Source organism: Coleofasciculus sp. LEGE 07092 (genome assembly GCF_015207375.1).
Lineage (GTDB): Bacteria > Cyanobacteriota > Cyanobacteriia > Cyanobacteriales > Coleofasciculaceae > LEGE-07092.
Window position 1 is genome coordinate 1 of the sequence record NZ_JADEWY010000018.1, and the last position, 57,671, is coordinate 57,671.

The following is a 57,671-nucleotide window of genomic DNA, read 5'->3' on the forward strand; positions in this document are numbered from 1 at the left end:
GCGGCTTGCAGCCACTTCCTGAGATCTCAAATGGGTTCTATAGAAGCCATTCAAGTGGACTTACATTACAAGGGTAAGGTCTTAGCAGTTTAATGGGTACTCTATTTACGCCGCGCTGTACTAGTCTAGGAGGAAATGCTCAATAGACAGGGGAATGGGTTGGATTTCCCCTGACTCGTTTTCTCTAGCATTCAAGGAATCCGAGGCGGAAAATGGCTTTTCTGTTGCCAATGGCTCATTAAGCCCCAACTCACCTAGCTTAGTTAATACTAGCAACGACAGCCCCGTCTGCTGAGCCGCTTCCTGGAGCGTGAGGGAGGTGTTACGAACTTGGACAAGAAAGCTCTCAACCTGGTACACAATAGGGTCATCAGCAGGAGTATACCCCCTAGCGATCGCCACGTTTAATCCTCTCTCAATATCTAGGATGGAAACTTGACGATTTTTGCTAACAATTAAAACATCAGGATTGAGAGCTGAGTGGGACGAAGCTACATCAGATGCGGCTATCTTTTCATCCGGCAGAATTTGCACCCCATAATCAATGCCCACACCCTCACCACTGGCTAAAGCGGGAACTAGGTCAAAGGCATAGAGGCGCTCTGTCCCAGAAAGCGATCGCGTTTTCACCCAGAGGTTGGTAATATATGCCTCAGTCGCACCAGGAAATTCCAGTGGCTCGATGCGCCGCAGGAACAGGGTCTGGGATTGATGCGACTCTATCGGGTAGTCGGTTGTGTAGGTGATTTTAGACTGGTCTGCCAACAAGATCGAGCTAATCACCTCATCCGTTTGGGAAAAATCAATAGCCGTTGCTCGACCCGGATAGAGATTAACCTTCAACGATTGAGACACCGCATCAGAGCGAGATACCGTTCGCAGTGCAGGAGTTTGGGCGTGCGCTCCTTGGGGGGGAACCATCACTCCCATTGTCAATAGAGAAAAACTCAAACTAAGAATTAACCGACGCATCATTGGACAAACATAAAAGACTCAACAACCACAGAGACAGGCGTTCCTTTTGGCACAATGGCGATATTGGGGCGAGAGAGACGTTCCTGAGTCTGGCTAGATGAACGCTCTTGAAGTCGCTCCGCCAAGGGCTGAAAGAAGCCCTGCAAGGCGGCGGCTAGCAAGTCAGGGGAGTCTCTGGTCGTTGTGGTCGTCGTCGTCGTTGTGCTGGTGGTGCCGTCTCCCCCGCTGCTTGTGCCAGATGAAGCACTTGAAACAGTTTCTGGCAGGTTCACTATCTCGCCGATTTTACCGACTGAACTGAGGACAGAAATCAGAATATCTTGCTTGGCAATATCTGGACCTGGGTCAAAATAACCGGAGGCTATTAACGGTCTGTTATCGGCTCCCCGAATTGAGAGCGCCAGCGGATCAATTTGTTGCTGCACAATCTGCCCATCAAGTTCATACACAATCGCTACGACTTGCTGATTGACCAACCGATTGGACGAAACCGATACAATCTCAGTAATTAGAGCTGTCCCCTTTGGCAGGGCTACTCGACCGTTCACGCTCCGCAGAGGTTCGGTCAACGTAATTACATATTTTTGCGGCAATGGTGTACCACCGGAGTCCCAATACATTGGCACAGCTACTTTGCCAGAGGCAGAAGTCCCAATCGCCACTTGTTTATAGGAGTTGGTGGGGCTAGTCACCATTTCAGGGGAAACCTCCCTAGAAGCGATAGCCGTTCTTTGCACAGTCCGACGATTGAGGATAATGCCCTTTTCTCCTGGACTAGAAAACGGCTGATTGGGGACAGAAGGATTGGGTAAAGCAGATCGGGAGCCGATAACGACGGTGGGAATACTTCGTGTAGAATCTGACGGGGTTGGGTTGTTGCCTGTAACCTGACGCTCTGAGTTGGGGTATTCAACCGATACAGGAGCTGAAGACGTTGAACCGACTGCGGAGATTGCCCCATCCGTACCTGCATCCACTGCACCTGCTTCAGAGGATGAGGACACTCGACTTTGCCCTAATGTGGCTAGCTTTTCCCATCGAGCAAACGGATCAATTTCCTCTTGCTCTGGTTGTGCTTGTGCTTCCGGTGCAGGTGGGGATGGAGGAGATGAAAATACCCGAATAGAGCTTGGTCTAGTCTCACTCTGGTCGGGGACAGGGGGAGATGATAGCGATGGCGGTGAAGATGGCGGAGTTTGAGGCGGTTTTGGGTCAGGGATGTCAGAAAACGTTCGCCGGGGTCGAGTCGAGGAGGGCGATACTGTAGGCGGGGGTTGAGATGGCGCAATTTGTTCTTGTTGCTGATCAGAAGGTGATTCGGATTTTTCAGCCTCGGATGGCTGGGACGGTTCAGGAGTTTCTCTCGTCTGTGTCTCTTGCGCTTGATTATCGCGGATAGATTTTCGTTGCTCATTAAACGCCATCTGAGCTTTTAATTCACCCGTCTCGTCTTGCTCAAACGTCGTTTCTTCTTCTGTTTTAGGAGAGGACGCTTGTTCAGGTGAAGGCTTGCGGCTGATAAACACATTCCACAACAGGATTCCAATCAGCACTATCGCTCCCGTAGCCAGGAGAATAAATCCCATTCGCACGATTCCCTGTTCGGAGAAGGGGCGTTCTGATGGCTGCTCTTCATCCTGGAGCAGCATATCTTCTTCCTGGAGAAGCTGATCCTCTTCCTCATCGTATCCAGCCAGTTGCTTGCTCAACTCTGGATCTAAGGGTGGAGTATCAGAGTCTTCATAGTGTTGCGCCTTTGATACCTCATCCAATTCACCTTCACTGTTGTCTATTCCCTGTTCCCTGTTCCCTTCTTCAACACCTTCACTGTTGCCTATCCCCTCTTCCCTGTTCCCTTCTTCAAACAATTCATCAATATCAGCTAGTTTTTCTCCTGATGCCATCTACCTTGTCTCCTACTCAGGAATATATTCACTCATTCGGACAATCTCTAAGCCAGCACTCCTCAGCTCGTAGGCTTTTTTCTCAAAAGAATTTGAATCTTCCCCAAACGTGGGTTCTTGAATGGGTGTTGCTTTCAATCGGAAGGTACGGTTAAAAGGAATTCTCTCGTCTTTCCCTATCTCCAAATCCACCAATACTCTGGTGGCAACCATATCAACTTCCCACGTTCCTGGAGCCATTTCCCGTGGCTCGGACAAATAACTAATAATAACCGTCTGTCTTGCCTGTCCTGAAAAAATACCAGGAGGCACTAATTCTGCCAATTTGGGCAGAGATGCCTTTCCAAATTCTGGCTCCATTAATAGGGTGGCGAAATAAGTACTCAGAGGAACTTTGCCCCGCTCAACCCGAAATCCTGGATCAGTCTGGTTAGTTCCCGGAATTTTCTGTTCCCAGTTTAGGGCTAACTGTGTCCATTTTTCCACAAAATTTTTAATCGTCTGTGGATATCTGAAATTAGCTTTTTCCTCGGAAATATAGATAGTCTTGCCATCTACAAGTTGTGCAAAGGTTGTCCGTCGCTTGGCAACAGCGTTAACCTTGGCGGCTGCATATAAATCTAGAACTATCGAGATAGCTGTTAATCCAGTCAAAGCCAGAAAGCATACCGCCAGAATATTTCTGGCTTTAGGAAGAATCGGCTTATTAACTTGTTCACGAACTTGCTCTTTTATCGATGGCATCAGATTGAACTCCTAACCACTGTAGTTAACAAATCTGACGTTAAACTCTTGAGAGAGCCAACATTGGCAGAGATAGCTCGATAAATGGCAATTCCACCCCCTCCAACTAAGGTTAAAGCCAACACAGGGGCGAATAAAGACACAAAGAAACTAAAAGCCAAATCGCTAATGAGTTCACCGCCAGAACCCACTATAATAGTGGCAATTAAACCCACTAAAATATTGTAAGACAGTTGCACTCCAAAGAGGCTGATATAACTCGTTGCCCAGCCAATTGCTGGTCTTCCTTGAATCGGAATTAAGGACGCGCCAAATGCCAGGGGAGAGAGTAACGCCGTTAGGAGCAGAGATGCCTCCAAAATATTGACAAAGCTCCACTGAACTGCCCATAAAATTGTCCGAATAATGGGAATAGTTTTATCCCGCAAAAACTGCCCCGGATCTAAGACCAAATCGAGACTTTCTTCCGCCGATAAAATTGAAAGGTTAGAGATGAACTCTCTTAAGGCATTTAGCACCCCAGCTTGTTCTTCAGCGTCAGCAACAATTTGCTGAGCAATGGGATACTTTTCCCGGTAGCAGTCCTGCATCTCAAAACCCACTTTGGTTGTACATTCGTAGTACAAATTTTCAATTTGCTGCCGTGCAGCATTGGTTATCGCGAGTTTATTAATGGCTTGCTGAAAGGTAGTATCTATTAGCTGGATTTCGAGAACCTCGTTGACCCGGTTGTAGGCATAAGTTCGGGTCAGTAACACCGTGTCGGCTAACAGATTGCCGTTGGCTCCTAGAAAAAAAGCAATCACAATGGGAGGAACCAGCATTGCTGGCAGTCCACCCCAGTCCTGCCGCTGTACAATTTCTACACCTTGGGTCATCGCCAAATAGAGAATTGAAAGGGCAGCAATCAGCAGTCCGAGTTGAATAATTCCAGACCACAATACATTATCTGGGTTAATAACCGACTCCCACACCTGATTCCAAGAGTCGGCTGTGTTTTGGGCTAAGTCAACGGAAGCCTTGAGAATTTTTAGTCCCGCTTCCGTTGGATCAGCTTGAGCGAGAAGATACATCGTTCCTACTTTCTTTAACGTTGAACTAGAGGGCGATTACCAGCAAGCATCGTCATCCCAAGCTGCTGAGATGCCAAATTTCCAGCCGAGACGCTACGACGCCGTTCGGCTGTGGTGCTGGCGGAGACTTCTTTGGCAATTTGTGCTGTCAGAACATTTTCGTAGGCTCTATCAATTCGCCCTTGATATTCCTCTTCCAGCAAAGCTTGGTTGGTTTGGGCTAATCTGCCATTTTGGTCAGCCAGTACCGCCAGTTGAATAGATTGAGCAAATTCCTGTTGGGATATCAGTCCCGTCTGGGCTGAAATATTCTGCATAATTTGCTGAGTAACATCCAACTCTTGGGATTCTTGAGCCAATTGTTGATTGCTTTTAGCTAAAGAGCCACTTTGCTGAGCCGCCTTGATGCTATTGGCGACAACTGCCGCTGCTTTTTGCGTATTTTCCTGGCTCTTTTCCTGGCGCTCAATTATCTGCTGCTGCGCCTCTTGGCTAATGGCAGAGCCGTAAGCAATTCCTAGGGTAGCTCGACGTTCAACCTGTTGGTTGTAGTCGTCTCGATTGGCGTAGGAGATGCTTTCGCCTTTGGTTTCCAGGTTTTGGCTTAGCCGCTGTCCAGGGGTTCCAGACTTATCCTCCATGACTTGTTTTTTAAGATTCTTTAAGTCAGGGATTTGAGCAGCTCCTTTGACACTTTCGATTTTTTGGGCTTGGAGCGAGGCTCCATCGCCATTCAACGAAGTAGCAACTTGAATGTCTGGCTCGGAATTGATCCAGCCAGTAATGTCTCGGAAAAAGCTCTGAATGGAACCTCCGATACCTGATGCTGTATTCGAGTTGCTTCCAACTCCTTTTCCACCGCTATCACCAAGAATATCGTCGAACAATCCACTCAGGTCATCAACAATCCCCGTAATGTTATCAATCGCACCCTCAATAGGTTCAATGGCATCATTGACGTTATCATTAACATCACTAATGGTATCTTCGACATCGCTAATGGTGTTTTCGACAGGCGCTACTGTCTCATTGATGTCAGAATTAATACCATCAATCGCCTCATTGATATCGTTGGTTGCATTGTTGATGTCATCTGTCGCATCATTCACGGCATCATTAACCTCGTTATCAACGGATTCAACACCATCATTAGAAGTCGTGGTCTTCTCCTCATCAGCCTCTTGACTTGAGACAGGTTGAGGAGCAACCAGTCCTATCAATAGGATGATAGGAATCAAAATTCTTACCCCTTGTTGAAAATTGATAGTATCAACCTCCTTTACCTTTAAGCTACATGAGAAAAGTTTTTATTCCGGCTGTTCTTAAAATCTTGCTGACGACCAAGATGTTTAAACCCACGACCGTCTTTTAAGGCAGGAATGTACGCTTGAGTAAACGCCTGCAATCCTTTCAACTGACCAATTAAATCATTAGGATATTGAACCAAAACTCGTTGACGTGCTGCCTTCTCTTCGTTGTGATTAGCAACACACGCTAGGGTCATTTCACCGGGATAGTAGCGGGAGCGCCAGAAGCGTCCCCCTGCTTCAATTAACCAAGTTGAATACAAGCCGCTACGCTTGGGGATAAAGGATTCTGTTGCATTGGCGCTAATGATGGCAGGGGGATAATTGAGATAGCGTTGGGCGGCGGCTACCCCAGCATTGGTTAGTCGTCCCGATAGTTTATAGGTCATATTTTGCATAATTTGAGCGCCAGCACTGGCATCACAAATTGTGTCGTAATCCTGAGTAATTAGGCACAGACTAATGCCATCTTTCCTGCCCGTAGCGCACAATTCCCCCACCATATTGGCGAATCCTTCCTTATGGAATAGAACGGATAACTCATCCCCAATAAATAAGCTTTTCGGATGAGAGAGCGCATTTCGCATACAAGCAGCATGGGCGTTAATTGCCAAGATGTAGGCATCATTTTCGTTGCCGAGTCCGGAGAGGGCAAAGAACTTAATCGCCGGATTAGGACTGAAGGTACTAGGGCGACTTACAGCTTTCCCTAATCGAGATGCCAACAGCGCACTAATTTGGCTGTGAATTTGGTTAATTGCAGCTTTATCTAAGTCCTCAAAATTCTTGAGATTTAACCGCTCTCTTGAACAGAATCGTAAGAGGTCGCTTAGGGTTGGCATTTGCTGCCACTTATCAGATTTCCATCCCCCAGTAAAGGCTTCATTGTAACGCTTGATGATTTCTGGATCTTTGAGAAAAACATCCAGCATCCGAATCAGGATTGAATCCACCCGCTGCTGAAGGTGAGGCGCTTTTATTTTCCCCATCGCGATTGCCAGTAGCGCCCGTCTCAGTGATTCTTTCCAGGATTCCTTACGCCGTGAGCGCTCTTTTTTATCAAATTTTCTCAGGTCTGGAGGTTCCATTAAATTTGAGGAACCCGAGGAAATATCGTAGTAGGCTCCGTCGTCTCCCAATAGTTCAATGAAGGTTTTGAAAGTAGATTCGCCACCAGAGGAGATATCCATTCCTACCACCGGGATATTGTAAGCCAATGCTTCGATGGCAAATCGACACCCTAAAATCGACTTCCCAGAACCCGATTCCCCGACCAACAATGCCCGACGAGTATCAGAGTGCATGATATCCACGTACAGAGGCTTACCGCCTCGATGGGAAATGAACTCTATCCCCCGGTTATCGATAGAGCGTGGGATGGTCAGCGGCACAACTCCACTGACTGTAGTACTGTCTAGGGTCAGGCGTCGCTCAGATAGGGATTGACTGCTATGCAGGAGCCATTTAAAGGTAATTGGCAGCGTTTGTAGCCAGATTTCCCAAGCAATATTACGCTCCCGAATTACTTTAGCCGACCCGAAACTGTTCGCCAGAACTGAGCAGGCGTTGTTTAAATCTTCTACATTATTTCGATAGACTAGGAACGCTGCCCCTACCTTGAGGGGCTTAGTCCCCTGAAGCAATCTAGCTTGAGCTTCAAAGGATTCCTGCTGCTTGAGTTCCGCACCAACATCTCTGCCTTGCCCCTTTTTGACGCTCCGCTGTCGTGCGGCTTTAGACTGCTTTGATATCCGGCGTAAGTTATCAATCGCGACAAATTTGTTTCCAGGGGTCAACTCAATCCACGCTTCGGTATCTTTGATATAAGAGTTGGACATAATATCCCAAACGAAGCGAAGCTGCTGGCGAATACTGCTCCAGCCAGGAGGGGGTTCAAACATCGTTAGTACCCCAACTTCTTTGCCCTTTCCCGTTAGATAAACTCGGTCAGGACTGGAGCGATGTTCTGGGCAGGCTGTCCGCCCTTTTTCTCCCTGAATTAACAGGCTAGTAATGTGTTTTTCGTTTCTAATTTCTTCCTGCAACTTGAAGCCATTACGGGTTTCCACAAGCCTCAGCACCTGGGGAACGTCTGGCGCTGGGGTGTCGTTAAATCGCTGCCAGAGCCAATGCCAAATCTCCTCCGTTTGCAAGGGTCTAATTTGCAAGTTCATTTTCGTGCTAAGAAGCACTTCCCAATGAATCATTCCTGATTCAAAGGCTTTCAGGAGTAATTGTGTATAAAATTGTTCACTGGCTGTCAAATTATTTCCACTGAGCGTTCCCCAAAATGAACTCCAACGATTGGTAACCCAATCAATCGTTTTTCCCAAAGCATCTCGATTTTGCCCCTGCGCTTTTTCATTCGCTGTCCAGGTACAAAAGAGTATCTGTTCCCATTCTTGTCGCTGTCCAGCTCGTTTCAATTCCTGAATCCGTTTTTGTTCGTTGCGGATAAGAACTGAAATAGCCGGGAAGCGGCAATTTTGAGCGGCTAAATCTAACTCACTTTGCCTATCTTGGTCGAGGCTGTGGCAGCCACAATATAAAGTGAGTTTTTCGCCCTTCGGTAGTTCTTTAAATCCAGCTTCCAAGTTTTGAGCCGCTGCACTCACTTCATGGCTGTAGAGAATATCGTGTAGCCCCTTAACTCGGAAGGCAAAAACAACTTGATACGTTTGACCTTTTCGGAGCAATATTCCCGAAACTTTCCGGTCTTTCTTTTGAATTTCTACCAAACAGCAAATATCCGCTTCATTTTCAAATGGCATGAATTTGTACCTCCCTTTGCCCCTTGGCTTTGAGATAATAATTGGCTTGAGTTTCGACTTGTTATTGACCTGATGACTACTATCACCAAATAATTCGCGCCGCTTGGAGGCTGTCAAGGGAACGTATAGTCTTCCCGCATTGCACCACTCATGTCCAGGGGGACGACGAAATCGATCAGTAAATAGATGGGGTCGTTTTCCCGTCAATAGCCACCAAGAGACAACTAGCCAAAATGCAGTCAGAAAGAATGCTGGCATTCCCAAGCTCAAGAAAAAATTGGTCAGCAGGTAGGCAATTAGAGTCAGTGCTATCCAAGGCAGGATTTGATTGGCAGGAATAAATCCAATACTTGCCTGCTGACCGAGAATTTGATTGACCTTGATGAAATCTCTATCCGGATTGCGTTTTTGCTTGTCCATTTCTTTACACTCATCTACTTAAGTGCCACCCGCGCCAGAGCCATCACCAATAAAGAGGAAAGTGATTACATCTATTGCCAGAACAATGCCAAACGCTAATCCAATTTGAGTGACAATGGGTCGCCAGTCGTTGCCCTGCTGTGCCTGGTTATAAGCAAATAATGCGGCAGCTCCAACTAGCAACAGAAATACCCCCCGAATAATGTTGAAAATGAGGGTAATGGTATCTTCTTGGATTCCTTCTCCACCAGCCGCCTCACCTGCTTGTGAGGCAATATCAATCATGAACTGCTCTAAGCCAGATAGGAATATTGCTCTCGCTGGCGTGTCGAAAATGCCAAAAACAGCGGTTATTGCAATGATGACACTAGCAATATGCCAAAATCGGATTTTGGCTCCTAACCACCGCTCAACAATGGGAATGGCTTTGGCTATGTACCACAAGCCCAGCCCAACTACCGCCGCGAGTCCCCCTACGGCTAAAACGACGGGTTCTTTGATGAATAGGTAAATTGCCACGCCTCCTAGGATAGAAATGAAGGGGAGATCGGCTGATTTTATCTGATATTGATGGCAAAGTTTTTGCCAAAACAATAGGAATTGTCTTTCTATTGCGTCGCTTTCAGCAGTACGGGTTCGAGGGAGTACTTTTCGGGAGTCACTCACAGCTATTTCTCCTATTTATTAACGTTCAATTTCCGGTTCTTCCTCAGATTCTGATGCCGATGGAAGTGCCGCAACAGCTTCAGCTTCTGGCAGTGTGCTGCCAGCTTATAATTTTTTTTAAGCTATTTTCTTCTAGCCAATCCTGCTCTTTGGGATAGTCTGCGCCTCTACCTGTGGTTATAGTTAGTCTCTCAGGCGGCTGTGCTATTAAGTCAGTATCGCTAAGTTAAAACAAAACAAAGGGCATGGGTAGAACACACCAGACTATTCCTGTTCTGATTGAACTTGAAGATCCTAAGCAGCTTTCACCTTCCCCCCTGACCATCAGGAAGTATGATTGCTCAGTCCAACAACAAGAAGCAATAGAAGCAAGTATCAGAGCCATTGGACAAATTCAGCCCCTTATTTGTCGGGTGATTGGATACTCTGAGCCAAAAAGCAAGCGTGGTGAAATTATCGAGGTCATCTGTGGTCAGCGGCGGCACAAGGCAGCACTGAATCTTGATTTGAAGCGGATTAAGGCAATTGTCTATGGCTTCGGAGAGCTAGATGATGCCGATGTTTTAAACATTTCCTTAGCTGACAACTTGCACCATCAATCCCTCAGTCCCCTTGAAGAAGTTGAGGCAATTGTCCGGATCATTGCCCTCCGCCTCCAGAAATCGGTACAAGATGCTGCTACCATCATTTCATCAATCCTCAACAACAACAAACTCTCTTTCTCTAACAACGTTGTTAGTCAGCTTGATGACCCAACTCAGCAAGCTCAATACCTGGCGGTGCGGCAGGTTTTTCTGTCTCACCACCTCAATCCCAAAAGCTTTAATAATCACAAACTGCCCCTGTTGTCTCTGCCGCCAGACCTCAAACTTCCCCTGGCTCAAGGCAAAATCTCAGCATCCCATGCCTTGCAATTGCGAAGAATCGGTTCTCCTGACACCAGGCAGGCGATGCTTTTCAAAGTTTTAGATCAATCGTGGTCAAGCCGCCAACTGAATGAGCAAATTAATCAGCTTGACCCCGCTAATCTCAATAGTCGCAGCAATCCAAGAACTTATCCTAGTCCTAGAACCAGTAGTCCTAGAACCAGTAGTCCTAGAACCAGTAGTCCTAGAACCAGTAGTCCTAGAACCAGTAGTCCTAGAACCAGTAGTCCTAGAACCAGTAGTCCTAGAACCAGTAGTTCTAGAACCAGAAAGGCTACTGCTAGTAACGTATTACCAGCAACAACAGCAACTCCTACCAAGTTGCTCTCAAACGTAGTAGAAGATAAGGGGAACAAGGGTGAGAACGTCAACGCAACCCCATATCACAAAGAAGAAAACGGGCAACAGGCAGGCAAGAGGGAAGTACTTGCCGATTTTCCTTCAGCTTCTACTGTCAAAATTCAAGATATTGAGTCTCTTTTACTGAAGCTCAAGTCTGTCGAAGTGGAAAACCATCCCTTATTGCAGCTCCAGCTACAAGAAATATATAAGCAGCTCTCCACTTTAGTCGAACAGTTATCTTAATGTCTTGAATGTCAAATAGCCAGCTCCACAAGCAACACCAGGATTTACTTTGGAGACTCAACGAACTCCAAATTCCCTTAATAGCTGCTGAGCAGACACTATCTCTTCTCTGTCAAGACCCAAAACTGGGAGAATCCGCCGCCGCCTCAATTGTCTCTTTACGCATTAATAATCAAAGATTATTGATGATGATTGATAATTTACTGGAACTATCTCACTATGATAACAGTACCAAACATTTCCAGTTTCGTTCTCTCAATTTAGCCGAGCTTATCGGGCAGGTCGCTGATGAAATGCTTCCTATTGCTCAAGCTAAGAGCTTACCCTTCAAGCAGGAACTCTCAAACGTCTATGTTTTTGGCGATCGCACCAATTTGAGACGCGCCATTCGGAATCTGATAGACAATGCCATCAAATTCACTCACTTTGGGCAGGTCGTAGTAGAGTGCCGCCAAGACTCAGATCAGGCTCTGTTTGTTGTTCGGGATACAGGATGCGGCATCGCTCCTCATAACCACTCTTCTATTTTTGAGCGCTATCGCCAAGCCCATCATCTCCAGCAAGTTGGTTCAGGGGTAGGATTGTTCCTGGTAAGGCAAATCGTTAATCGCCATGGTGGTTCAATCGGCGTATCCAGTCAGACAGGCAAGGGCAGTACTTTCACGGTTTTTCTCCCTGCCGTACCTACACCAGACTCCTGATTTTCTTGGGTGTACAAATTGTACAGTTGTTAAAGCTGAGGACAAGCACTGCCGCCAACCACCATCGAGCGTCCAGCTTCTTTGGCGGCTTGATCTGCCCTAATTTCAGCTACCTCTTGAGAAGTGGTACGCTCGACTCTTTTAATCTTCACCGCTGGTCTGGCAGCACCTTCTTCAAGAGCGATTTTCTCAACTTCATAATAATCGACTTCTCCAGAGTCAACTTGTGACGGTTGCAAGCATCCCCCTGACTCAATCGCGACCGAGTATTTTTTTGTATCAGGTTTTGTAAAAACATCACCTGTTGACACTAATTCAGCCTTGCTTGGAGCTTGCCCATTATTAACACCATGCAATACAGCAGTTTGGCTTACACATCCATTGGTGTCAGGTTCGGGTTCAACGATTGCTGGAGAGCAAACCTCCCACACAACTTTATAGATGGGCAGTTCGGACGTTTGGTTGCTCTCAGTTGGCTGGCTAAGCCCAACAACATCAGAAGAATTTTCCGCCGTGGTACAACCCACTAAACTTAGAGTTGCGCTACTTACGAGTGCAAAGGTTATAAGTGGCTTCATTTCCCTTGATTTTATTTATTTTTCTCAAGCAGACGCGAGGATTTTAACTAAATGCGTTCAGTTTTTCATCTAACTCTTGTCAGATTCTCAATTAGGACTCCTGTATGAGGCACAGAAGATGAATCATTGATTAGCTAGGGAGGAGAATGCAGAATTAGGAGTTAAAGGAAGTGTCTACTCCCTACGAAAATGGCTATGGTAGCGGCAATGGCTGGGAAACAAATCCTCTTCCTAGTCCCGGTTTAAGTAATGGTTACGGCGACGGACTCGAATCCCCTGAAGTCGGTCTCAGTAATGGTTACGGTGACGGACTCGAATCTCCTGAAGTGGGTCTCAGTAATGGCTATGGTGACGGGCTAACCTATGCAGAAGTCGGAACAACAGGTTATCAGTCTCAAACCAACACGGGCTTTGAACCCGATGGTTATGGCGCTCCCAGCAGTAATGCTCTAGGAGCTGGAGATACTCCCTATCAAACTGACCTTTACAGCGATGGCTATCAAGAAAATGTCTTTGCTGCCAATCAGTTTGATACTCCCTACGGAGAGACTGCCTCTAATCCCGATCCAGAATTAGAACTCTAACTTGTTAATCTTGCTTACGCATTACTAAAGCATTACAATTTCCCCAATCGCGTATGAGCAAGACAATTGCAAGTTAAACACCAGACATGGAGACCAAAAAATCAAAAACTTACCGCTTTTCCCCTGAGCTAATCGAACGGATTCAACTCCTGGCTGACCATGAAGACCTCAACGAAACTGTCATCGTCACTGCTCTAATAGAGGCAGGGCTTGATTGTCTCGAAAAAGAAGCAACCCTCTCTCACTCAAGTTTGCTGACCCGCATCCGGGGCGACTTTGCTGCCGTTGAGCAACGCTATACTGCTATCAATGAAAAAATTGCTTTCCTTGAGCAAAGAATCGCTTCCCTCTCTGCTGAAATTGAGGAGCTTAAGAAGAGGAAAAGGTAGCCCACAGTGCGATCGCCTTTTCCCTCTAGCTAGCCTCCGACTCTGAGAAACACTGCCCTTCGCCTTTTGATTAAGTTTCATCGACGGTCACTCCAATTTCTTGATTGAGTTTTTTTGCCAGCTTTTCAGCCATTTTCATCGTCTTGCAGTACGCGATTATGGTTTAAAATTGTTCGTTAGCCGGAATCTTGGCATGAAAGAAAACATAGTGTCTATGGCTGTGGTAATAGCCTTGTGGCTCAATTGAAGGAAATGGAATTCTTTTGGTTCTAATCTTCGTCATGGGTTTGACCGTATTTTTCAGCTAAATACTCGCAATAGGCTACGCCCTCCGAGTACTCTCTTCCTCTCTTTCCCAGCAAGTTCTCAATCGCCCATTTTTTTCGCCTATTTCTAATAAAGTTATCCAGTTCCCGCCATAGGGCATTTTCGGCGTAACTGTCCTTTTCCGGGAAACAGTTCCGGGGGTCTAACGAGGTTACTGAATCGCTGTAATCCTCATCAGCCTTGTTTTCTGGCAGTTCCCCGTCTGGTAACTCAACTCTTACTTTTTCCGAGGGCGCAGAAAGAGTTCCCAAAGAGTTATCCCCATTTTTAACCGATATTTCGCTCTCAAAAATTGGCTTTTCTACTTCTCCATAAATATAGGAGTTTGGAGCTGGATTTTTAGCAAAATAAGCCTTAGCTTTAGGAGGGCAGTACAGCCCAAAGAAGCCTTGTAATGGGTCTTTTTCGGCGGCTTCTATCCGAAGCTGATATTGGTCTTTCAGGTCTGACACTTGCCAGTCATACACTCTCGCCTTAAATGCCCAATTAACCGTATCCCCTAAACAGATAAATCCGGCATTCCACAGGTCTAGGGCGTTTAATCCCAGGACTGAGGGCATTAAATTCTGTCCACTGACTAACAGTTTCACCTTCTCACTTCTGCCTAAGAGCCAACAAAATCTCAGCAGTTCAGATGCAAATCGTTTGGGCGAAATATCTTCGGCTATCTCTTCTAAAATTCTCTGCCGTGCTGGGTCTAGCCTCTGAGCAAAGGCTTCTACTGTTCGGGTAAACTTGTCTTGATTCACTGAGTTCCATTTGCTAGCAATCTGGCTGTATTCATCAAAAAAGAAAATTATTGGCGGATGATCTGGAGGTTCTCTCCCCTGCTCAATAGCTTTCTCGTTAATATTCAGTCGGTACTGAATCTCTACCGCTACCTCTAGCAGCCCAAAGATGGCTGTTTTGAAGTTTTTGTACTTGGTTTGTCCCAAACAAGTACTTCCCTTTGAAGGCTTGGGGTTGGTCACAATCAGCTCGGAAGAGCCTCCTAAGACCTGGTTAAAGACTCCCAGGATATTTCCTATCAAAACCGTCTTGCCGTCGCCTGTAGCCCCAACCAAGGCTAACTGATGGCATCTTTCTAAGAACTCTACAAAATGAGACAGAGGGGGTTCACTTGCCTTTAATTTTTGCTGAAAAAGTTCCTCTTTTTGTTTGGCAAGATTTTCTTCCCTCAACTCCTTGGGTGGAACATATCCGTGCTTTTGAGGTATCTCGCACCGGATTACCCCTTCCTTCTCCTCAATCACAAAGTAGGGGGTAGGGGTCTTAGTCTGGATGGCACACCATTCTCTCAGTGCATCGGTTTTTAATACCTGATAGTGTTTCGCGTCTCTGAGTTTTAGCCAGAACGCGAAATGAGTCGCCAAGTCTACGGGTTGACGGTCATCGCAGTCACATTTGATGGTTTCATAACTCTGGGTTTTGACTGAACTATTACCAACCTTAATCGAATCAGATTTGGCGTGAACTTGATATCGCCACAGGGCAAAGATGTAGTCTTCACAATATATCTCTGCTAGATTTTCCCGACGCTTTGGCAACTTGGGGGAGTCCGCCTGCAAATACCGCTGTTTCCAAATTTCAGCACTCTTGGTGGCTTTCTCCAATTCCTTGTGAAACTGTTGTGCTGCCCGTTGCTGGGATTGTTGAAGTTTGTCTACCGTCTCTCGGATTTGATTGGATGCATCCTCTAAAATTTCTTTCTGTTTCCGCTCCAGGGCTTGATTGGCTTTTTGCTTAGTTAACTCAAGCTGCTTTTCTCTGGCATCCAGGAGAGCATTCTGTGCATCTAAGTCAGCTTGGATTTTGGCTTCAAGTGATTGAGCCTCACGGTGAAGTATTTGTCGCTCACGAGCTAGAGCTTCCCGTTCGTTCTCAATCTCCTTCAGACTGAACTGCTTGATAGAATCTACTTCAACCAAAAGCATCTGTCGCTCACGAGTGAAAGCGTCTTTGGCTTCTTGGAGAGCTAGAAGCTCCGATTGCTTTTGTAAGTTGAATTGTGCCTCAGCATCCAGTAGCTTTTGTGACTTTGAATGAATTTCTTCCCATTGCTCCGTAGCCCTCTGCTCCCATTTGCTTTGGATGTTCACACATCGGCTCATAATGCTCTGTGAGGCACTTAAACCCACCAGGAGGATAATTAACCTCTGACCGGGAAATCGTGCCTGTATGGATGCCACCGACAGCGCTATACACAATCCGGCTACACTCAATAGGAATTTATTCTTTCTTCTGCTCATAGACACCTCCTCACATTTAAGGGGCTTCGCCTGGGAAAGGTTAAAGGTTAAAGGGCAAAGGATTTTTCTTCCCTTTCCCTTCTAATTCCCCCTTCCCCTTTACCCTTTACTTGATTTGACCGAGGGCAAATCCCAGCACCAACGAACTCAAAACTGATACCCGATAGGTCAGCTCCAGAAAGTTTGTTTTCTGCAAAATCTCTGCCCACGTAAATCGGCGTCTGTTGAATAAGTTGCGATGGTTCTCACGAGGAATGATTTCGTTCAACTCGGAAAGAAACCACAATCCCCAATAACCCACTGCTACCATTAGACAGGTACAAGCAAATATTCGTCCGAGCGTTGGAGTTGTCCAACTCTGTAGGATGGCTATCTTGATCAGTCGGCTAGCTAGGGAGCTAGCGAAGAATACACTGGCTGAATGCGCCCAATGATGGTTTACCGTTTCGTCGGTTATCCGTTGGTGAGAGTTCATTTGTTACCTCCCACACTTAGAAGCCTTTCCAACAGTCCCTTGACTTGAGTCCCTCTGAACTGCCGCTCAGAGATGGGAACTCCACGAGCAGAAGCTATTAGCTCCAAGTTATCGTTGTCGAATTCTCTGACATCAACCTCAATGCTTATGCCCCGTAATTCCTCGCTCCATTTTTCGAGCATGAGCTGAGTGCGATTCTCGATATAATCAAGCTCATTCTCTGCGTATTCGAGCATATTTGAGGCGATATCCCTTTGAACTAATGCTGTGTCAATCTTGAGTTCAGAAATATCCCTTTGGATTTCGGTCTGGTAGTATTCATTGCTGGCTATCTCAACCCCTATCTCTGCAATGTCGGCTCCAATGCTCTCCGAATGAACTTCTGCCCCTAACCGTCGTAATTCATGGGCATACTTTTCCTCTATTAGTTCGATTTTCTGGACTTCGTAGTCCGCATAACGAACCCGGCTAGCTGGTTTTTTGGCGACGATGCCTCGTGGTAGGAATTGGCTCTGGGCTGCCAATCTGTCAGATACCATAATTTCCTTGCTCCTTTGTAAAATTGCTTTTAGCAGAAGCTAGCAGCAAGAAAAACTTACCGCTAGCCCCTGGTACGCAAGAATGGTTGTTGCTCAATGGGCTTGCTGCTTGTCCAGAATTTCAGAACATTCTCCCCAATGCGTTTTGGGTTGCGGCGTGGAGGGTTGCTCGCTCACTTTCCAGCTATGCCACACACTCCACTCTTGCGCCCTGACCATGGCGCTTTCGCATAGTTTGTTCGGGTAAAGTCGCGGCTTCAGTTACTCCCAGGCTCTCTGCTTGCTGCCTGAGTCCTCTGAGTGCTTGTATCATGGTTATTTAAAGCTCCTGATTCTTTTGGATTTGGGGAGTTCTTGGGCGATCGCGTCTCTTGGCGGGGACGGGCGATCGCCTCAAGCTCAAGGTCTTGTATCTGCTGTAGTCGCTCTATCCCTTGCTTAGCTAGGTCGTTGCGACCCATAGATAGTGCTGCGGAGATATTACGAACCAGCAATTGGTTTTCATTCATCGGGTACGTCCTCCAAATTGCTGTTTTTCTTTTTTCAGAGTAAAAACGGGACGCTAAAGACAATCAGCCCTTTGATGAGGAGCCACCAGAGCCGTTTCCCCCTTGCTTTGGGACATTGTGCTTGGCTTCGAGTGAGTCCCAGTGAGCTTGATAGATTTGCTTGTAGTCCCGGAAATCCTCTGTTGAGTGCATTACTGCCATCCGTGCCACCCGACGACGACGAATCTGGCGATTTTGCAAGTCTTTGAGTTCTACCGCCTCAAATTGCTCCTCTAGCTCAGCCTCGACCTGCTCAACTTCCTCTAGAAGTGCTTTGTCAAGGTTTTCTTGATCCTCAAACTCTGCCTTGGTTTCGTCATAGAGGGAGAGCCAATCAAAATCAGGGCGACTCATCGGAGAAGGACTCGAGTTAATCAACCCTCCCCTGAGTGAGGGGGACTGCTCCTCTGGGTCTAGTCCCTCCTCTGGGTCTAGGTCTACTTCCTCCAGTGAAGAGGGTTTTGATGCTAGAGCCTCAGCAGGACGAAGCTTAGAGATGTTAGCTTTCCATTCAGAATAGACACCACCAGCATCACGGAAGTCCTTCAAATCGGCTATCTGCTGCCGCACAAACTCTGTGTGTTTGCCCAGCCGCTTGAACGCTGAATAATCGAACCAGTTCCAAGCTGAGCGCACTTCTGCCGCCCATTGCCGCACTGTGCGAGTCGAGGCACCGAAGATACTCGCTAGCTCTGGGGTCGTGTACAGGTTTTCGCTAGAGAGAGCGGCAAGGGTGGCATTCCCGCCTTTAAGCGGCACTACCTTGTTTGCCGGAAGTTCAAACTCTTGTTTAGCAAAGTTTTCAGCCATTTTTTAGTCTCCTTTTCGGGGTTTGCCGCTTGATTGCCATTGCTATGCCTTCAGCTTGCCGTGGCATTGCCGTGGCATTGCCATTTCGCTTCTGGTTTGATGCTAAGATTATTTTGTTCAATTGTCAATACAATTGTTTTTTAAAATAAACAAGAGGACGGTTAATGACCCGTGTTAATCTGATTGGAGGTCTAAACAAGTGTCTGGAATTGACTCCTCAAGCTCAAGAGCGGCTATCCATGCTCTGCCGAAAACTTAGGGGCAGTAAACCTCTACGCAAATTCACCCCGCAGGTAGGTGTGTCTCCTTCGGCTTGGAATGGATGGGAGAACAAGAAAGGCAATTTGGGAATGGACAATGCTGAAAAGTTGGCTAGCTTTTGTGGCACTGGAGTAGATCAATTGCTGCTTTACCTAAACGGTCAGTACAGCCTCGAAGAATACCTGCGCTTATCTTTGCCACCCGAAATAGCTCAGCCTTCTTCTAAATCTGCTGAACTCAATACCACAGTTGAGCAGGTTCTGCAGTGGATGAACGGACTAGAACTACCAGACCTACTACGAATAGTCGCTAAAGGAGCCAAATTAGCAGAGCAGTCATTCTCTTACTCTCAAGACCTAAACAACCAAAACAAAAAGTGATCACACTTGGCAATGCATCCGTTACAAAGATTTACACTGCAAAAAGCGCCGAAATCCGACTTCTCAGCGCCCGAAGCAGTTTATTATCATGGTAGAATTCCAACCCGCTTGCGGAGCGAGCATTTACCACACTCAAGGAGGTGGATGGAGATGAGTTAACTTAAAATGGCTCGGTGAGCCAGTTAACAGAGCCTATAACCCATAGGAGCGGAACCTCTAGGTTTCTGGCTTTCCGTGAAGCAGATAGTTTGGCGACTTGACCCTTCACTTAAAGCAGAACCTATCGGTGGCTGCTGTCTATTTTCTTACGTCCATCATAACAGGATGTGAGAAAAGGTCGTCAATTCCTTTGCTCGTCTTTAGACGGGTGAATGTAAAGATTTATAAATAAAATCCTTCGTCCTTAGCCCAAAGACAGCCACACTCAACGGTTCCGGCTCCTGTTGTCACACCGTCATTCAGGAAGCCAGCCATGAAACGCCCCGATTACATTTGTTCAGATCACTGGAACGAATGGAGAGAAAGCCAGGTCGATGCCGACATCATCGCCCTCAACGTGCGCTCCAACGTAGACCCCTATTCTTTTCTGTGCTACGGTTTACCAAAAAGTGAACGCCGCAATGATGGCAGATTGCGAGACAAGTGGATTTACCTGTATGGAAACTTAACTGAAAATTGGGCAGTGCGGGGAATTGATGTCCTCAATCTGCAATCGGAGAGTGAGTGGGGTTCGATAAAACCCGACCATCCGAGGATTGATACTAGCAAAAACAAGCCCATCAAATACGAGCATCCCGCCAGAGTTTCCACAGAAATTTTCGCCCTACGAGTCCCCCAGCACATCTGGCAGGAGATAGCTTCTCGGTGCGGTGTACCCCTGCCATCCCCCATCGAAGCCATTCATTTCTGGCAATGGGTGATTGAAAACAAAGACGTACCCCTGATCCTCACGGAAGGAGCCAAGAAAGGCGGAGCCATCCTCACTGTCGGCTATGCTTGCCTTGCCCTGCCAGGAATCTTCAACGGCTATCGTCAACAAAAAGATGCATTTGGATTCCCCACAGGCAAAACTCATCTAATCGAACAACTGCAAGTCTTTGCCACTCCCGGCAGAAAGATTTACTTTGCCTTCGATAACGATTCTAAGCCGAGTACCCGCGCCTCCGTCAAAACCGCGATCGCTAAAACTGCCTGGTTATTCACCCAAAAGGGCTGCCACTGCTATGTTATTGACTGGGAAGGCTACCCAGAGAAAGGGGTAGACGAACTCATCGCCGCTCACGGCGCTTCCACCTTTCACCATCAGTTTAATGAAGCCAAAAGCCTGCATCGCTGGCAGGCTATTCAATATCGCCAGCTTACCTACCCCATTAGCTTTCATCACGACCCCACCCAAAAATACCTCAGTAACTTCACCGCGCCCAGCAACGCCAAACTCATCTGCTTAAAAGCTCCAAAAGGCACAGGCAAAACCGAATGGCTGGTTAGACAAGTGCTCAATGCCATCTATTCAGGTCAGAAAGTCCTAGTCATCAGCCATCGACGACAATTAGCACGGGCTTTATGTGAGCGCTTCGGCATCGATTACCTAGAAGACGTTCGCACCAGCGACACCCAAGGCGTATTCGGCTACGGGCTTTGCGTTGACTCAATGCACGCTCAAAGCTTAGCAAAATTCAAGCCTGAACAGTGGGAAAATGCCCTCATTATCATCGACGAATGTGAGCAAGTGTTCTGGCATTTGCTCAACGCCTCCACTGAAGTCAAGCGCCACCGAGTTGAAATCCTTAAAAACCTCAAAACCCTAGTCACTAACGCTCTATCCCCTGAAACAGAAGGCAAAGTTTTCTTAAGCGATGCCGATTTAAGTGACTACTCCATTGATTACGTTATCTCTCTAGCCGGGATAAAAGTGCAGCCCTGGCTGGCGTTGCACACCTGCACCCAAGAATCGGACTGCTATGACTGCTATGTCTTTGGCGGCAACAACCCAACGGATTTAGTTAAAGCTCTGTGCAATCATATTGAAGCCGGGGGCAAACCCATGGTCTGCTTATCCTCTCAGAAAGCTAAAAGTAAATGGAGTACCCTCGTCCTTGAAGCTCAACTCCAGCAACTGTTCCCCGACAAACGCATCTTAAGGATTGATGCAGAATCCGTCTCAGATCCTCTCCACCCCGCCTACGGGTCAATCGCCTCTCTCAACGAGATTTTACTCAACTACGACATCGTACTAGCTAGTCCGGCGATTGAGACAGGAGTGAGTATTGATATCCGAGGACATTTTACCTCCGTCTGGGGCATTGGTTTGGGAGTTCAGCCCGAAAATTCCTTCCGGCAATTCCTGTCTCGCCTGCGAGAAGCCGTTCCCAGATTTATCTGGCTTGCCTCCAGGGGCATCGGTAAAATCGGCAATGGTTCGACCTCAGTCAAGTCCCTGCTAGCGTCACAGCATTCCTCTGTTGCCGCCCACCTGCAACTGTTACTCACCTGCGAATTACCTGAAGACATCAATACCAATTTCCAACCGATATCCTTAACCACTTGGGCGCGGTTCGCTGCCCGCATCAATCAGGGGATGAATGCCTACAAAGAGTCGGTTCTAGAAGGACTCATTGAAGAAGGACATCGGATTATTCCTACAGATTCTGACCAGAACCTTCTGCCTTCTTCTGTCCAGCCGCTTCATCAACAAATCAAAGCCACTCGCGACCAACTTTATCAGCAATATTGTCAAGACGTAACCCAAGCCCCTAACCCCGATGATAATGACTACCAGCAATTAGCATCTAAGCGTTCCCGAACCCAACAGGAACGTATTGCCTATCATAAAGGTCAGCTTGTCCGTCGCTATGGTCTAGAAGAGTTCTCCCCTTCCCTGGTTGAGTTTGATGACGATGGCTGGTATGCCAAAATACGCCTGCATTATTTCCTGACTATGGGTAAGCCTTATCTAGAGTCAAGAGATTTAGCCGTTGCCCAGCGATACATTCAACAGGGAGAGGGCGCTTTGTGGACTCCCGACTTTGCCTATAGCCAGTGGGGTGCGGCGGTGCGGGTGCTGGAGTTTTTGGGCATATTGGAGCTGCTTGACCCCACCCTAGAAGTCAGTAGTGTTTCTCCTACTATCGTGGAGCTGGCGCAAAAAGCCCTGCAAATATCCTGGCTGATTGAGTGCATTTTGGGTCTGAGGATTAGTGAAAAAGATACTCCCATCGCCATTGTTCAAAAGCTGCTGGGGAAGTGTGACTTAAAGCTGGAATATCTAGGACGCTACGGGTCTACCCTTGAGCGAGTTCGGGTCTATGGGGGAGTCCTGGTGAAGGATAACCGCTTTGATATTTTCCAGCAGTGGAGCCAGCGAGATAGTCTGGCGGCACAGCATCAAGCAGCGACGCGAGAGTTTCACTCTGGCGAGGCAGACACCGTTGCCACTACCAAAGCCACAGCTTCACCTGACCCAGAAACCGTGTCCACCCCCCTTAATATATATATATATAAAGATAAAGGGGGTATGGACATGAACACTCCTCCAGGCGAAGCCACCCCACACCCCACACCCGGAGCGCCCATTCCTGCCCAGCCTGTAGAGGTAAGGGGCAACTCCGGGCGCTCCCCAAGTGAAGATTTGGTGTTCTGCCATTTATTTCTGGCTGACTTGCAAACCGGGGCAGAGGCGTTCAGTTCAGCTCAAGAGGTTCTTGAACGGTTTTGTGAAGCCGAGAGTCGGGGGGAGTTGGTGATAGCGGCACTGCCAAGGGATTACTGGGAGCAAGTTTGTGGGTTGCTGCCCCAGGTGCTGGAGGTACTGGAGGCAACAGAACATGAGTTGCCGCAAAATGACCCGTCACCTTTTCGTTTAAAGGGTGCTGCAAGGCTTCTGTTGGAAGCGATTTCTTATGGAGTACAAACGGTTCGGTGCGTTCTCAAGCGTCTGTCTGTTGAGGAACGATGGATTGCCTTGTTTCAGCTAGAGGAGCAATGTGGTGATGCCTTTGCTCATTTGGAACAGGTAGACCCGCTGTTCTGGGAATGGGTCGGTACTCTTGAGCCTGTGGTAGAGTGAATGCAACCAATTTCAGAAAGAACAGGATTTGGCATCACTTGTGTTAAGTGTCGTATTTGCACTGCGGTTGCTTCGAGAAAGCTAAGGTTTGTTTGATGACTTGATACAAGGCTCACCCCTCTTCGCTATTCTGCAGCAAGTATCGCTTCCATCTCCTCCAGCAATGCCTCTAGGCGCGATCGCTTTTTGGGATCTTCCCAAAACTTAGCTTTTTGAAGACGACGGTATGTTGCATCCATCTGCTTCTTTAAAGGCGGCTGTTCCGGCGCTTTTTGTTCAGCCTTAATGCGCTCTTTTATCTGAGAGAGAGACAAATCTTCTTGTATAGCTGTCTCCAACAACGCGAGGCGCGATTCGGGGTCTTTCACGCGAGCGATAACCTGGGCTTTGGTGTAAGCAATCTCTCCCTTCCGCAAAGCCTCCATCACCTCTTGGGGCAGATTGAGCAGTGGCAGCCGATTCTTCACAAAAGATTCCCAGGTCATCAGCCCTAATCCAGTAAAGATGTCTTGGATGACCTGAGCTTCAGCCTTACCCATAACGTTATGCGTAACTTTTCCTTCCGTCTCATTCTGCATTCGGTGCAGAATCTTAATCGCTGCCGACGTTGACTGTCCCAGTTTGAGGGCAATGAGCTGTAAAACCCCTTCCGTCTCCTCCACCGGGTTGAGATCTTCCCGGTGGAGGTTTTCAATCAGAGCTAACTGCAAAGCCTCCTCGTCACTCAGTTGCCGCACCACGACTGGCACATTAGTCAGTCCCACTTCTAGAGCAGCTCGGTAACGTCGTTCCCCTGCAACCAACTCATACACTCCCTCACTCAAGCGTCGTACCAACAGTGGCTCTAAGATGCCATGCTCCTTTACTGACTGCACCAACTGCTGCAACTTTTGTGGGTCAAAGTAACGTCGGGGTTGCTGTTGGGGTAACTTAATCGCCTCTATTGCCACCGATTCCCCAGTTGTTGGAGCGTCTGCAAACAAAGCATCTAGACCAAGACCTTTGATTTGGCGGTAGGGTTGACTCACTTTAGACTTCATTTCAAACCCTCCATAGCTCCAGCAATTTGCTGCAACGTGGCAAGAGCGGGATGTTTTTTGTTGTAATCTGCTAGGGGGACATGAGCCTCAGCCGCATCGGCGAGAGCTGTAGAGCGAGGGATAGGTGGAAAGACTTTGCCAAACTGAGACATTTGCTCGTTGATCGCTTGCAAAGCTCGTACATCCTGGGAGTTGGATTTGGCATACATGGAGGGGACAAAGCCTGCGATTTCTAGCTGACGGTTGGCTCTCGACTTCACCCGTGCCACTGTTGAAAGGAGAAGTTCGGTGCCGCAGAAGGCTTTGTACTGAGTTTGGATGGGTACCAGGACATGAGTTGCACTCACCAAACTAATGTAACTCAGCAAACCGAGGGAAGGAGGGCAGTCAATCAGGATAAAGTCATATTGCTCGTGTACGGGCTTGAGGGCGTCCCGGAGACGGATATCCCGCATATCTGCCATTACCAGCTCTAACTCAGCACCGCTTAATTTGATATTGGCGGGAACCAAATCCATGCCGTGAATGTTGGGGTGGATGGGTAAGGGGCGATCGGCAATCACGGAATCGTAGATAGTTTCCGTCAGCTCAGATGGTTCCAATCCCATGAAAAGTGTCAGTGACCCTTGAGGGTCTATGTCTACCAGAAGGACACGGTGCTGGCGCTGTTGTAGGTGGTAGCCGAGGTTCATCGTCAACGTACTTTTGCCCACGCCCCCCGACTGATTAAATAAGGCAATAATTCGGCTCACTCTTGCAACTCCTCTAAAAGCTTGAGTTGTTCGCTCGTCACAAATTTAGTAAACGTTATCAAAAAATAGGGGAGTGAGTTACACTCTAACAGAAGTTCAGCTATTGTTCGTCACTCAAAGAGTTGGCGGTTCTTCCCCGATCGCCTCATAAAAAGCACGCTCCGCCGCCGCCGATAGAGCACGTTTGGCATAGCGCTTGAAATTAGCCTCTGACTTGTGACGAGTTAGAGTTCGAGCGTGCAAGCTGTCGATGCCCTTCAATAACAGCTTTGTAGCATAAGTATGCCTCAAGCGATGCGGCGTCAGGTTCTCAATTCCCGCCAATTGCCCCAACCCCTTAATCGTGTAATAAATCCCCTGATATCCCAGCCGTTCTCCTTTACCGGGAACTGGACTTTGAGACAAAAATAGCGGACGATGCTTAGCGTAGCGCTCTCCCAAGTGCCGTCGCTCCTTTAGGTAAGCATTGAGACACTCGCGGGCTTGTCGATTGAGGGGAACAGTGCCGCCGCTATCGTCTTTCCCTTGGCGAATCGTCAAGCGTATCCCGTCATAGTCTCCCAGATTGAGGGCTGCCACTTCTCCTGCCCGTAACCCATGTAACAACACCGCTACTAGGGCTGTTTCCCGATACTGGCGCTCTGGTAGAAGTTGCTCCACAGCGGCGACAAGCGCCTCCACCTCAGACTCCAAGAGGTCAAACGCTGGCGGTGATGGCAATTTGTTCAACGCTACAGAGGAGGTGGGATTGGTGGCAAGACTGTCTGGATACGCCGCCAGCAGCCAGCCAAAAAAACTTTTCAGGGCAGAAAGCGCCCGGTTGACTGAGCTTTCTGCTAACGATTTTTCCAAGTGTTCTTTGTACTGAACAATTTGTCGGGGTGTAATTTGGCTCCAGGGGCGCTCCGTCCACGCCAAAAAGCGTCGCAGTTCCCGACGGTAAGCTTTTTGGCTGTTGGCAGTTAGCGATCGCGCTTTTAAAAATTCCTCAACCCGCACATACCGCAAATCAATCAGACCAGCACTCTTTATCGGTGCTGGCGTTTGAGGGCTAGGGGAAGACGAATCAGGTTGAGCTGGCATTTTTCTCAGGAGCGATCGCGTCCATCGCCGTTTCTATTGTCCCCTAGAAGCTACCCCCCACCATGTAAAATAAGAGAACATTATCTTACAAGGAGAGACCTCAACCGCGCTCCCGCCGCGTGACTCTTGTCGGTTTGCACATAAAGTGAAAACCGTGACACATAACGGCTCTCCCGGACTAATGGTGATTTATGATTAGCTGGCTTGCTGCAAGAAATCACGAGATTGTCGCCGGGGACTGAGGCAGGCGTAGACCAATTTCAGCAATTTTTCGGTGTCAATTGGACAAGGGAGAAAATATCCCCCGACCCCAAGAGTCCAATTGTGGTCAAGTTCCGTGTTTTGACCTACCAGGATAACTCTAGGTGCAGGCTCGAATAAAGCGTTAATTTTTTGGCAAAGTTCATAGCCATCAATACCGGAGAGCTGAATGTCTGCGATGACCAAGGGGAGAGAGGTTTCCCTTTCCGAAATAAGGTGGAGTACCTCTCGCCCATTCCGGACTACCTGCGTAACCAAACCCTGCTTAAAAAATAGCGTTACGATATCTGTAGATTCGCGCTCAATTAATCTTCCCTTGGCAAGCAAAACTACCGATTTTGTTTCTTCTGCCATAGTGATTTTTGTAATCTATCTTCTGTAATATCTCATCGTCCTAAAGGATTACTGTCTCTCAATCTCTCAAAGGGAAGAATCGTGCTAAGCCCAAGGGCAGAAAGGAAAAAAACCAGATATTCCCTATTCCCTTTGAACACAGCTCTTTAATGTACATAAACCCCTAAATGTAGCGCGAAAACAAATCCTGTTTCTCTTGCGGACTCTTCTGAGAATTCTCCTTACCCTCTGAAGCTTTCCCTTTGCCTGATTCCTCATCATCCGGTGGCATAGGCAACCATTGTCGTGCTATCTCAATTCGTGCCTCAATGGCAGCTAAAAGTTCCTCCTCAGTTGGTGTAAATTTGGCTTGCCGTTGCTCCAAAGCAGGGCGCACCTGTTCATCCCACAGCGCCTCGCTCTTGTGCCAGCGCTCAATCTGCTGGTTGGGGATAAGAATTTTCAACGGGTAAGGAACCAATGTGCGTGTAAAGCTGCCATAAGCTGGATTGGAGACAATGCAGCGCCCTTGGGGAAGCCCTAATATCTGATCAATGGTAAATAGGGGTACTTTTTGGCGATGCTCCGACCAGCTTGTAGAACGACTTCCTTTGCTGTGGCTAGTCGATTTAGTTTTATGGGTAACTTCTTTATCCCCGTAGCGCTCCGAGTACTGCTTGGCGGTGTCATTCGTACCCGGATTAAACAGAACATGGGTCGAGCAGGCAGAAGCGATCGCCTTACCCATCTTATCGCCATACCCCTCATAGAGCTGTTGCAACGACTGAATCCCCAGAATAAAACAGCCGCCATTCGAGCGATATTCGTTGACCCACTGCGGAACGTTAGAAAGGCGAATCGAGGGCAGCTCATCCAGGCTAACAATTAACCCCTCCTGGCGCTTAAAAGACAAATTCTTCACCACCATCATGTGAATTGCCGCCGCCACCACTGGACCGACGACGTGGCGGCGTTCATCATCCAACTTAAACACCACCAACGTCTTGCCTTCGATTTTTGGGGGAATACTAGAGGCTCCCATCAGTGAGGGTAGCAAATCACGTTGAATAAAACTGCTGAATGTGGCGCTGGCGGTTGTGAGGATACCGGAGATTGTCTTCTTTGCGTGTTTGGCACTCAAAAACTGATTGAAGGAAGTGGCAACCCACTGATTAATCCGACCCGATTGCACCCCATAATCAAGGCGTTCAACCAAATCAGGAAGACGGATAATCCCATAGAGCATCGCTAAATCATGATAGTGCGGATCGGGGTAAGATTTAACAAGCTGAATTAAGGCTTTCGAGAGTAATGCTCCGGCTTTCGAGAAAAATGCATCTCCTTTTTCTCCCGGCTTCTGGGCATTGGCATTAATCACCGAGGCAATTTCCCCAGCCATAGTGCCGTCTTCGGGTCCGGTGAGGTAGTTAAAAATGTTGAATGAATCGCTGTACTTCTCCCCCGGCGCAAACACATAGATTTTATAACCGTACCGTGCGGCTTGGGAGCCGTGCAACTGAAGCTGATCGCCCTTTTTATCGTAAAGCAGAATCGGAAGCCCCTGCTGCATAGCGCTTTCAATCGCTGGATCGATAGTGGAGAAAGACTTACCACTTCCCGGTTGACCAATCACCAGCATGGAGCGTTGCATATCGGGAAGCCAAAGGGTTGAGGGTTGACCGAATAGTGCCTGTATTCTGGCGCTCCAATTTTTCAGCTTTCCCCCCAACCAGTAGCGGGGTTCGCCACACCACAGGGTAACTTTATTCGTTCTAGCACGGCGCTGCTGAATGGCTTTATTGGTGGCAGCAAGCTTTTCTGACCCCCCGGCGATTCTGCCAGAGGTAATTTTAGAGGAGGAGCCAGCAAATCTGGAAAGGATGAGCAGAACCAGGAAGACGAAGAGCATCATGTAGCCTTCAGGGTTATTAAATTGCTTGAGAAGTCCAACGGGATCGATGCCCACTGGAGATGAGTCTTGCTCCTCCTGGGCAGTAGCTAAGATCGGGTTAAATGTCAACATGATTAACTAGATTGCTTCAGTACTTGATCGTTTGACTTGATAGTCTTCGTTGCTGCGGTTAAAACACAGATCGAGGCGTTTGAAATAGCCCTTTATTGCTGGCTGCCAAGTGCGAACACAGGGTAAGGGCTGCGGCTCGGTTTGTTCCTTAGATAACGGAGTAAATAACTGTCGTTCTGGTGGAACATGGGGGTCTAAATAATGTTCAAAAACGGGCTTGACTAAAGAATCTCCCTGCATCCATAGCCCGACATACAAGCATCCCCACGCCCCGCACAAATCAGGGTGGTTGAAATTCACGATCGCTAAACGGTTGTTCTGGCTGCCCTTGACCTGCCAAACTTTAAGCTGGGAGCGTATTGGCTCAGGGTCGGCTTTTGTATAATCTGAAATGATTTGGGTGACAACCGATTCGGGTAAAGCGTTTTGGGATTTCCATGCCACAGAAGGAGAAGCCGCACATCCGAATAATCCGATTAGGGAGGTCGTTGCTAAAGCGATCGCCAGCCCTACCCTAAACCAATTGACCAGTGGCAAAATTTTCTTAATCATTGCACTTGTTTTTGTCTACGGCTTCCTCAAAATAAATTTGGCTAACCTTAATGGCTGCATCCTCTAAAGAGTCAGATGTGTTAATGGCAGTTAAGTATGAAGAGTTCTGAGCGTCGGCTCCAATTCCACCTAAATAGCTGTAGACGAGCTGAAAAAGTAAGCGTTTTTGCTCAAAGGGATGACCTGTACTGAGTTCTGTCTTCTGACTGAGTTGTTTGAGAATTGAGCCAACTTGCTCAAATAGTCGCGCATCTTGCTCTAAAGGAGGGAAATGGTCAAGCAACGCTGACGTATCAACGGAGTGACCAGCATTGACCTTGGCTAACCATTGGGGACTGACAACTTCTGCGGGTAAATTAGAACTATGATGCCCATACTTACCAAGCCGCCGTCCGCAGTTTCTGTTGGCATCACATCCATACGCCCCAATTGAGTCATAATCAAAGCCAGAGAGTTCAAAAAAAGAAGCGATCGCCTTGGTCGCGGTGCGAACCTCAATCCCGTTAAATGCCAGAGATAGCTCCGATGTTTCAGAGGGCGAAAGCTCACAGGTTTGACTGGGGGAAGCCCGCTCAATATCCGGTGTGATTTCTGCCAAATCTCGCTCCTGGTAACGCGGCTCTCTGCCGATAAAGATGGTAGAATCCTGGCTATAGGTCAGCAACGGAACCGGACCAATTTGATAAGGCGTAGCTCCACAGTCATTAACCCAGCGAAAATACAGCGCTGTGTCAACTTGCCCCTCTTCTAAGCGAGTCAAGACAACCTTAAAAGCCTCTCCAAAAGGATGCCGTCCCGTGGGTTCTTGCCCCCCCTTCAAGCAACCATAGCCCCCCTCAAGCTGCTGAGAGCCGCCACCAACCCAATAATAAAAATTCCCAGTCTCGTCTTCATCTTCCGCCGGGAGTTTGGACAACTTAATGGACTGACAATTTCCCTCAGAGCAGGGAACATTAAACCCATAAGTCGATGAACCAGAAAGTGTGTTCTTAATCAGGGTTGTCGGATTCTTATCAACTTCAACAATTTTCATCGCTAAATCCCCTCTTGGCTCAACAGGAATTGGATATTTGCCCAAGGGTAAGTTGGCTAAGCCAGGAACATCTTTAACCAAAACCTGCTTCCACCCTTCAAACTTTTCGAGGGGAATACCCATTAGATTGGGAATATCTCCAACTTGATAAGGGGCTAAATTAATCTCATTAAGCTGAACCTTCCGTAAAAGTGGGTGAGTTTGGAGAAGTTGTCCGAGTGTTATTTCCGGCTCAAGTGTATTAGCCTTGTGCTGCACCAACTCTTGTAATAAAGCGCTAGTATGAATGACTTGTGTCCTCATCCCAGGAACAGTATCAGCCAGCCATCCCAATGTTTGTTGAGCCGCTAAAGGAAAACTAGATAATCTCGTTTCGCTCAAGTCTTCCTCAAGGTGAGTTTCAATGCTTTCAAGGCTTAATACTTGAACCTCTAGGGCATTAGCCAAATCTCCTAATGTCAGGAACCAATCAGGAGTTTGACCCTTGCGCCAAGTTCTACCCAAAGCTTCACCAGAACTCTGAATAGGTGGTAAATCCCTCAGACCAATTTGATGCCACGCTGGAATTAAAATCGGGTCTTCAGTCGTATCGGTGTTATCTCCCAATATTTCTGTAGGGATAGAGGATTTAGCTATAAATGAACGTGCATTATCCGGTGGTAATCCTATCACAATAACCAAGCAAATGCTTAATGCAAATAAACTCAACCCTGTTAATTTTTGCCACTTGTACCACATAGTTATTAGAGAGAGATGAAAATTTTATTTCTCCTTCTGCCTTCTGCCCTCTGCCCGATTGGTGAGCGTTCGACTGCCCTTCGGCAAGCTCAGGAACCGCGCTCACGCCGAAGTCCTGTCGAACCACTGCCTTCTGCCTTAATTAGAGATTAGGAACACGCCCATCGGGATTTTCAATTGCTGAATTTGCCATTTGGATCATCTCTTGTTTGGAGGCTCCCTTAACTCCAACTTCATAGCGATACTCTCCTTCGAGCCAAACCACCTTGGCTTCAGTCAAATAGGCTCCAACAAACCAAGGGAAGAAATAGCCTTGGATACCCTGTGCCAATTCGACGGTACTTGGGGGAGAGGGAGCGCGTTGAGAAAATTCCAAGTCAGAACTTTTCCACGCTTCAAGTTCGGCATCAAGTGAGGGAGTATTGGCATTTGTTTTAAAGCCTTCAATTGAGGCATACCGACAAGCAACCACATCCCCACAATTGGGGGAAGCGATGACAATTTTGTACTGGGCTTTTTCCGAGGTTCCCTGAATAAGTTGTGCCACCAATCCTTCTTTTCCGACTTGCTGATTACTCGGTGGAATATAGCTGGGTAATCGCAGCGGGACTTCATTGAGTTCAAGTTGAGGGCGGACATAATAAAAGAAATCATGCCAAGGAGCCACAGCTTCTTCAGATAAAGTAATTTTCGTGGCTTCTTCAGCTTCAGATTTAATCCCTGAATGGTTTTTGTTTTTATCGGCACAACTGCTGAAGACTAAACCTATTGATAAAAGAACCACAAAGAGTAAGGTTGTTAGGTTCATTCTTGGTTAACTCCTTCAACTCCAACAACAATAAGGTTGTCAGGAACTTGAATTCCCAACTCTTCTAAAGCTTGCACATATTCTGCGGGTAAGTAAACGTCAGTAGTTGGGTCGCTGGCATGAGCGATAAAATCGGAACGAAAGGCTTCTAACCCTCCTGCCAATTCAATGGCTTTTTTATAGCGTTGTCTGGCTAAATCAAGGGCAACAGCTTCAGGAACGTAGGCACTCAGCGCCTTTAATAAAGACTCCTCTTTCGGAATCAAAAGCTGGCAGGACGTTTCTTTAATCGCCGCAATTGTATCCCACCACTGGTTATCTTCTTGTAGTGAAATGAGCTGATAGTTGCCACTCTCACCCCAAAGAAGATACTGACTAACAGAGCGATTTCTCAGACAAGGGGTTAGCTCATCAGGAAGTTGAGCAATGTCTAGAAAGACCGGTTTGGATTCTGAAACAGGAGTTGGGGATGAGTTGGACGCAACGGTAGTATTATTGTTTTGATTAAGAGCGAATCCACTGCCGACAACAAGGGCGACAAGGGCAGCGATTAAGAACAAGCCAGTCAGTTTTAACCATTGAGTTTTCATTTGCTTCTCCTTATAGTGGAAGGTAGGGAGCCGGATTGGTATGTTTCCCGTTTTTGCGAACCATGAAATCAAGGTGGGGACCAGTGCTATAGCCAGAACTGCCCACCCCAGCGATTTGCTGCCCTTGAGAGACTGCCATCCCCTGACGGACACGAACTGAGCTGGCTGCCAGGTGGTTATACTGGGTCACAAGTCCATTGCTGTGACGAATCCAAACTTGATTGCCCCAGCCACCGCCACAAGGATCGAGTCCGGTGCCATCGCTACAGCCTGTGATGACCTTAATGACTTCACCGCCGTCAGCCGCAACAACCGCAGTTCCTTTAGGAGGGGCTAAGTCAATGCCCTTGTGGAATTTGCGCGTACCTTTGAGAGGGTGAATTCGCCAACCGTAAGGACTGGTGAGATGCCCTTGGGTGGGCATCACAAAATTTCCAGTAACCACGCCGTCTCCTGGGGTGAAGTTGCCGCCGTAGGTGGGGGAGCAGCTTGGGAGAGTGGGTGCAAATTCTTGGGTAATAGCTTCGGCAGCTTTTTCCGGTTGACGGGTATCAGCATCAGTAGAGTTGGGTTGGCTATCCTGTTTTGCATCAGAGGTAGTTTCAGGCGGTTCTGTTTGCTTTTCTTGAGTAGTGGTTTCAACCGCTGCAATATCTGTGCCTTTGAGTGCCTGATAGTAGCGTCGGGCATCAGCAGCGATTTGAGATGCCTTATCCTGGTCGTTGACGATCCACCTGGCACCCACAAAATTGGCAAGACCTGCACTACTATCGATATAGTCACTGAGCGCTCGTCCAGTAAAGACGCCTGATTTCATGCCCCAGACAGCGATGAGGGCATCGTATTCCGGCGAGGCGGCTAAATCAGGGTTGTTAACAAAATCAACGCCAAAGTGATGGCTGGCTTTGCGATAGTTATCCTCTCCCGTAAGTTGCACTAGTCCACGCCCGTAATGTTGGCTTCCCGCACCATCGCCGATATTGCGAGTGGATAAGTGGCGAGTTGCCGATAGCTCGTGGGTATAGCGTCCAAGTAAGGTTTCAGTTTCAGCCGTGGCTAGGATATAAGCAACCTGAGCTGGATCGGTGACTCCTTCAGCTTTAGCCGCTGCAATCAGGCGGGGGATTGACTCCGCAGCATACTTGTGCAGGTGGGCGGGAGCTGCCGCGATCGCTCTGTCTACGGCTTTGCCACTGGCAAAAGAGGCGGGTGCGGAACCACCACCTTTAGCTGAAAACCCGGCTGGACAGGGACTAACTCCCGCTGCTGCTAGAGCGGCTTCAAGTTGAGCATCGAGGCTAGCGGGTGGATCACCAAGTTCCCACGGCTCTGAATACCCGCTGGGTTCCCCTCCCGGCTCCATACCGATGAAAATATTATCGTTGACGCTATAGGATAAAAACGGAATCGGTCCAAGGAAGTAGGGGGTGCAGCCACAGAGGGTGCAAAACCGGAAAAATAAAGCTGTATCCACTTCATCAGTGGTTTCATCCGGCTCCATCACCACCACCTTGAAGGCATCCCCAAAGGGAAATCGCCCCGTTGGTTCTTTCCCGCCATTGACAACCTGCAAACAACCGCTACCGCCTTTGACAGCTTGGTATTTTCCCGAAATCCACTGCTTACCCTCGGATGCTCCTCGTTGCGCTCGTCCGGAGTTCTCTAAGTCATCGAGTTCGATATAAGCACAATCTTGATCAGGATCAGCACATTTAACTGGGGCGTCACCCCCAGAAATGGTATTATCCCGACTAGTTTCCGCTGTACCATACACCATGTCAATTCTCATGATGGCTCCCCCTAAGTTCAGGGAATTGGGGAAGGAATTCAGGGGGACATCACTTAATCCAGGAACTTCTGAGAGCTTGTTTTTTTCCCACCCAGCTAAATCTTGAAGCTGCGCCTTATCTAAATTGGGAATTTCGCTAATCGAGAAAGAGGATAAGGAATTTCCGAGTTCAATTAGGCGTGAATCGGCTAGCCGCTCCGATTGTGCCAGTGCTTCTCCAAGGGAGATGTCGGAATCGGCAAAGTTAAAGCCTCGACTCCGCTCGGCTTTAACATCGAGCGGAGTCGAGATGTCAACACCTATTTGAGCAGCTAAAAATGAGATTGGCTCAATATCCTTGACTGGGAAATCGCTCAAATGAGGAACGGCGTCCTTTAGCTGTTCGAGGGTTGCATTTGTCGCTAGGGAAAACTCACTGAGGGCGACATTATCAAGATTGAGTTGGGAAATCTGGCTAATTTGTGCAAGGCTGAATTCCTCCGGAGCCAATGAGCGACTTAAGTCTTCCAGGGTTAGGAATTGGTCAGGAGTTTGACCTGCAAACCATTGCCGTCCCAGTTGTTTGATTGCCCCAGAACTTTGAATTGGGGGAAAATCGTTAAAGCCAATTTGCTCCCAATCGGGGATTCCTGTTTCTGTATTATGAGGGAGTTCAGAATCAGAAGATTGAGCCATTTTTGGCGTAGAGGCAAACAGCAAGACAAATGCTAGCAACACCCCTATTAGCAAAGGGATGACTTGGAGATTCTGCTTACTTCTACGCCTGTGCCACACCATGGGGCTCTCTATTTCTCGACATCTGTGTTCTTAATACAGACGTTAAGGGAGTGCCAAACAGGAGACTACATCTGGAGATAGACTTAACTTAAACCGAGGGATAGACTTGAGAAGTGCGATCGCCCTAGCACTCGACGCACCACCAATTCTTGACCTTCATGATGTAGTCGCACCCGTTGCTCAAACACCTCGCCCGTTTCAACCTTTCCTTTGAGAGTGCAGTTCCTCCAAAGCTTCCCAAGACATCCCTTGGTGTTGGCGAATCACATGCGTAAGCTTGTCTATTAGCAATTCCAAACAAGAACCCTCGTGTACACATAACCCGCCATGGCTTGCGGTGGCTTGCATCAAGGATTCTTCTTCGCCTCTGGTTTAATTACGCTTCCGGCTATGTCGTTGATTTACGGGTATGGATTACCGTTAGTCGCTACGGTTTTAATTGAATCCTTTATCTTGTGCAAACGAGAGTTGATTCCTTACCGCAAAGCTTTTTTGATAGCAGGTTTATTAAAGCCGAAGCATCCTCGTCTGGCGGCGACGGTGATGTCGATGCAGGTGGGTTCCTTTGGAATTATTCCCATGGCTTATTATTTGATGCAGCTTCAAGGGTAGGTAGGCGTTGGTTTAGGGGGCTAATGTTAGTTATTTTTGAAACGCAGAGGTAGCGCTGACGCGCCGCTATTGCTAACGCAGAGGGAGAGAGTTAAATGACTGTTGATACAAATAAGCGTTATCAACATTCCCAGTAATGCCGAAAAAGTCATGGTTATGTTTGTCTCTGGATAATTATTGACCCCCTGGCTACACTAAAGTATAAAAATTCATGATTGCACCAGATAGGGTACACCGTCAAATGAGGTAATCTCGTGTTCAATCCCGATCAACGCTTAAACGAACGTTATCAACTGCAACAAAAATTAGGACGCACCGCCGCAGGGCGTCAAACCTGGTTAGCGACTGATCTACAGTCCAACGAACCAGTTACGGTTAAACTGCTGGCATTTAGTCCAGAGATGGAGTGGGACGAACTTAAACTCTTTGAACGGGAAGCACAGGTTTTGCAAGCACTCAATCACCCGCGTATTCCGCGTTATCGGGATTATTTTTCTCTAGATCGAGAGACAGGGTTAAATTTGCCGTGGTTTGGACTGGTGCAAGACTATATTCCCGGTTTTTCCCTTCAAGAATTAGTAGATAAAAATAAACGCTTTAGCGAGGAACAGGTTCGCGCTATGGCTATTCAAATTCTCGATATTCTGATTTATTTACACGAACTGAGTCCCCCAGTTCTACACCGAGATATTAAACCCAGTAATTTAATTTTAGGGGAAGATAAGCAGGTTTATCTGGTTGATTTTGGCGCGGTGCAAGCGCAAGCAGCGGTTACAGGAGTCACGTTTACTGTTGTGGGTACGAGTGGTTATGCGCCCTTAGAACAGTTTTGGGGACGTGCGGTTGCAGCATCTGATTTATACGCCCTAGGCGCTACCTTAATTCACCTGCTAACGGGTACAGCCCCCGCTGACTTACCGCAAAAAGAAGGACGCATTCAGTTTCGCGATCGCGTTAGTCTCGATTCTCACTTGATCCGATGGATTGAGCAGATGACTGAAATAACCTTAGAAAAACGTTTTAGCACGGCTCAACAAGCACTCGAAACCCTTGAATTTGGATGGACTCAACCTGCTAATCCAGCTTTCCGTCCTGAGATGAGCAGAATGGCTCAACCCTCTGGTAGTCTGATTAAACTCCACAAGTATCCAGAACGATTAGAAATCACAATCCCAGCTCCTGGAATCAGAAAATTAACTCAATTTGGTTTATTAGATTTTCTCCTGCTTTTATATTTATCTCTGGCTGTACTGATAGGTCTTGTTGCAGGCATTCTATCCTTTTTGTCCACTCACTTAAACTATGCATTGTTATTGTCAGGACTTTTAATCCTTTTATTGTCTCTCCTTGGCAAGTTTTTAGGCGAACGGACTCTTGTTATCTTTGATCGCCACCACAATTGTTTTGAAATTCAGCGACAGACAGGCTTTTTGAACTATGGGAAGCAACGGCAAAAACTAACAGATATTTGGAGTGTCTTCTTAAATAATCGGGGAACCGTTTATGAAGTCAGGATTCGTTCCCAAGCTCGGATTCATAGACTGGGTGGAGCTTTGGGTGAAAATGAAAGTGCTTGGTTGCTCCAAGAAATCCAGGATTGGCTGAGTTTCAACTAATCTAGGCAAAGGACTTCAGGGCAGTAGGGGCACGACATGTCCATTGGTGTCAACTTAAGGGAATGATGCCCAAATTTGCTGAGAGCGAGCGAGATTGTCTCGATGACCCCAGGAGATTTTTCGCTTCAGACCAACAGGCGATTTCACTACTGTAGTACTCTCAGGACTCAGGCTCCTTCCATCTCCTTGAAGTGCGATCGCTCCTTGAATCAGCTTCCACATTCGTGCAAAGTTCGACGAGTTCAGGGATAGCCGCACTATCTTCTGATACTCCCACTCGATGAAAGGCGATCGCGAAGAGGAGCCTGTAAAATCTGTTAGTTATAGGGTAGGCATCATTCACCCAATCCCTAGTGTGTCAGAGGTCAAGATGGTACAGACACCTGTCAGTCGAGAAAACCAAACCCTATTGATCGAGTTGCCCAAGTCGATTGGGCTATATGTCACCCAGGAACAGTTTGCCGCTTTAGCCGCAGCCAACCGAGACTTGAGACTGGAAAGAACCGCACTTGGAGAGTTAATTGTGAACCCACCAACAGGTTGGGAAACTGGGAAACGCAATTGGAGTATTTCGGGAGAATTGTATTTGTGGTGGCGTAATGCGGGCGAACCCGGTGAAGCCTTTGACTCCTCAACTGGCTTCATTTTACCCAATGGTGCGATTCGCTCTCCCGATGCCTCTTGGGTAAGTCAAGAACGATGGGATGCACTGACTCCGGAACAAAAAGGAACGTTTGCGAATATCTGCCCGGATTTTGTGGTTGAATTACGCTCTAGCTCAGATACCCTCAAGTCTGTGCAAGATAAAATGAAGGAGTATATTGACAATGGCGCTCTCCTGGGCTGGTTACTTGATCCGCAGCATCGGCGGGTAGAAATTTATCGACCGAATCTTGATGTGGACGTGTTGGAGAATCCGGCTGAGTTGTCTGGTGAAGCAATGTTACCGGGTTTTGTGTTGAATTTGCGTCGGGTGTGGGCTTGAAAATTGACCGTCTTTCCTAATTTAGCCGAAAAGCTCTTGGGGTGAATCAGCAAATTTTGAGGTATCTTTCCCCGTAGCTGGACGTGCAAAGGTGGCTTGATTGCGAATTTCCCAAATTTGTGCCTCGTCTCGGATCATCGCTGGGGTAAACAATTTACGCTGATAGAGTAAATCTTTCGGTTCAATGTGCAGTTGTTTGGGAGCTTGACCCGTCCGTTGTTTATGACAGTGGAAAATTCGCTCAGCCGTCTGCCGAACCGCGTTTCCAATCTCAGCAGGAGTTGTTAAATTGTATTCGCGCAGAAGAGTTCGCCAAGTGTCTTCGCTCCAGGGAGAAGCATCCTCGTGAAACTGCAACGGAAAGTATTTACGCAGGTGAATGTTGAAGATATCATATCGCGCTCCCTTATGGGGCAGATCCACAAAGAAAATGCGTTCCTCAAAGCGGCGAATTAATTCTGGTGGCAGGAAATGCAAACGGTTGACTGTTGCCACCATAAACACAGGGGCAGTCCGTTCCTGCATCCAGGTTAACAAGCGTCCACTCAACCTTCTCGCTACCCCACCATTAGCGTTAGAATCCCAACCAGAAAACCCCTTGTCAAAGTCGTCCCAATAGAGGACACAAGGCGAAATAGACTCGGTAATTTCCAGAAGATTACGAAGGGCAGAGTCTGGGGAATCAGCAAATAGCAACGCTCCCCAATCCGCAGCGATGAGGGGAATGCCCATTCTCTTAGCAGAAAGTTTAGCGGAAAGGCTTTTCCCTGTTCCTGGAGGTCCCCATAGCAAGATACCCTTGGGAAATTCGAGATTAAGCTGTTGCGCCTTTGGGTCAAGCAGGGAAACGACCTTTTGCAGTTCAAGGTCAAGCAAATCTAGACCGCCTGTGACTTCAACATCGGGTTGACCTAAATACTCTAAACCTTGTCCTCTGAGTTTATTAATCTTATGCTGCAAGACTTCCTGGGCTAACTGAGAAAGCGTATCTGCAAAGGCTAACGAGCGCTGCAAGATTAAATCAATCTCCCCGCTAGAAAGTCCCCGACAAGCATTGAGTAGGTTCTTTTGAGCGTCTTCCGATTGCGCTTCCCCAAGCTGTTTGTTCTCTTGACAGAACGTGAGAATTTGCTGCCAAATCTCTTGAGTCGTTGGTAGGGGTACTCGTAGGAGCGGGATAAGGGATTGCAGTTCGAGGGGAAGTTGAATGTAGTCCTCTTCCCAGAAAATGAAGAATTGCTGCTTATCGGGGAGCCAGCTAAGAGTATCGAAGATGTTTTTAAGCTGAAAGCATCTCTGTTGTTGAGGGTAAATATCCCGGAGAAAGCCTTCGATGACAATAATGCCTTCAATCTCTGCCGATACCGAAGGGAATTCTAAGTCGGTAAGCTCCCCCCTTAAGGCATCTCCTTCTCGCTGAAGTTGCCGCAGGGTTGGCGAACCGGGATTGCCAAAATAAACGGGGAGATTCATCAGCTCTCCCCAACAGTGAAACTGCTCAAAAATTTTTTGACGATTGCCAGAGTGGGATTCCAAGGCTGTAATTTTAGTTCCGGCTTTAGCCAAAGGAAGCCAGTCGTGAAAATGTCGCATCATTCCTGCCTATCTCTAATTGCATCTGGAAAATATTCTAAACAGCGACATCTTCTTCCTACCTCTCATGAAGGGTCTATTTGCCAGGGGGAACTTCCCGACCCAATTAATTAGTTGACCAATCCTAAACGTAAAGCTCGAATAGCGGCTTGAGTTCTATCATTACAAGCCAATTTATCTAGGATGTTGCGAACGTGTGTCTTGACCGTCCCTACCGTTACATAGAGGCTTGCAGCAATTTGAGAGTTGTTCTTTCCTTCCACAATAAGCTGCAAAACTTCCATCTCTCGCTCTGTAAGCGGAGTGGACTCAAGGATTTGGTGATAGTCTGGCTCCCCTTCAATTATGACCTGATTGATGAGCTGCTTGCCCTTCCCGTTATTTAAGAGATTGGCTCGATTGAGGATGAGCTGAGCAATGCGAGGATCGATCCAGATCTCTCCGTCAATGACGACTTTGATGGCTTGGACAAGCCAATCCAAACCGATAGAGGTTTGTTTGGTACAGTAGCCGCTTCCGCCAGCGGCAAAGGCTGAAAATATACTGTCTTCTGCTTCACTAGATGTGAGGAAGATAACTTTTTTGTCAGGCACGAACTCCAGATACTGTCGGGTTAAATCTATCCCGTTCTTATCGGGCAAAACAATGTCAATCAGTGCCACATCAGGTTTATAAGCTAAAAGTAAATTTAACCCTGATGTGGCATCAGGAGCTGACCCAACTAAGTCGATTTCTGGATAGGCGGCTAAGGAGAGTTCGAGACTCTGCCTCATCAGCTCGTGATCTTCGACAAGGGCAGTTGTGATTCGTTTTTCCATTTTTACAAGGGAATAACCATCAAGATGACCAGTCCAATGAGAGCCGTTGTCAAAGCTCCCAAAGGATTGGTGTTCCACTTACATAGAGGGCAAATTAGAAGGGAAACACCCAGCAGAGTTACAGCACTCTTGGGAACGCTTCTGAACAATAAGACGCCAAGACTGCTACAAGAAATCATCAAAAACCATTGGCAAACTTTGATGATTAACGGAAGTTTGCGAACCATGATGTAATTTATTATATAGTGTTAACATCCAGAGAGTGCCTGCTCTAACCTCCTAAAAAAGATTAAGAATAGTGAACAAGAAAAGGGCTAAGGTTGGAGATGGCTGATTGGCTCAAAAAAGGGTTAAATATTATACAAAAAGCTGCGGAAAATTCTACAGCTAGAAAAAATAGACGAGGTGTACAAATTGTACAGTTGGCGGCTATTCAACAGAGAGTTCTTGATGAGGAGTACGTTTAAACGGCTTTGAGTTTCGACGCCGACGGATCTGTTGGTTACGGCGTTCTACGGCGGAGTTAACGACTTTCCGGGTTAGGGCTAATCGCGTCGGATAATTAGAGTGCTTTTGAATATCTGGAGATTGAGCCACTATAATAGCCGTATCCTCGGATTCATATCCATCCTCTAACAGCATCTGAGCGATCGCGCGATCGCGTTCTAGAAAAGATAGCGACTGCTGCTCATCAGTGAGCGATTGGCGATAATATTGATACTGTCGGGCGAGCTGCTCTTTCTCCTGCTCCTGACTAACAACGTTGTTAGTGACATTTGGAGACTGAGCCGCCTTATCGGGTTCATCAGTTAGCGATGATTGATGCCCTTCTCCTGCCTGACTAACAACGTTGTTAGTCAAATTTTGCTGAAGCTGCTTATCCATTGCAGTTTGCGTATAGCGTTTGCCCAATTGGTAGCCGCCAAACCAAACGCCATCCTTTTCTAGCTTCCAGCCGTGCGGTGTGGGCTGCGCGAAGATACCTTCATGATGTAAGATTTCATCCAATTGATTGAAGTTGGTTGCCTCCGATGAGGCTATATCAAGAGCATCTTGGATTTGGCGGCGGACAGTGGGCTGAGGTGGTTGTTTGCGATCGCCTTTTTCAAACTCCCACTGCTCTTTTTCTTGGCGGTGAACTTGATACGGTGTGTCCCGGCGACGGTCAACCTGCCAGGATGAAGCAGTAGGAGTTAGATTGTAATCACGTTCCAGCTTGCGAATCGCCTCTTGTAGCCTGTACTTTGAGAAATCGGTATTCGCTCGGTTTCCCTCATCGTCGATGAGGTTGCCAACGATGTGAACGTGAGGGCGAGGTTTGCCAGAGGGGAATTCTTCATCAGTATGCAGCACGGCAACTGCTTGGTTCGCGCCCCATCCCATTTCCTCTAACAGGTCGAGGGTGAGGTCTTCCCAATCTTCTATTTTTAACTCATCCTCAGATGATGGAGATAGCGATAGGTGAAAGCAGGGCTTACTAGTACGGTAGTTGAGCGCTGCTGTGGAACGCATAGTCGCGGCGATCGCTTTGTAGTCAGGTTGGGAGTCCCATGAAACAGAAACGTTGTTGTGAATAAGCTCTGCTCCCCGTCTTCTCAACACGTACCGCAGAGTGTCACCAAAGGACTGGGTTTGGTTGAGATTCCCAATCATCGAGCATTCACCTGCCTAGAAAACGTCTCGATCTGACGAATAAGTTTGAAAGCCGCTTCCTTTAACTTCTCATCAGGGCAGCTTCTATTGAGCCGTCTGAGCAAAACCGAGGCGAGTCCAGTAAGCTGGCGAACTTGCCGCTTGATGTTAGCATTACCCCCGTCAACTTTGGGAAGGCTCCGCCTCAACCCACAGCGCCGTAAATATTCAGATAAAGTTAGGGAGACTGCCTGAGCTTTACGTTGCAGTGCTTCTTTTTCTTGCACAGAGAGTCTAAGATTAAGCTGGGATGTGCGTTCTCCTCTCATGCTTTTTTTCTAATGCGCTTAACTTCCTCCACAGGTTATCAATTGAAGCGCGATCGCTCCATCTGAATACAGGCAGAATTTTGTATAGACATCGTGACTGCTTGAGGAGTAAGGTGAGGAGTTCTGCCTGTATTTGTGACTGAACAAACCGTGATGGGAGCGTGATTAAATTGTGGTTAACCGTGATTAAAACGTGGTTTTTCGGGTTCATTTTTGAGTCATTTATTAGAAAAATTAACCGGATTTAGGGAAACGTTTCACAATTTTTCACGATTAACCCCCCTAGAATCACGTTTAATCACACTCTACTCTATCTCCGGTATGAGGATGCCTAGCTACTAGAGAAAGAGGAAAAGCTCAGGACGAGTTATTTATTCTTTGATTTAGATGAAACTCGATGAAACGTCGCTTTTCAATTCAAGCTGAATGTCAAAGAACAAATGGTTAACCGTCAAACTAAGAGCTGACCCAGATAGTCCCTTGGGGAAGGTTATAGCAAAAGTACAAGCACAACCCTTGGGAAGCGAAAACACAGTAGTTGAGCTGCTATTTATGCATTTTTCGGCTGAGGCATTGGATTTGCGAGACGAGCAGCAGCGTCATGTAGCCGTCCGCTATACGGAGAGATGCCTTGCCGATGCAATAGCATCCAAACGCTTGTTAGGAATTGACCCCAACCCTTATCCAATAATGATGTCTCACTCACAGCACAATGGGTCAAATTCATCACCGCCCCAGGAGCAAGAGGAGAAAGAAGGTTTCTTACTCAATCACTCTTCAGAATCAATGTTTGGATGAAACAGGAGGTTAACGTGGCTTCTAAAGCCGATCTAATGCTCACAGCCGACCCAGGTTCTAGCGCTTCCAAGTTTATTTACAACGTTCAAAAAAAAGAAACTCCCATTGCCTTGGCGATGTCGCCAGAAGTAGCCGTAGGAGTATCTGTATCGAGTATCAAAGCTCTCCAAAAACTCTCGATGGGGAGTACCTCACCTATCAATGACGCTTGGCTACAGATTCCTCCTGATTCAAAAAAAGCAACCGTCGTCGGCTATCTGGCTCAAGCCGAGTACCAAGGGAATGCGCGATTGGATCTGCTCAAGTACGAAGTTATCGTGCCGAAGTTCCTAGCAGCAATCGGCGCAATCGCCCAACAGCACGATTTGGGAAATAAGTTCTCTGTCGCGATCGCTTGCTTACTTCCCTTCGGCGAGTATCCGAATAAAGATGAGCTGAAAACCCAACTCTCTAAGTCACTAGCAGATTTTGCTTTCCAAGGGTCTAGACTGTCAGTTGAGTTGGCTGATTTTGTCTGCTACCCGGAAGGAGGTGGGCTAGCCATTTATCAGCGTCAGCAACTCGGTGACGAAGCTTTTAATAAAGCTACCATTCCGGTTGTTATGTTAGGGCATCGCAACAGCTCACTGCTGCTGTTTGAGAAAGGGAAGCTGAGTCTGCAACAGTCAACAACGACTGAAAACGGTTTTATCAACCTAGTCAAGCAGTTCTGTACGCTCACCAGTGGTCAGAGTCCATCCAATCGGTTAGTGGAGGCGATTTACCAGGCGGGTGAGTCTCCACAGATTGATGATATCAAGCATCTGATTCGCTCTCAAGATGAAGACAATATCCAACAAGAAGCCGAATTACTTAAATCTGTCATTAAAACAGCTAGAGAGGATTACTGGCGTTCAATCAAAAATTGGTTAGATGAGGTGATGCCTTCCCGGTACTCCGAAGTATTTTTAGTCGGTGGAGTTGCCCAATATCTTAGGCAGGAGTTGACCGACTACTTCGGAGAAAAAGCACGATATTCCGACCGGATAATGGCTCAAATCCAAGAGGTCTTTCCCCAGCTCGAGCAGAGCCTCACATCTCGCTTTCTGGATGTGTTCGCTCTCTACTGCGACGTGGATGAATTTGAACCTCCCAAGCCCAAGGGAGAAAGGGAGCAACAAGCCCGTCAGGAAAAAATTAGGCAGGAATTTGCTATCAGATAGCCCATCATCAGACGCATCAAAAAACGCATTTTCAATGGAGGTATTTACATGGGAACGATTCATCTGTGCGATTCAGAAAAAGGTGGTGCTGGGAAGTCTCTTTGGTGTCGCGTACTGTGCCAATACTTTATTGATGAGGGCAAAGAGTTTAAACTTGTCGAATGCGATCGCTCGAACGCTGACGTAATTGCCCACTACAACGATATTGACGCGGAGTTTGCCGTTTTCTCGGAAGACAGACGCCGATATGCTGAAGGCGATACCCTCTTCAATGCTGCCACTTCTAAAGATGTAATCGTTAATTTGCCTGCTCAAGTGCGAATCCCATTTGATAACTGGCTTGAACAAGGCGATATCCTTTCAATCGCTTTGGATGTCGATATCCAGTTTGTCAAGTGGTTTCTGGTAACGGGGGGAGTAGACAGCATCGAGCTATTTAAGGATTCATTCAGGAAGTGGGGGAAGCAAATCCCCCATGTCATGGTCAAGAATTTATACATGGCAAACTCAGATGAATGGCAGGGGATTTTAGAAGACGATCAGGAGTTGAGAGAGATTCACTCCAAAATTCCTTCAGTCTTATTCCCCCGCTTTCCTTTCGGGGAACGAAACAAAGTTGATAGATTAAGGATGCGCTTTGATGAAGCCCTTTCCTCCGCAGAATTTCCCTTAATTTCCCAATCGCGAATCAAGCGATTTCTTAACGGTTGCTATGGGGAAATAGAAAAGTCAAAAATCTTTAAAGAGGATAAGAAAGGAACATCGGCATCGGCTTCTTCTTCCCCGTCCCAGAAAAACGAAAAAGAGCAGGAACCCGAAGAAGTCACCGCCGGATAGGGGGAAATCGGATGAGATGGGAGATGGGTTATCAGGAGCTTAGCTCCCATTCATTTTTTTAAGGAGATATTAAAGGAAGTAGCAATGAGCCGTGAAAAGGGGACTCTGTTGGAGAGTGCGCTTGAAGGTCTTGACCTATCAACAAAATCCAAAATCCATCAAATGGCGAGAGAGTATCAACTCTCAAACGATGACCCACTCTTTGTCGTTTTAGCGGCAACCGGACGGCTAGAAGTATTGGTTGAGCAAGCTCCGGCGACGTGGGACAAGCATTTTCAGGAGTATGTGGATAAGCTTGATGAGTGGTATTCTTCTCACTCCGAAATACTCAAGCAATGGGAAAATGAAAGCCAAGAGCGTATCAAGGCTAAGATAGCTGAAGCTGTATCGGATTTAATAAAACTCGCTCAACAGAAAGAGCAACAAAAGCAGGGGAAAATATTGATTTCTAAATCCAATTTGGGAACGCTTATCGGGGTGTCTAGCGTTTTTGGGGCGCTTATTGTGTTTTTCTTAGTCCGCCTCTTTCCGGTTCAAGACTCTTTGAAAAATCTCAACGGGAGACTCAACAATACAGATATCCGACTCGAACGGATCGAGAAACATCTAGGGATATCAAAGTGAGGCATTTTCTGTTTGTACGGGTAATTGAGTTGTTCATGGTTCATAGTCCATGGTTCATGGCAATCAACAATGAACAATGAGCTATGAACAATTGGCAAAAATTATAGGGATTAATAAGTGAGTGAAATTAATCTAACCCATCTTCCTAATGGTCATGCGAACATCTAACTCTGGATGTAGCCGCTTGAGTTAAGCCTTCCTAAACTTAACGGTTAGCTAGTCAAGTTAGAGGAAATAGTGACGATGGTAACTAACTTACTCAAAGATGCCCGACGAGCTGCGGCACAGCTAAGAAGCAAAATTGGTGATGAGAATATCGATATAACCGTTGCTCAACTCAAGGACAAAATTTCGGCTTTAAGTGTGTTCATGGATGAGACGGTTGCCATCCAACTGTACCGATATAACGGCAAGCCCTACGGCGGAACATTCCGAATTTATCTAGCTGATGGGGAGCCGAAATTGTATGATGCAGCATTGAATCCCGTCTCGGAAAAGGTTGACTTTATCTCTTGGACAATAGAGGGATTTAATGGAACGGCAAAAGTGGCTGTGGGAGGAGAAGAGTTTATCGTTAAGCTGCCGATAAATACAGATTCACCGCTGAAAGAATCTTCGGGGGAAGGATTACCGGATCGAGATTTACTGGAGGCGGTTCCTCAACCGGGAGCAACAGCGTTCTCTAGCCTAAAGATGAAAACGAATTATACGCTCGTTGAACGTAATGGGGGAACTTGCCAAATTGAGGACAAAGAAGGCAACACGCTTAAAGTTTATGAAGCCGCCGCTTTAGCGGAGCTAGTTGAGGAGAATGGTGGCGATGAGACTCTGCCGTTGGAATTTGAAATTTATGATTGGGACTTGGTGGAAATCGACGGTACGCAACGGAAGATTCCCCAAGTTAAGGCGCTCCGTGATGCCGATTTCTCAGATTTATTGGCTTAGAAAAAGCAGGTGAGTTTTATGCAACCCCTACTCGTCATTTTAGAAAGCCCAGGAAAACGGGGTAAGGTTGGCAAAATTCTAGGCGACCCCTATAAAGTTGTTGCTTCGGTTGGTCATGTGCGAGAGCTTGCTGAAAAAGGCGCTGACTCTTTGGGCTTTAAGCTCAAGCGCAACCCAATCAGAGTGGAATGTGATTATGTCAACCGCCCTGGAGCTGCTAAAATTCTTAAATCCCTACAAGCCGAGATTGACCAAGCTCAGGCAGTCTACATTGCGACTGACCCAGACCGGGAGGGAGAATGTATTGCTTGGCATCTGATAGATAGCCTGGAGTGGAAGTCGCCCCCTATTCGGGTGAGTTTCAGCGAGATAACAGACAAAGCCGTCAAAGAAGCGATCGCAAATCCTCGACCTCTAGACGAAAGCTTAGTGGCAGCGGCACGAGCGCGAGACTGCTTGGATAAGCTGGTGGGGTACAAGCTCTCTCCCCTGCTGTGGGAGATGAACAATGGAGCCAAATCAGCCGGGAGATGCCAGAGCGCGGCTTTGCGTCTACTGTGCCGCAAAGAGGCTCAGATCGAGCGGTTTGTTCCTAAGCCATTTTGGAAAATCTTGGTTCGCTATCCACCGGGGCTTACTGCTACTTACATTGACGATAACGGCAATAGCCGAATGGAGTCTCAACAACGAGCCTCTTCCCTAGCGCAAAAAGCCAAGAACACAACCCATAGGATTGAACACCGATCTAAACGGCAGGTGGACTCATCGCCGCCCCCGGCATTCAAAACCTCAACCCTCCAGCAAGAAGCTGGGAAGCGTCTGGGTCTTTCCAGTTCTAAAGTGATGCGCTTAGCCCAAACCCTGTATGAGGAAGGCTACATCACCTACCATCGCTCCGACTCCGTGGTAGTATCACCAGAATTTGCTCAAGCCGCTAGGAATTGGCTGATTGCTAATGACCCAGACAACCTACCGGAAACGGCAACTCAACACCGAGATCAAGCTGGAGTGCAAGCTGGACACGAGGCAATCCGCCCGACTGACATCAGCGTTCGGGAAATTCAAGAGGGAAACGAGCTAAATGCGCTTTACCAACTCATCTGGAAACGGGCAATTGCCTCTCAATGCGCTCGGAGCATTATCGAGCAAACCGAGTTGGTGACAGTGGCTAAGGATTTGCGGTTTGAGGCGACGGGCAAGCGCATTCTCTTTCCTGGCTACGGTAAATACTGGGATAATCTAGGAACAGATAAGCTCCTTCCCGACCTGGAAGAAGGGCAGACGCTGACGCCCTCCTTACTCTCCACTCCCAAAGGGAAAACACGACCGCCCAATCGCTTCAGCGAACCGCAGTTAGTACAGGTTTTAGAAAAAGAAGGCGTGGGGCGACCTAGTACCTTTGCTAATATCATCTCCACCCTTTTAGATCGAGGCTATGTCAGAAAGTCCAGAGGGACGTTAATTCCCACTCGATTGGGGAAGGAGGTCGATAGATTTTTGCAGCGGGTGGTTCCCAAACTCATTGAGCCGGGATTCACCAAGCAAATGGAAGATAGCCTTGATGCGATCGCTCACGGCACGCTCTCCTGGCAAGAGTACCTGGTTTCCTGGCACGATAACGAGTTCTTACCCACCTTGAAAAAGGGAGAAAAAATTATTGAGCAGGAATATGCCCTGCCAGAGGATGAGGAAACTGAACTCAAATGCCATTACTGCGGTCAGTCTGGGTTGATTAAGCGCTACAGCAACTCTCTGAAGCTGGAAGCCGACCATTACCTCGTTTGCAATGAGTGTGACTCTCCCCACTTTTGGAATAGTGAGATTGATGATTACCAACTCCCTTACAAACTGCGGCGCTCTTTACAGGTAAGCGAAGAAAATCTCACCGACTATCAATGTCCCGTCTGCAATGCATCATTGGAACGGCACCACTATACCAAGCAGGGGCAACAAAAGACCATGCTCCGCTGTTCGCAACTTACCAAATCTAAATGCCGAGATGTCGCCTACTTTAAGACCAAAGACGAGGATTGGTGGTCACCCAAATTTGGAGTGCTTGCCTCAGAAGGCGAACCCGACTTTAGTAATTTACTTTGAATCAAATCCGAACGTTGGAGTTGTTTAACAGAGAAGAATTATGGATAAAGGACAAACATCTCAAGCCATGCAAGATGCTGGTGTAGATGAAAGTCTTGCCAAATTAGCGGCAGATATTCTAGACAAGAAACAGCAGGGTAAAGAGCTTTCGGACAAACAGGAGAAGGCTCTCTATGCCGCTCAAAAGCAGGCGGGAGACGACCTAGATATTAACTCCCTGGTACAGGGGGAACCCCAGGCAGTTGAAGATAAGAATGTTGACAAACGACAAGCGTCTCAAGCCATGCAAGACGCTGGCGTAGATGAAAGCCTTGCCAAATTAGCGGCAGATATTCTAGACAAGAAACAGCAGGGTAAAGAGCTTTCGGACAAACAGGAGAAGGCTCTCTATGCTGCTCAAAAGCAGGCGGGAGACGACCTAGATATTAACTCCCTGGTACAGGGGGAATCCCAGGAGCCGGAAAGAGACGAAGACGAGCAAGCCTTCATTGAAGGGCAGACAAAAATCTATGAAAAAGCGGGTCTGGAGGCAGAAAAATCCCAAGAAGCTGCAACATTGATGAATAAACAGTTTGGACAACAGCCGTTGAGTTCAGAAGAAAAAAGCCTTGTGAATGAGGCTGAAGCGACGGTACACGAGTCCATTGCCAATAAGATAGCTGAACGAAAAGAAATTGCTTCAGTAATGGTAAGCAATGCTCAAGATTTCCTTAAATTTGCCAAACAGGAAGGAATAGCTCAACAGTCGGGCAGTAGCACCACCGTTGAGGGGAATAATTATGATTTGACTCAAATTGACGATCGCCTTGCTATTCATAATAAAGAAACTGGAGCGGAAGTTATTGCTGATAGCGATGAAATTATTAAAGCCGAAGGCGTAACTCAGGAAGATTTAGAAAATTGGCAAAAGGTGGGGGAAATTGCTCAAAAGCAGCAACAGTCTAAAGCCGCGTCTGTAGAACGAGAGAAGGAAGAAGAAGAGATGGAGTTGTAACCCTTATTGCTACTATGCCGCTACAAATCCCAAATCTGATCCTGGATAGATCAAAGCTTTTCAGTGATCAGCGAAAAACCTATGCCAACCTAACCCGTCATCTGGCAAAGAAGTCGCTACCCACGACGACATTTCACTTGCTAACGGCATTAAGCGCTATCATCAGCACCTTTGCCCTTCTCGCCAATAGCAGCGCTTCTCTAATTGGAGCGATGATCATTGCTCCCCTGATGGGACCCATTATCGGCTTCGCTTTCGGTGTCACGACTAATGATTTGAAGCTGATGCATCGTGCGGCTGCTACTCTGGTCGTTGGTAGCATTAGTGTTATTGTATGTTCAATGCTAATTGCCTCTGGATTGGGGATAACGATTCCTAGCTCAGAGATTCTAAGCCGCACTAATCCTACTTTGATCGATTTGGGGATTGCGATCGCGGCGGGTATTGCTGGAGCAGTAGCCCACGCTCGAAAGAGTATTGACCCAGCCTTAGCGGGTGTGGCGATCGCGGTAGCCTTGGTTCCTCCCCTGTCAGTGGTGGGAATTGGCTTGGCTAGTCCGATTTCAAATTCCGAAATCGCCTTGGGAGCGGGTTTGCTGTATCTGACCAACCTATCGGGGATGATTTTTGCAGCGGGAATAGTATTCCTGTTTCAAGGGTACAGTAGTTGGGAAAGAGCGAGAAATGGGTTCGCTGTTTTGACCGCTGTGGTGTTGGTTGTGTGCATTCCTTTATTTTTCTCGCTGACCACCTTAATTATCCAGAAAAATTTACAGCACAAAGCCGAAGGATTAATCAACTCTTCAAAATTCTTTAAGAACACTCCTATCGAGCAAGTTGAGGTTTTTCCCAAAAAGAAAGAAGTTCTTGTCAACCTACGAATCTTAAGTCTGGAAGATGACCCTATTGAAGCTGAAGAGCTTTCCCAGATTCAGCAGCTCTTAGCTAGAGAAATTGAAAAGCCTGTCACACTTAATGTACGGCTAATTCCCATTCAGGATTATCAGCTCAGGGCAATTAAACAAACGAAGAAATCTCCCGATAAGCTAAATTAATAGCTTCAAGCCAATGACTAAGCTGACTTTTTTTGACAATTTGTTGCGCTAAAGAAGCGGCATCGGCGACTAGGGAAGGAAGGGGAAATTCAAAAATCAATGACTCTTCTAGGAGTTCGATTAATCCCCAATTCGCTAGGGTTAGCCCTTCGGCTAAAGCGGTTGTCAGAGAAATATCTCGCTGTGTCGAGTGGTAGTAGAGGAGTTGCTCCAAGGGCAATTCCTCCAATATTTTGGCAGGAAGAGAGGATGAAATCATGTTGATAGCCTGCTGGATATCCATGTGTGAAATCATGGCTTTAATCCGCAAGCCCAAGCATCCTAGATATTCATCAGCATCCTCGATGGGAGATTGGTTTGTTGGCAATTCAATGGCGGTTATAGTTTGGATAACCCTTTCTGAACCGCGAACAATCTGAGCGGAGGAAGGAATCCAATAGGAATTAATCATAGTTCTATATCCTCTCTTTGTTGTGGGCATTCTTCAGGTTCGACCTCCCTATTTTGTTTGAGATGAGGAGCTAAATTTTCCTCCAGTTGCTCAACATAGTCTTCAGAGAGGTCAGACCCTTGGTCTTTCCACGTTCCATCCTTGTCCTGAATGGCATTGAGAGTTTCCGCGCCCTTAACCAACAATCTGTTCCCTTCTAGGGTAGCGATGTTGTTAACCCCCTCTAATTGGTTTGTCCCGGCTTGCTTCATGGCTTCAACTAGAAGAGGAGCGGCTTTCTCAACTCGCTCTTGCTGAGCAATATTTTCCTGTTGCTCTTGTGAGGAATGAACGTCTTCAAAGTGCTGAAGGGCTTGCCCTAATTGGGCGACTTTAGTATTAGTAGTTTCCTGAGCAAATGTCTTGCTACGCTCGGATAAGGAAGCAATTAAACCTGGCATATAATGACCTTGTGTTCATCAAAGCAATTAACTGTACATTTTGTACAGCTTTCAATAGCTCTTTCAAAAGGATACCAAAAAAAATAATAGGCAGGCATATAGCAATCCTGACGGAGGGTAGGCGTTTGGCTTTAGTCTGACTCTTTCTCTAAAGAAAGCAAATCTGAGATGTCGATGTTAAAGAAAAGGCAGATTTTCGCTAACATTCGGTCGTCAAGCTTAGGAAGATAATCGCTTTGTTTCCACCGGGAAACGGTGTTGTAGCTGACTTTTAGAGTCTTGGCTAGTTCACCATTCGACACATTTTTTTCGGCTTGCCAGCGCCTAAAGTGCCATCTTATTCGCGGCTCTTTCTCCATACAGGCGTCCTTGCACTCATAGTCCGATTCTTAGTCTGACACGTTTTGTGGTGTCTTTTCGGGGAAATTGGGTTAATATTCATCACTCAATGGTGAATATTCACTATTAGATAGGGTATGATGGGAGAGAGAAAGGAAAAAGGCACTGGAAAAGGAAAGTTCCAATGCCTCTGCTGTAGTTATATTCATCAGGAATTGTAGCAATGAACGCCATTACCATTACTTCTGACCAGATCCGAGCTGCTGCTGAGCAGATTTGCCACAGCGATGCACCCCTTCATCCTGTGGAAGATGTTGCAGTGGTTTTCAGGAAGTGGCTAGAGCGGCAAATCGGTAGTTTTCTAGAAGATCCAGATTTTTCGACGCAACACCTTGATCGAAAGTTTTTCGCTGATGCTTTGTCTGATAGTGGCAAAGCCGCTTGTTTAGATTCAGATTTAGTTGCTTAAAAGCTGGCATCAAGTCACGTTCTAACCCATTCAACAAGCTCCTGCCTTTAGGCATGGAGCTGGTGGTTGTTTTTGAATTGATTGGCTACAACTATTCTAGGGAAGCAAGGGACATGAGTGAAAGTGTAGAACCGAACCTTGTCGAATCAGAAGTTCCAGCTCAGGGTATTAATGTTACTCCGATGACGGAGGCTGAAGCTCGCGAATATACGGAAAGGATTCGTCAACGTTTCTACGATAATCGTGCCGATCTATTGGAAATGGATCGTCGTAGAGGTTGGGAGGCTTTGGGATACGGAAGTTGGAGTGAATGGGCAATTAGTGAATACCAAGACGATTATAAAGAGCGGTATTTGTTTCGACTAAAAGCGGCAGCATCTGTTGAAGAAAATCTCCGAACTTCTCAAGATGAAAGTATTCTAAGACTAGCTCGGAGACTGCCGATTTCCCAAGCGAGCGAATTGGCAAAATTGCCAACTCAAGATAAACAAACTGAAGCGTTGAAACGAGCTGAAGAGATTGCTAAAAAGCAGGGAAAAGCCCGAACAGCCCAGCTTCTCAAACAGGTCATTAAGCAGATTAAGGAGAATGAAGAGGAAACAACTGAGATTCCCGGTGCTTGGCGGCTATCAGCCAAAGAGTTTTCAATTCAACTCTCTGATACCGGGGAATCTGTCAACGTTGTTTATGAGCCGGGGAATGATATCCAGGATTTGTACCATCATTTTGAACTTCAGGGGAATATCTCTCCGACAGGATTCACTTCCCATTACGTTTTCTACGGCGAAGCACACAAACACGTTTCTCCACAGGCGTATGCCCAGATTCTGGCGGATAAACTATATCGCCAGTTTCAAAAACAAACTAGGACGACGGGTTCAGCAGAATCGGAATTTCAAACATCTGTTGATATACCCCTACTAGGTAAACGAGTTGTGGTTATTTGCCCTTCAGGATATGTCGAAATGCCTTCGGCTCCTGAAGGGAGTCGGGGGACAGTGCAATCATTTAATCGCCAGAAAAATCGGTACAAAGTGCGGCTTGATAGCCCGCCTGCACCCGGTAAGCGGCGAGATGTAAGTCTCCCACCAGAGCGATTGCAAGAGTTAATTATTCCAGCCGACTTAAGTCAAATTAAAAGTGAGCGCGATTTTGAAACTTATCTTCAAGAAGTCGGAGAAGAAGTGATAGCGAGAGAGTTTTCTGAATCTGAGGCATCTGTTCGGGTTCAGCTCAAGAAATTTGTTGCCAATATCTATGAGTTAGTTCAACCTCACTTGGGCAGCCAAGGTGTCGAACAATTGCAACAGGATGATCAGGAATACGAACAAAATTCCTACTCCCCTCCTGCCACCTATTTGTGGGAATGCAAGAATCCTGATGATGTGGCTGAGTATCTCGAATACAGCACTCCAGCAGAAGTTTTTACAGATTTGCAACGACTTCAGCAGATGCAGTTGGAGCAGTTAGAACAGTTGCAGCAAGAACGTGATGCTCTACGCGCCCTAAAAGAAAATTTGGAGAAGCAGCTAGAAAAGCAACAACAACAGCGCTCCTCCTCTAGCCGAAAGCCGTCTAGCCGCAAACAACGAAGCCAACCTAAGTAAAGCTCTACCCACAGTGAGAGGTATGAATGAGCCAAAAGAAGAGGCGGCACCTAGTCGCCTTTTTTTTTATTTGAGAGGCATAAGGACAGATGGTTAACGGGGAATAGGGAATTCCCCAACAGCTTATCTGGGTTAAGAGTTCCCTGTTTTGGTAATACAGCATTATGGGAGTAACTGACAGACAACGACATCACCTTCGTACCTCACTGACGAATCATTTTCTCTCTGGTCAGGGATTCGACTCCATCAGTGCTGCCCGGACGTGGGCATCCCAGGAACTAGGACAAGAAACGGAGTTTGCACCAGGGAGTGCAAATGCTAAAGCACTTGAAGAAACGATTGAAGAGAGCCTGGTTCAGGCAGGTCGCAGGCTGATTGAGGCTGGAGACGACCCAAAGACAACCTATCGAAACCTTGTGGATTTGTATCAGCGTCAGCCCAAGCTGGCAACGAAAAGCAGTGGTAGTGTAGCCCGACAAGCGTATTCAACGCCGTTGCCAGTGGCTTACTTGGCATCAACGATGGCAGGAATTGACCTACAGGGTACTGTTTACGAACCCGCAGCGGGGAATGGGGCGCTATTGATGGGTGCTAACCCCATGAAGGTGACGACGAATGAAATTGACCCTGACCGCGCCAGGGCATTGCAAGACCAAGGGTTTAATCCAACAATCCAGGATGCCACAACCTATAAGCCAGAGCAAAAGCACGATTTTTTAATAGCTAATCCGCCTTTTGGCAGCGTCCGCGATGAGGATAACCCTAAGCCGAATGCTAAAAAGCAGTGGCAGTTTGGCAAATTGAAAACTAGCCAGATTGACCACGCTATCTGCCTCAATTCTCTAGAGGCGCTCAAAGACGACGGGAAAGCTGTGTTGATTATTGGCGGCTTAATGGGAGATGACCCAGTACAGCGCAGCGATCGCTATAATAGCCTCTCCAATCGCGGATTTTTCAAGCAGCTTTACGATAACTGGAGAGTCACCGACCATTTTACGGTTAGTGGTGAGTTGTACTCCCGCCAGGGGGCAGGCTTTCCCATTGATATGATTCGCCTCGACGGGCGGGGCAAAAGCCCTCGCCCCTATCCGGCTGCTGATGTGCCGCCAATCTATCACAGCTTTGAAGAGTTAGAACAAGAGGTTTTATCGCGTTATGTATCTAGAGAACCCGAATTATTGGATGCCAACCGAAGAGCAGAGAAAGAAGGAAATGCCGATGCTGTACTTCTGGACGGCAGTAGAGGTTCCCGCTTCGATGAAGTCCATTCCCACGATGAGCGAGTATTTGCAACTGCTGGGGTTGAGAGTGGCGTGGTTGATTCGCCAAGAACCCCCTTCAGACGCACAGCTCCTGATTCGAGAGGAGATGCCCCTAGGGATGCGGGATGGGATTCTGGACGTACTACGGATGCCTCCCAATCCCAACCCCGATTCTTTAGCTCAAGCTTGGGCGAGGGCGTTGGTAGTAGACAATCCGGCAATTCGCAATCATCTGGGGCTTTTTTGGACGGTGAGATTCCCGGTGCCAGTGCTGAAGGAACCAGAGCAGATAGACGAAGCCAGGGAATTAATACAAGGAATGGCACTAGCCGAGTGGTTGGGAGCGATGAGGGCAACACCAATCGAGTTCTAAAGGAGGAGAAAATGATGGACAACAAAAATAGTCGGGATTTGCAAGTTCCTTATCAGCCTTTAAGTCAGGGAAAGCCCCTTAATTCTTTAGTTCCCAAAAATATGTCTGTGGGGATTAGAAATTCTCTGGAGCGCGTGGAAGAGCGACAGGGCAACATTGATGATTATGTCGCCTCCGAAATGCAATGGTCTCTTGATGAATTGTATAACAAATTAAGTGCTGAACAAATAGATGCTTTGGCGTTAGCTCTAGATAATAATGAGCAGGATGCCGAAACTATCCTAGGGGATATGACGGGGATTGGTAAGGGTCGTGTGGTGGCTAGCATGATTCGCAAAGCTAAGCTAGATGGGATGAACCCCATATTCGTGACAGAAAATCCCAATCTCTACCGGGATATGCTCAGAGATTTAGCCGATATTGGGGAAGACATTAACCCTTACTATACGGATTCTCAACTCAATCTGGATACCCTTGAGGGGGGCAAAATTAACTATTCAGCCAAGCAACACAAAGCGGCAGAAGAAACTATATTAAGCACGGGAAGTTTAGGGGATTTTGACAGCATTTTTACTACCTATTCCCAGATGCAAACCGTTAGAGGGCAAGAACCGGATAGGCGGCAAATTTTACGCAAGTTTGCTCCGGAAGGAATGCTGATTATGGATGAATCCCATAACGCTGGGGGCAGTGGTGGGGATTTGTATACCCGTTCGGGAATTCCCAATCGAGCTGGCTTTACTCGTGAGCTGAAGCAATCAGCCGCTCGGACATTTTCGTCCAGCGCTACTTACGCTAAGCGACCGGAGGTGATGGATCTTTATAACCGCACTGACATGAAGAAAGCGGTAGAAGATATTGATAGCTTGGTGGGAATTATCCAAAATGGTGGCGTTCCCATGCAGCAGGCGCTAGCTTCTCAGTTGAGCGAAGCGGGGCAATACATTCGTCGCGAACGCTCTTATGAGGGAGTTGATTTTGATCATACCATTTTCCCGACTGACCGGGAAATGACTGATAGTGAAGCGCAAGTGATGCAAGCCATCATGCAGTTTGACCGTGCAAAAAATGAGAAAGTTTCGCAGATTGACGAGGAACTTAAAAAAGAGGCAAAGCAAATCCAAGGGGATAGTGCTGTTGGTCAGGTGGGAGCTGAAAGTATAAATTTTACCTCGTTGATGCATAATTATTTGGATGCATCAAATCTGGCTAAAAAAACGCAAGGTGCTATCGATTTGGCGAAAGAGTCTTTAGAAAGAGGAGAAAAGCCAATTCTCACGGTTAGCAATACAATGGGCAGTTTCTTAAGCCAATACGCTGATGAGAATGGGCTACAACCGGGTGAGCGCATTAACGCTGATTTTGGGGATATGCTCAAGCGATATTTGGAGCGTAGCCGGGATGTTATTACCAAAGATGCATTTGGGGAAAGCAATCGCCGTCGTCTGACTGATGAAGAGTTGGGGGAAGCCGGGATACAAGCGTACTCTGAAGCTATCGATCTAATAGAAAAGTCTGATTTCAGTAAGGTTCCTA

The 57,671-nt window shown here is 47.2% G+C and carries 52 protein-coding genes (1 of these 52 running past the window's edge); 20 read left to right on the forward strand and 32 right to left on the reverse strand.

From position 1 onward, the window contains the following. Positions 1–120: 120 nt before the first annotated feature. The 7 genes from IQ257_RS06580 to IQ257_RS06610 are packed head-to-tail and all read right to left on the reverse strand — an operon-like array spanning position 121 to position 9,860. Positions 121–975: a hypothetical protein gene (locus IQ257_RS06580; protein WP_193932972.1), complete on the reverse strand. Its 855-nt coding sequence runs from the start codon at positions 973–975 to the stop codon at positions 121–123. Continuing rightward, on the reverse strand, positions 972–2,879 hold the full coding sequence (locus tag IQ257_RS06585) for a TrbI/VirB10 family protein (protein WP_193872303.1): 1,908 nt from the start codon (positions 2,877–2,879) through the stop codon (positions 972–974). Before IQ257_RS06585 ends, IQ257_RS06580 begins: the two co-directional genes overlap by 4 nt. 12 nt (positions 2,880–2,891) lie before the next feature. Then, positions 2,892–3,623, reverse strand: coding sequence for a hypothetical protein (locus IQ257_RS06590; RefSeq protein WP_193872305.1), 732 nt, complete (start codon positions 3,621–3,623; stop codon positions 2,892–2,894). Continuing rightward, positions 3,623–4,696, reverse strand: coding sequence for a hypothetical protein (locus IQ257_RS06595; RefSeq protein WP_193872307.1), 1,074 nt, complete (start codon positions 4,694–4,696; stop codon positions 3,623–3,625). The genes IQ257_RS06590 and IQ257_RS06595 overlap by 1 nt, the downstream gene beginning before the upstream one ends. Positions 4,697–4,710: 14 nt before the next feature. After that, positions 4,711–5,934 carry a hypothetical protein gene (locus IQ257_RS06600; RefSeq protein ID WP_193872310.1) on the reverse strand — a complete coding sequence of 408 codons (1,224 nt, stop codon included), beginning with the start codon at positions 5,932–5,934 and terminating at the stop codon, positions 4,711–4,713. Between the two features lie 47 nt (positions 5,935–5,981). Then, positions 5,982–9,194, reverse strand: coding sequence for a hypothetical protein (locus IQ257_RS06605; RefSeq protein ID WP_193872312.1), 3,213 nt, complete (start codon positions 9,192–9,194; stop codon positions 5,982–5,984). Between the two features lie 18 nt (positions 9,195–9,212). Beyond that, positions 9,213–9,860, reverse strand: a complete 648-nt coding sequence (locus IQ257_RS06610) for a hypothetical protein (protein WP_193872314.1) — start codon at positions 9,858–9,860, stop codon at positions 9,213–9,215. Positions 9,861–10,105: 245 nt separating this feature from the next. Between IQ257_RS06610 and IQ257_RS06615 the strand changes: the two genes are divergently transcribed. Beyond that, entirely contained in the window at positions 10,106–11,371 is a 1,266-nt protein-coding gene (locus IQ257_RS06615; RefSeq protein ID WP_193872316.1) for a ParB/RepB/Spo0J family partition protein, read from the forward strand. Positions 11,372–11,379: 8 nt separating this feature from the next. Continuing rightward, the gene (locus IQ257_RS06620; RefSeq protein WP_193872318.1) at positions 11,380–12,072 is read left to right on the forward strand and encodes a sensor histidine kinase; all 693 of its coding nucleotides are present in this window, start codon (positions 11,380–11,382) and stop codon (positions 12,070–12,072) included. 29 nt (positions 12,073–12,101) lie between these two features. Here the strand turns inward: IQ257_RS06620 and IQ257_RS06625 are convergent, their stop codons facing one another. After that, entirely contained in the window at positions 12,102–12,650 is a 549-nt protein-coding gene (locus tag IQ257_RS06625; RefSeq protein WP_193872320.1) for a hypothetical protein, read from the reverse strand. Positions 12,651–12,820: 170 nt separating this feature from the next. Between IQ257_RS06625 and IQ257_RS29850 the strand changes: the two genes are divergently transcribed. Both IQ257_RS29850 and IQ257_RS06635 read left to right on the forward strand, forming a co-directional pair. Then, a complete protein-coding gene (locus IQ257_RS29850) occupies positions 12,821–13,234 on the forward strand; it encodes a hypothetical protein (protein ID WP_228060483.1) in 414 nt (137 codons plus the stop codon). 86 nt (positions 13,235–13,320) lie between these two features. After that, positions 13,321–13,623, forward strand: coding sequence for a DUF465 domain-containing protein (locus IQ257_RS06635; RefSeq protein ID WP_193872321.1), 303 nt, complete (start codon positions 13,321–13,323; stop codon positions 13,621–13,623). A 269-nt stretch (positions 13,624–13,892) separates the two neighbouring features. Here IQ257_RS06635 and IQ257_RS06640 read toward each other — a convergent pair whose 3' ends face one another. The 6 genes from IQ257_RS06640 to IQ257_RS30675 form a co-directional block, all read right to left on the reverse strand. Next, positions 13,893–16,199 (reverse strand): hypothetical protein, encoded by a 2,307-nt coding sequence (locus IQ257_RS06640; protein WP_193872322.1) that lies wholly within the window; start codon positions 16,197–16,199, stop codon positions 13,893–13,895. Positions 16,200–16,305: 106 nt separating this feature from the next. Continuing rightward, a complete protein-coding gene (locus IQ257_RS06645; protein ID WP_193872323.1) occupies positions 16,306–16,674 on the reverse strand; it encodes a hypothetical protein in 369 nt (122 codons plus the stop codon). After that, entirely contained in the window at positions 16,671–17,213 is a 543-nt protein-coding gene (locus IQ257_RS06650; protein ID WP_193872324.1) for a hypothetical protein, read from the reverse strand. The genes IQ257_RS06645 and IQ257_RS06650 overlap by 4 nt, the downstream gene beginning before the upstream one ends. Positions 17,214–17,470: 257 nt before the next feature. Next, positions 17,471–17,722, reverse strand: a complete 252-nt coding sequence (locus IQ257_RS06655) for a hypothetical protein (protein ID WP_193872325.1) — start codon at positions 17,720–17,722, stop codon at positions 17,471–17,473. A gap of 63 nt (positions 17,723–17,785) precedes the next feature. Next, on the reverse strand, positions 17,786–18,571 hold the full coding sequence (locus tag IQ257_RS06660; RefSeq protein ID WP_193872326.1) for a hypothetical protein: 786 nt from the start codon (positions 18,569–18,571) through the stop codon (positions 17,786–17,788). After that, on the reverse strand, positions 18,564–18,692 hold the full coding sequence (locus IQ257_RS30675; RefSeq protein WP_265584439.1) for a hypothetical protein: 129 nt from the start codon (positions 18,690–18,692) through the stop codon (positions 18,564–18,566). Before IQ257_RS30675 ends, IQ257_RS06660 begins: the two co-directional genes overlap by 8 nt. Positions 18,693–18,735: 43 nt before the next feature. Here IQ257_RS30675 and IQ257_RS06665 point away from each other — a divergent pair, with 43 nt between their 5' ends. Together IQ257_RS06665 and IQ257_RS06670 are read left to right on the forward strand one after the other, a co-directional pair. Next, complete coding sequence (locus tag IQ257_RS06665; protein WP_193872327.1) at positions 18,736–19,212, forward strand: helix-turn-helix domain-containing protein; 477 nt, start codon at positions 18,736–18,738, stop codon at positions 19,210–19,212. Between the two features lie 472 nt (positions 19,213–19,684). Further along, positions 19,685–23,278, forward strand: a complete 3,594-nt coding sequence (locus tag IQ257_RS06670; protein WP_193872328.1) for a plasmid replication protein, CyRepA1 family — start codon at positions 19,685–19,687, stop codon at positions 23,276–23,278. 125 nt (positions 23,279–23,403) lie between these two features. Here the strand turns inward: IQ257_RS06670 and IQ257_RS06675 are convergent, their stop codons facing one another. The 10 genes from IQ257_RS06675 to IQ257_RS06720 form a co-directional block, all read right to left on the reverse strand. After that, complete coding sequence (locus IQ257_RS06675; RefSeq protein ID WP_193872329.1) at positions 23,404–24,318, reverse strand: ParB/RepB/Spo0J family partition protein; 915 nt, start codon at positions 24,316–24,318, stop codon at positions 23,404–23,406. Continuing rightward, a complete protein-coding gene (locus tag IQ257_RS06680) occupies positions 24,315–25,070 on the reverse strand; it encodes a ParA family protein (protein WP_193872331.1) in 756 nt (251 codons plus the stop codon). The genes IQ257_RS06675 and IQ257_RS06680 overlap by 4 nt, the downstream gene beginning before the upstream one ends. A 114-nt stretch (positions 25,071–25,184) precedes the next feature. Further along, positions 25,185–26,153: a tyrosine-type recombinase/integrase gene (locus IQ257_RS06685; protein ID WP_193872333.1), complete on the reverse strand. Its 969-nt coding sequence runs from the start codon at positions 26,151–26,153 to the stop codon at positions 25,185–25,187. A gap of 195 nt (positions 26,154–26,348) precedes the next feature. Continuing rightward, a complete protein-coding gene (locus IQ257_RS06690) occupies positions 26,349–26,768 on the reverse strand; it encodes a response regulator (protein WP_193872335.1) in 420 nt (139 codons plus the stop codon). 163 nt (positions 26,769–26,931) lie between these two features. Further along, positions 26,932–28,770, reverse strand: a complete 1,839-nt coding sequence (locus IQ257_RS06695) for a type IV secretory system conjugative DNA transfer family protein (protein ID WP_193872337.1) — start codon at positions 28,768–28,770, stop codon at positions 26,932–26,934. Between the two features lie 6 nt (positions 28,771–28,776). Then, positions 28,777–29,322 (reverse strand): hypothetical protein, encoded by a 546-nt coding sequence (locus IQ257_RS06700; protein WP_193872339.1) that lies wholly within the window; start codon positions 29,320–29,322, stop codon positions 28,777–28,779. Then, positions 29,315–31,093, reverse strand: coding sequence for a hypothetical protein (locus IQ257_RS06705; RefSeq protein ID WP_193872341.1), 1,779 nt, complete (start codon positions 31,091–31,093; stop codon positions 29,315–29,317). The genes IQ257_RS06700 and IQ257_RS06705 overlap by 8 nt, the downstream gene beginning before the upstream one ends. Before the next feature lie 142 nt (positions 31,094–31,235). Continuing rightward, positions 31,236–31,901, reverse strand: a complete 666-nt coding sequence (locus tag IQ257_RS06710; protein WP_193872343.1) for a hypothetical protein — start codon at positions 31,899–31,901, stop codon at positions 31,236–31,238. Continuing rightward, positions 31,898–32,491, reverse strand: coding sequence for a hypothetical protein (locus tag IQ257_RS06715; RefSeq protein WP_193872345.1), 594 nt, complete (start codon positions 32,489–32,491; stop codon positions 31,898–31,900). The genes IQ257_RS06710 and IQ257_RS06715 overlap by 4 nt, the downstream gene beginning before the upstream one ends. 10 nt (positions 32,492–32,501) lie before the next feature. Then, positions 32,502–34,955, reverse strand: coding sequence for a peptidoglycan DD-metalloendopeptidase family protein (locus IQ257_RS06720; RefSeq protein ID WP_193872346.1), 2,454 nt, complete (start codon positions 34,953–34,955; stop codon positions 32,502–32,504). A 429-nt stretch (positions 34,956–35,384) separates the two neighbouring features. Here IQ257_RS06720 and IQ257_RS06725 point away from each other — a divergent pair, with 429 nt between their 5' ends. Both IQ257_RS06725 and IQ257_RS06730 read left to right on the forward strand, forming a co-directional pair. Next, a complete protein-coding gene (locus IQ257_RS06725) occupies positions 35,385–35,669 on the forward strand; it encodes a hypothetical protein (RefSeq protein ID WP_193872348.1) in 285 nt (94 codons plus the stop codon). A 254-nt stretch (positions 35,670–35,923) separates the two neighbouring features. Continuing rightward, complete coding sequence (locus IQ257_RS06730; protein WP_193872350.1) at positions 35,924–37,285, forward strand: serine/threonine protein kinase; 1,362 nt, start codon at positions 35,924–35,926, stop codon at positions 37,283–37,285. A 54-nt stretch (positions 37,286–37,339) separates the two neighbouring features. Here IQ257_RS06730 and IQ257_RS06735 read toward each other — a convergent pair whose 3' ends face one another. Further along, complete coding sequence (locus tag IQ257_RS06735; protein ID WP_193872352.1) at positions 37,340–37,507, reverse strand: hypothetical protein; 168 nt, start codon at positions 37,505–37,507, stop codon at positions 37,340–37,342. Between the two features lie 148 nt (positions 37,508–37,655). On the opposite strand from IQ257_RS06735, the gene IQ257_RS06740 reads away from it, so the two are divergent. Beyond that, positions 37,656–38,270: a Uma2 family endonuclease gene (locus IQ257_RS06740; protein ID WP_193872354.1), complete on the forward strand. Its 615-nt coding sequence runs from the start codon at positions 37,656–37,658 to the stop codon at positions 38,268–38,270. A gap of 21 nt (positions 38,271–38,291) precedes the next feature. Here the strand turns inward: IQ257_RS06740 and IQ257_RS06745 are convergent, their stop codons facing one another. The 4 genes from IQ257_RS06745 to IQ257_RS06760 all read right to left on the reverse strand — a co-directional run bounded on the left by IQ257_RS06745 (position 38,292) and on the right by IQ257_RS06760 (position 42,642). Continuing rightward, a complete protein-coding gene (locus tag IQ257_RS06745) occupies positions 38,292–39,866 on the reverse strand; it encodes an AAA family ATPase (protein ID WP_228060484.1) in 1,575 nt (524 codons plus the stop codon). Between the two features lie 107 nt (positions 39,867–39,973). Then, on the reverse strand, positions 39,974–40,681 hold the full coding sequence (locus IQ257_RS06750; RefSeq protein WP_193872355.1) for a LuxR C-terminal-related transcriptional regulator: 708 nt from the start codon (positions 40,679–40,681) through the stop codon (positions 39,974–39,976). 429 nt (positions 40,682–41,110) lie between these two features. After that, complete coding sequence (locus IQ257_RS06755) at positions 41,111–42,334, reverse strand: relaxase/mobilization nuclease domain-containing protein (RefSeq protein WP_193872356.1); 1,224 nt, start codon at positions 42,332–42,334, stop codon at positions 41,111–41,113. Further along, positions 42,331–42,642, reverse strand: a complete 312-nt coding sequence (locus tag IQ257_RS06760; RefSeq protein WP_193872357.1) for a plasmid mobilization protein — start codon at positions 42,640–42,642, stop codon at positions 42,331–42,333. Before IQ257_RS06760 ends, IQ257_RS06755 begins: the two co-directional genes overlap by 4 nt. Positions 42,643–43,068: 426 nt before the next feature. Between IQ257_RS06760 and IQ257_RS06765 the strand changes: the two genes are divergently transcribed. The 8 genes from IQ257_RS06765 to IQ257_RS06800 all read left to right on the forward strand — a co-directional run bounded on the left by IQ257_RS06765 (position 43,069) and on the right by IQ257_RS06800 (position 51,194). Continuing rightward, on the forward strand, positions 43,069–43,440 hold the full coding sequence (locus IQ257_RS06765; RefSeq protein ID WP_193872358.1) for a hypothetical protein: 372 nt from the start codon (positions 43,069–43,071) through the stop codon (positions 43,438–43,440). A 14-nt stretch (positions 43,441–43,454) separates the two neighbouring features. Then, a complete protein-coding gene (locus tag IQ257_RS06770) occupies positions 43,455–44,642 on the forward strand; it encodes a ParM/StbA family protein (protein WP_193872359.1) in 1,188 nt (395 codons plus the stop codon). A gap of 48 nt (positions 44,643–44,690) precedes the next feature. Next, positions 44,691–45,479 (forward strand): mobilization protein, encoded by a 789-nt coding sequence (locus IQ257_RS06775; RefSeq protein ID WP_193872360.1) that lies wholly within the window; start codon positions 44,691–44,693, stop codon positions 45,477–45,479. A gap of 84 nt (positions 45,480–45,563) precedes the next feature. Beyond that, the gene (locus IQ257_RS06780; protein ID WP_193872362.1) at positions 45,564–46,103 is read left to right on the forward strand and encodes a DUF6753 family protein; all 540 of its coding nucleotides are present in this window, start codon (positions 45,564–45,566) and stop codon (positions 46,101–46,103) included. Positions 46,104–46,346: 243 nt separating this feature from the next. After that, entirely contained in the window at positions 46,347–47,048 is a 702-nt protein-coding gene (locus IQ257_RS06785) for a hypothetical protein (RefSeq protein ID WP_193872364.1), read from the forward strand. An 18-nt stretch (positions 47,049–47,066) separates the two neighbouring features. Continuing rightward, the gene (topA, locus tag IQ257_RS06790) at positions 47,067–49,145 is read left to right on the forward strand and encodes a type I DNA topoisomerase (RefSeq protein ID WP_193872366.1); all 2,079 of its coding nucleotides are present in this window, start codon (positions 47,067–47,069) and stop codon (positions 49,143–49,145) included. A gap of 40 nt (positions 49,146–49,185) precedes the next feature. Further along, positions 49,186–50,139 carry a hypothetical protein gene (locus IQ257_RS06795; RefSeq protein WP_193932975.1) on the forward strand — a complete coding sequence of 318 codons (954 nt, stop codon included), beginning with the start codon at positions 49,186–49,188 and terminating at the stop codon, positions 50,137–50,139. A gap of 14 nt (positions 50,140–50,153) precedes the next feature. Further along, entirely contained in the window at positions 50,154–51,194 is a 1,041-nt protein-coding gene (locus IQ257_RS06800) for a TIGR00341 family protein (RefSeq protein ID WP_193872370.1), read from the forward strand. On the opposite strand, the gene IQ257_RS06805 is transcribed toward IQ257_RS06800, so the two are convergent. From IQ257_RS06805 to IQ257_RS06815, 3 genes are all read right to left on the reverse strand, one after another. Then, a complete protein-coding gene (locus IQ257_RS06805; protein WP_193872372.1) occupies positions 51,157–51,645 on the reverse strand; it encodes a hypothetical protein in 489 nt (162 codons plus the stop codon). The genes IQ257_RS06800 and IQ257_RS06805 overlap by 38 nt on opposite strands. Beyond that, the gene (locus tag IQ257_RS06810; RefSeq protein WP_193872374.1) at positions 51,642–52,085 is read right to left on the reverse strand and encodes a hypothetical protein; all 444 of its coding nucleotides are present in this window, start codon (positions 52,083–52,085) and stop codon (positions 51,642–51,644) included. The genes IQ257_RS06805 and IQ257_RS06810 overlap by 4 nt, the downstream gene beginning before the upstream one ends. A 131-nt stretch (positions 52,086–52,216) precedes the next feature. Then, the gene (locus IQ257_RS06815; RefSeq protein WP_193872376.1) at positions 52,217–52,444 is read right to left on the reverse strand and encodes a helix-turn-helix domain-containing protein; all 228 of its coding nucleotides are present in this window, start codon (positions 52,442–52,444) and stop codon (positions 52,217–52,219) included. Positions 52,445–52,647: 203 nt separating this feature from the next. On the opposite strand from IQ257_RS06815, the gene IQ257_RS06820 reads away from it, so the two are divergent. The 3 genes from IQ257_RS06820 to IQ257_RS06830 form a co-directional block, all read left to right on the forward strand. Continuing rightward, positions 52,648–52,893 carry a hypothetical protein gene (locus tag IQ257_RS06820; protein WP_193872378.1) on the forward strand — a complete coding sequence of 82 codons (246 nt, stop codon included), beginning with the start codon at positions 52,648–52,650 and terminating at the stop codon, positions 52,891–52,893. A gap of 53 nt (positions 52,894–52,946) precedes the next feature. Continuing rightward, positions 52,947–54,500 carry a hypothetical protein gene (locus IQ257_RS06825; RefSeq protein ID WP_193872380.1) on the forward strand — a complete coding sequence of 518 codons (1,554 nt, stop codon included), beginning with the start codon at positions 52,947–52,949 and terminating at the stop codon, positions 54,498–54,500. A 164-nt stretch (positions 54,501–54,664) separates the two neighbouring features. Further along, a protein-coding gene (locus IQ257_RS06830; RefSeq protein ID WP_193872382.1) for a strawberry notch C-terminal domain-containing protein crosses the window boundary here: on the forward strand, positions 54,665–57,671 show its 5' portion. 1,541 nt of this gene lie beyond the right edge of the window; 3,007 of the gene's 4,548 nt are visible here — the first part of the coding sequence; the start codon lies at positions 54,665–54,667; its stop codon lies off the right edge, out of view.

Coding starts and splice junctions, on each gene's coding strand:
- IQ257_RS06580 (WP_193932972.1), bottom strand. CDS start 975: ATGATGCGTCGGTTAATTCTTAGTTTGAGTTTTTCTCTATTGACAATG.
- IQ257_RS06585 (WP_193872303.1), bottom strand. CDS start 2,879: ATGGCATCAGGAGAAAAACTAGCTGATATTGATGAATTGTTTGAAGAA.
- IQ257_RS06590 (WP_193872305.1), bottom strand. CDS start 3,623: ATGCCATCGATAAAAGAGCAAGTTCGTGAACAAGTTAATAAGCCGATT.
- IQ257_RS06595 (WP_193872307.1), bottom strand. CDS start 4,696: ATGTATCTTCTCGCTCAAGCTGATCCAACGGAAGCGGGACTAAAAATT.
- IQ257_RS06605 (WP_193872312.1), bottom strand. CDS start 9,194: ATGGACAAGCAAAAACGCAATCCGGATAGAGATTTCATCAAGGTCAAT.
- IQ257_RS06615 (WP_193872316.1), top strand. CDS start 10,106: ATGGGTAGAACACACCAGACTATTCCTGTTCTGATTGAACTTGAAGAT.
- IQ257_RS06620 (WP_193872318.1), top strand. CDS start 11,380: ATGTCAAATAGCCAGCTCCACAAGCAACACCAGGATTTACTTTGGAGA.
- IQ257_RS06625 (WP_193872320.1), bottom strand. CDS start 12,650: ATGAAGCCACTTATAACCTTTGCACTCGTAAGTAGCGCAACTCTAAGT.
- IQ257_RS06635 (WP_193872321.1), top strand. CDS start 13,321: ATGGAGACCAAAAAATCAAAAACTTACCGCTTTTCCCCTGAGCTAATC.
- IQ257_RS06640 (WP_193872322.1), bottom strand. CDS start 16,199: ATGAGCAGAAGAAAGAATAAATTCCTATTGAGTGTAGCCGGATTGTGT.
- IQ257_RS06645 (WP_193872323.1), bottom strand. CDS start 16,674: ATGAACTCTCACCAACGGATAACCGACGAAACGGTAAACCATCATTGG.
- IQ257_RS06650 (WP_193872324.1), bottom strand. CDS start 17,213: ATGGTATCTGACAGATTGGCAGCCCAGAGCCAATTCCTACCACGAGGC.
- IQ257_RS06655 (WP_193872325.1), bottom strand. CDS start 17,722: ATGAATGAAAACCAATTGCTGGTTCGTAATATCTCCGCAGCACTATCT.
- IQ257_RS06660 (WP_193872326.1), bottom strand. CDS start 18,571: ATGGCTGAAAACTTTGCTAAACAAGAGTTTGAACTTCCGGCAAACAAG.
- IQ257_RS06665 (WP_193872327.1), top strand. CDS start 18,736: ATGACCCGTGTTAATCTGATTGGAGGTCTAAACAAGTGTCTGGAATTG.
- IQ257_RS06670 (WP_193872328.1), top strand. CDS start 19,685: ATGAAACGCCCCGATTACATTTGTTCAGATCACTGGAACGAATGGAGA.
- IQ257_RS06675 (WP_193872329.1), bottom strand. CDS start 24,318: ATGAAGTCTAAAGTGAGTCAACCCTACCGCCAAATCAAAGGTCTTGGT.
- IQ257_RS06685 (WP_193872333.1), bottom strand. CDS start 26,153: ATGCCAGCTCAACCTGATTCGTCTTCCCCTAGCCCTCAAACGCCAGCA.
- IQ257_RS06690 (WP_193872335.1), bottom strand. CDS start 26,768: ATGGCAGAAGAAACAAAATCGGTAGTTTTGCTTGCCAAGGGAAGATTA.
- IQ257_RS06695 (WP_193872337.1), bottom strand. CDS start 28,770: ATGTTGACATTTAACCCGATCTTAGCTACTGCCCAGGAGGAGCAAGAC.
- IQ257_RS06700 (WP_193872339.1), bottom strand. CDS start 29,322: ATGATTAAGAAAATTTTGCCACTGGTCAATTGGTTTAGGGTAGGGCTG.
- IQ257_RS06705 (WP_193872341.1), bottom strand. CDS start 31,093: ATGTGGTACAAGTGGCAAAAATTAACAGGGTTGAGTTTATTTGCATTA.
- IQ257_RS06710 (WP_193872343.1), bottom strand. CDS start 31,901: ATGAACCTAACAACCTTACTCTTTGTGGTTCTTTTATCAATAGGTTTA.
- IQ257_RS06715 (WP_193872345.1), bottom strand. CDS start 32,491: ATGAAAACTCAATGGTTAAAACTGACTGGCTTGTTCTTAATCGCTGCC.
- IQ257_RS06720 (WP_193872346.1), bottom strand. CDS start 34,955: ATGGCTCAATCTTCTGATTCTGAACTCCCTCATAATACAGAAACAGGA.
- IQ257_RS06725 (WP_193872348.1), top strand. CDS start 35,385: ATGGCTTGCGGTGGCTTGCATCAAGGATTCTTCTTCGCCTCTGGTTTA.
- IQ257_RS06735 (WP_193872352.1), bottom strand. CDS start 37,507: ATGTGGAAGCTGATTCAAGGAGCGATCGCACTTCAAGGAGATGGAAGG.
- IQ257_RS06740 (WP_193872354.1), top strand. CDS start 37,656: ATGGTACAGACACCTGTCAGTCGAGAAAACCAAACCCTATTGATCGAG.
- IQ257_RS06745 (WP_228060484.1), bottom strand. CDS start 39,866: ATGATGCGACATTTTCACGACTGGCTTCCTTTGGCTAAAGCCGGAACT.
- IQ257_RS06750 (WP_193872355.1), bottom strand. CDS start 40,681: ATGGAAAAACGAATCACAACTGCCCTTGTCGAAGATCACGAGCTGATG.
- IQ257_RS06755 (WP_193872356.1), bottom strand. CDS start 42,334: ATGATTGGGAATCTCAACCAAACCCAGTCCTTTGGTGACACTCTGCGG.
- IQ257_RS06760 (WP_193872357.1), bottom strand. CDS start 42,642: ATGAGAGGAGAACGCACATCCCAGCTTAATCTTAGACTCTCTGTGCAA.
- IQ257_RS06765 (WP_193872358.1), top strand. CDS start 43,069: ATGTCAAAGAACAAATGGTTAACCGTCAAACTAAGAGCTGACCCAGAT.
- IQ257_RS06775 (WP_193872360.1), top strand. CDS start 44,691: ATGGGAACGATTCATCTGTGCGATTCAGAAAAAGGTGGTGCTGGGAAG.
- IQ257_RS06780 (WP_193872362.1), top strand. CDS start 45,564: ATGAGCCGTGAAAAGGGGACTCTGTTGGAGAGTGCGCTTGAAGGTCTT.
- IQ257_RS06785 (WP_193872364.1), top strand. CDS start 46,347: ATGGTAACTAACTTACTCAAAGATGCCCGACGAGCTGCGGCACAGCTA.
- topA (WP_193872366.1), top strand. CDS start 47,067: ATGCAACCCCTACTCGTCATTTTAGAAAGCCCAGGAAAACGGGGTAAG.
- IQ257_RS06795 (WP_193932975.1), top strand. CDS start 49,186: ATGGATAAAGGACAAACATCTCAAGCCATGCAAGATGCTGGTGTAGAT.
- IQ257_RS06800 (WP_193872370.1), top strand. CDS start 50,154: ATGCCGCTACAAATCCCAAATCTGATCCTGGATAGATCAAAGCTTTTC.
- IQ257_RS06805 (WP_193872372.1), bottom strand. CDS start 51,645: ATGATTAATTCCTATTGGATTCCTTCCTCCGCTCAGATTGTTCGCGGT.
- IQ257_RS06810 (WP_193872374.1), bottom strand. CDS start 52,085: ATGCCAGGTTTAATTGCTTCCTTATCCGAGCGTAGCAAGACATTTGCT.
- IQ257_RS06815 (WP_193872376.1), bottom strand. CDS start 52,444: ATGGAGAAAGAGCCGCGAATAAGATGGCACTTTAGGCGCTGGCAAGCC.
- IQ257_RS06820 (WP_193872378.1), top strand. CDS start 52,648: ATGAACGCCATTACCATTACTTCTGACCAGATCCGAGCTGCTGCTGAG.
- IQ257_RS06825 (WP_193872380.1), top strand. CDS start 52,947: ATGGAGCTGGTGGTTGTTTTTGAATTGATTGGCTACAACTATTCTAGG.